At 73.1% G+C, this 57,202-nt stretch carries 51 protein-coding genes (2 of these 51 only partly in view); 33 read left to right on the plus strand and 18 right to left on the minus strand.

The features are described from left to right. The 11 genes from ABZ920_RS01140 to ABZ920_RS01190 all read left to right on the plus strand — a co-directional run. Positions 1–48, plus strand: the 3' portion of a protein-coding gene (locus tag ABZ920_RS01140; RefSeq protein ID WP_361497179.1) for an arylamine N-acetyltransferase. The gene continues 756 nt to the left of window position 1, outside the view; 48 of the gene's 804 nt are visible here — the last part of the coding sequence; its start codon lies beyond the left edge, outside the window; it ends in the stop codon at positions 46–48. 5 nt (positions 49–53) lie between these two features. Further along, the gene (locus ABZ920_RS01145) at positions 54–1,712 is read left to right on the plus strand and encodes an FAD-dependent oxidoreductase (protein ID WP_361497181.1); all 1,659 of its coding nucleotides are present in this window, start codon (positions 54–56) and stop codon (positions 1,710–1,712) included. Then, on the plus strand, positions 1,709–2,194 hold the full coding sequence (locus tag ABZ920_RS01150) for an Rrf2 family transcriptional regulator (RefSeq protein WP_361497184.1): 486 nt from the start codon (positions 1,709–1,711) through the stop codon (positions 2,192–2,194). Before ABZ920_RS01145 ends, ABZ920_RS01150 begins: the two co-directional genes overlap by 4 nt. A gap of 104 nt (positions 2,195–2,298) precedes the next feature. Continuing rightward, positions 2,299–3,783, plus strand: coding sequence for an MFS transporter (locus tag ABZ920_RS01155; protein ID WP_361497187.1), 1,485 nt, complete (start codon positions 2,299–2,301; stop codon positions 3,781–3,783). A 186-nt stretch (positions 3,784–3,969) separates the two neighbouring features. Beyond that, on the plus strand, positions 3,970–5,157 hold the full coding sequence (locus ABZ920_RS01160) for an MFS transporter (RefSeq protein ID WP_361497190.1): 1,188 nt from the start codon (positions 3,970–3,972) through the stop codon (positions 5,155–5,157). Positions 5,158–5,579: 422 nt separating this feature from the next. Beyond that, positions 5,580–6,194 carry an NAD(P)H-dependent oxidoreductase gene (locus ABZ920_RS01165; RefSeq protein WP_361497193.1) on the plus strand — a complete coding sequence of 205 codons (615 nt, stop codon included), beginning with the start codon at positions 5,580–5,582 and terminating at the stop codon, positions 6,192–6,194. Positions 6,195–6,212: 18 nt separating this feature from the next. Next, positions 6,213–6,596, plus strand: coding sequence for a DUF4440 domain-containing protein (locus ABZ920_RS01170; protein WP_361497196.1), 384 nt, complete (start codon positions 6,213–6,215; stop codon positions 6,594–6,596). A gap of 195 nt (positions 6,597–6,791) precedes the next feature. Next, a complete protein-coding gene (locus ABZ920_RS01175; protein ID WP_361497199.1) occupies positions 6,792–7,439 on the plus strand; it encodes an NAD(P)H-dependent oxidoreductase in 648 nt (215 codons plus the stop codon). A gap of 178 nt (positions 7,440–7,617) precedes the next feature. Then, positions 7,618–9,246, plus strand: coding sequence for an AMP-binding protein (locus ABZ920_RS01180; RefSeq protein WP_361497202.1), 1,629 nt, complete (start codon positions 7,618–7,620; stop codon positions 9,244–9,246). Positions 9,247–9,291: 45 nt separating this feature from the next. Further along, positions 9,292–9,456, plus strand: coding sequence for a hypothetical protein (locus ABZ920_RS01185; protein WP_361497625.1), 165 nt, complete (start codon positions 9,292–9,294; stop codon positions 9,454–9,456). Between the two features lie 151 nt (positions 9,457–9,607). Further along, a complete protein-coding gene (locus ABZ920_RS01190) occupies positions 9,608–10,192 on the plus strand; it encodes an NAD(P)H-dependent oxidoreductase (RefSeq protein WP_361497205.1) in 585 nt (194 codons plus the stop codon). Between the two features lie 662 nt (positions 10,193–10,854). Here the strand turns inward: ABZ920_RS01190 and ABZ920_RS01195 are convergent. The 9 genes from ABZ920_RS01195 to ABZ920_RS01235 all read right to left on the minus strand — a co-directional run bounded on the left by ABZ920_RS01195 (position 10,855) and on the right by ABZ920_RS01235 (position 24,290). After that, on the minus strand, positions 10,855–12,078 hold the full coding sequence (locus ABZ920_RS01195; protein ID WP_361497208.1) for an FAD-dependent oxidoreductase: 1,224 nt from the start codon (positions 12,076–12,078) through the stop codon (positions 10,855–10,857). After that, a complete protein-coding gene (locus ABZ920_RS01200; RefSeq protein ID WP_361497211.1) occupies positions 12,075–13,478 on the minus strand; it encodes an FAD-dependent oxidoreductase in 1,404 nt (467 codons plus the stop codon). Before ABZ920_RS01200 ends, ABZ920_RS01195 begins: the two co-directional genes overlap by 4 nt. Beyond that, positions 13,475–15,607: a molybdopterin oxidoreductase family protein gene (locus ABZ920_RS01205; RefSeq protein ID WP_361497214.1), complete on the minus strand. Its 2,133-nt coding sequence runs from the start codon at positions 15,605–15,607 to the stop codon at positions 13,475–13,477. Before ABZ920_RS01205 ends, ABZ920_RS01200 begins: the two co-directional genes overlap by 4 nt. After that, positions 15,597–16,976: a nitrate/nitrite transporter gene (locus ABZ920_RS01210; protein WP_361497217.1), complete on the minus strand. Its 1,380-nt coding sequence runs from the start codon at positions 16,974–16,976 to the stop codon at positions 15,597–15,599. Before ABZ920_RS01210 ends, ABZ920_RS01205 begins: the two co-directional genes overlap by 11 nt. 78 nt (positions 16,977–17,054) lie before the next feature. Continuing rightward, positions 17,055–18,419, minus strand: a complete 1,365-nt coding sequence (gene pcaB, locus ABZ920_RS01215; RefSeq protein WP_361497601.1) for a 3-carboxy-cis,cis-muconate cycloisomerase — start codon at positions 18,417–18,419, stop codon at positions 17,055–17,057. Positions 18,420–18,637: 218 nt separating this feature from the next. Beyond that, the gene (locus tag ABZ920_RS01220; protein ID WP_361497220.1) at positions 18,638–20,617 is read right to left on the minus strand and encodes an FAD/NAD(P)-binding protein; all 1,980 of its coding nucleotides are present in this window, start codon (positions 20,615–20,617) and stop codon (positions 18,638–18,640) included. A 249-nt stretch (positions 20,618–20,866) separates the two neighbouring features. After that, complete coding sequence (locus ABZ920_RS01225; RefSeq protein WP_361497223.1) at positions 20,867–22,435, minus strand: class I adenylate-forming enzyme family protein; 1,569 nt, start codon at positions 22,433–22,435, stop codon at positions 20,867–20,869. A 98-nt stretch (positions 22,436–22,533) separates the two neighbouring features. Beyond that, positions 22,534–23,088, minus strand: coding sequence for an SRPBCC family protein (locus tag ABZ920_RS01230; protein WP_361497226.1), 555 nt, complete (start codon positions 23,086–23,088; stop codon positions 22,534–22,536). Between the two features lie 224 nt (positions 23,089–23,312). Continuing rightward, entirely contained in the window at positions 23,313–24,290 is a 978-nt protein-coding gene (locus tag ABZ920_RS01235) for an NADPH:quinone reductase (RefSeq protein ID WP_361497229.1), read from the minus strand. 126 nt (positions 24,291–24,416) lie between these two features. On the opposite strand from ABZ920_RS01235, the gene ABZ920_RS01240 reads away from it, so the two are divergent. From ABZ920_RS01240 to ABZ920_RS01250, 3 genes are all read left to right on the plus strand, one after another. Further along, positions 24,417–24,866 (plus strand): GNAT family N-acetyltransferase, encoded by a 450-nt coding sequence (locus ABZ920_RS01240; protein WP_361497232.1) that lies wholly within the window; start codon positions 24,417–24,419, stop codon positions 24,864–24,866. A gap of 693 nt (positions 24,867–25,559) precedes the next feature. Continuing rightward, the gene (locus ABZ920_RS01245) at positions 25,560–25,934 is read left to right on the plus strand and encodes a hypothetical protein (RefSeq protein WP_361497235.1); all 375 of its coding nucleotides are present in this window, start codon (positions 25,560–25,562) and stop codon (positions 25,932–25,934) included. Beyond that, positions 25,921–26,553: a disulfide bond formation protein DsbA gene (locus ABZ920_RS01250; protein ID WP_361497238.1), complete on the plus strand. Its 633-nt coding sequence runs from the start codon at positions 25,921–25,923 to the stop codon at positions 26,551–26,553. The genes ABZ920_RS01245 and ABZ920_RS01250 overlap by 14 nt, the downstream gene beginning before the upstream one ends. A 405-nt stretch (positions 26,554–26,958) precedes the next feature. Here ABZ920_RS01250 and ABZ920_RS01255 read toward each other — a convergent pair whose 3' ends face one another. Genes ABZ920_RS01255 through ABZ920_RS01270 form a run of 4 tightly spaced genes read right to left on the minus strand, consistent with a single transcriptional unit; the run spans position 26,959 to position 33,416 of the window. Then, positions 26,959–28,143 carry an MFS transporter gene (locus ABZ920_RS01255; RefSeq protein WP_361497241.1) on the minus strand — a complete coding sequence of 395 codons (1,185 nt, stop codon included), beginning with the start codon at positions 28,141–28,143 and terminating at the stop codon, positions 26,959–26,961. 31 nt (positions 28,144–28,174) lie between these two features. Further along, positions 28,175–29,470 (minus strand): ATP-grasp domain-containing protein, encoded by a 1,296-nt coding sequence (locus ABZ920_RS01260; RefSeq protein WP_361497244.1) that lies wholly within the window; start codon positions 29,468–29,470, stop codon positions 28,175–28,177. A 14-nt stretch (positions 29,471–29,484) separates the two neighbouring features. Next, positions 29,485–30,030 carry an NADPH-dependent FMN reductase gene (locus ABZ920_RS01265; protein ID WP_361497247.1) on the minus strand — a complete coding sequence of 182 codons (546 nt, stop codon included), beginning with the start codon at positions 30,028–30,030 and terminating at the stop codon, positions 29,485–29,487. A 5-nt stretch (positions 30,031–30,035) separates the two neighbouring features. Further along, complete coding sequence (locus tag ABZ920_RS01270) at positions 30,036–33,416, minus strand: ATP-grasp domain-containing protein (protein WP_361497250.1); 3,381 nt, start codon at positions 33,414–33,416, stop codon at positions 30,036–30,038. Positions 33,417–33,729: 313 nt separating this feature from the next. Here ABZ920_RS01270 and ABZ920_RS01275 point away from each other — a divergent pair, with 313 nt between their 5' ends. From ABZ920_RS01275 to trxB, 9 genes are all read left to right on the plus strand, one after another. After that, positions 33,730–35,613, plus strand: coding sequence for a WD40 repeat domain-containing protein (locus ABZ920_RS01275; RefSeq protein WP_361497252.1), 1,884 nt, complete (start codon positions 33,730–33,732; stop codon positions 35,611–35,613). Continuing rightward, positions 35,610–36,242, plus strand: coding sequence for a GTP cyclohydrolase II RibA (gene ribA, locus ABZ920_RS01280; RefSeq protein ID WP_361497255.1), 633 nt, complete (start codon positions 35,610–35,612; stop codon positions 36,240–36,242). Before ABZ920_RS01275 ends, ribA begins: the two co-directional genes overlap by 4 nt. Continuing rightward, positions 36,239–37,201, plus strand: a complete 963-nt coding sequence (locus tag ABZ920_RS01285) for an SUMF1/EgtB/PvdO family nonheme iron enzyme (RefSeq protein ID WP_361497258.1) — start codon at positions 36,239–36,241, stop codon at positions 37,199–37,201. Before ribA ends, ABZ920_RS01285 begins: the two co-directional genes overlap by 4 nt. Next, positions 37,198–38,265 (plus strand): pyridoxal-phosphate dependent enzyme, encoded by a 1,068-nt coding sequence (locus ABZ920_RS01290; protein ID WP_361497261.1) that lies wholly within the window; start codon positions 37,198–37,200, stop codon positions 38,263–38,265. Before ABZ920_RS01285 ends, ABZ920_RS01290 begins: the two co-directional genes overlap by 4 nt. Continuing rightward, positions 38,249–38,917, plus strand: coding sequence for a class I SAM-dependent methyltransferase (locus tag ABZ920_RS01295; protein ID WP_361497264.1), 669 nt, complete (start codon positions 38,249–38,251; stop codon positions 38,915–38,917). Before ABZ920_RS01290 ends, ABZ920_RS01295 begins: the two co-directional genes overlap by 17 nt. Before the next feature lie 30 nt (positions 38,918–38,947). Further along, a complete protein-coding gene (locus ABZ920_RS01300; RefSeq protein WP_361497267.1) occupies positions 38,948–39,892 on the plus strand; it encodes a 2-oxoglutarate and iron-dependent oxygenase domain-containing protein in 945 nt (314 codons plus the stop codon). 104 nt (positions 39,893–39,996) lie between these two features. Next, positions 39,997–40,713 (plus strand): serine O-acetyltransferase EpsC, encoded by a 717-nt coding sequence (gene epsC, locus ABZ920_RS01305; RefSeq protein WP_361497270.1) that lies wholly within the window; start codon positions 39,997–39,999, stop codon positions 40,711–40,713. Between the two features lie 5 nt (positions 40,714–40,718). Beyond that, on the plus strand, positions 40,719–42,242 hold the full coding sequence (locus ABZ920_RS01310; RefSeq protein ID WP_361497273.1) for an FAD-binding oxidoreductase: 1,524 nt from the start codon (positions 40,719–40,721) through the stop codon (positions 42,240–42,242). A gap of 55 nt (positions 42,243–42,297) precedes the next feature. Beyond that, positions 42,298–43,242, plus strand: a complete 945-nt coding sequence (gene trxB, locus ABZ920_RS01315) for a thioredoxin-disulfide reductase (protein ID WP_361497276.1) — start codon at positions 42,298–42,300, stop codon at positions 43,240–43,242. A gap of 315 nt (positions 43,243–43,557) precedes the next feature. Here trxB and ABZ920_RS01320 read toward each other — a convergent pair whose 3' ends face one another. Then, entirely contained in the window at positions 43,558–43,998 is a 441-nt protein-coding gene (locus ABZ920_RS01320) for a hypothetical protein (RefSeq protein ID WP_361497279.1), read from the minus strand. A 2-nt stretch (positions 43,999–44,000) separates the two neighbouring features. Between ABZ920_RS01320 and ABZ920_RS01325 the strand changes: the two genes are divergently transcribed. Beyond that, positions 44,001–44,312, plus strand: a complete 312-nt coding sequence (locus tag ABZ920_RS01325) for a hypothetical protein (protein WP_361497282.1) — start codon at positions 44,001–44,003, stop codon at positions 44,310–44,312. A gap of 22 nt (positions 44,313–44,334) precedes the next feature. On the opposite strand, the gene ABZ920_RS01330 is transcribed toward ABZ920_RS01325, so the two are convergent. Beyond that, entirely contained in the window at positions 44,335–45,084 is a 750-nt protein-coding gene (locus tag ABZ920_RS01330) for an IclR family transcriptional regulator C-terminal domain-containing protein (RefSeq protein WP_361497284.1), read from the minus strand. 113 nt (positions 45,085–45,197) lie between these two features. On the opposite strand from ABZ920_RS01330, the gene ABZ920_RS01335 reads away from it, so the two are divergent. The 6 genes from ABZ920_RS01335 (at position 45,198) to ABZ920_RS01360 (ending at position 52,153) form a co-directional block, all read left to right on the plus strand. Next, positions 45,198–46,496, plus strand: a complete 1,299-nt coding sequence (locus tag ABZ920_RS01335; RefSeq protein WP_361497287.1) for an aromatic ring-hydroxylating dioxygenase subunit alpha — start codon at positions 45,198–45,200, stop codon at positions 46,494–46,496. Further along, on the plus strand, positions 46,496–46,960 hold the full coding sequence (locus ABZ920_RS01340; protein WP_361497290.1) for an aromatic-ring-hydroxylating dioxygenase subunit beta: 465 nt from the start codon (positions 46,496–46,498) through the stop codon (positions 46,958–46,960). The genes ABZ920_RS01335 and ABZ920_RS01340 overlap by 1 nt, the downstream gene beginning before the upstream one ends. Continuing rightward, on the plus strand, positions 46,957–47,937 hold the full coding sequence (locus ABZ920_RS01345) for a 4-hydroxythreonine-4-phosphate dehydrogenase PdxA (protein WP_361497293.1): 981 nt from the start codon (positions 46,957–46,959) through the stop codon (positions 47,935–47,937). Before ABZ920_RS01340 ends, ABZ920_RS01345 begins: the two co-directional genes overlap by 4 nt. Continuing rightward, positions 47,934–48,941: a 2Fe-2S iron-sulfur cluster-binding protein gene (locus ABZ920_RS01350; protein WP_361497296.1), complete on the plus strand. Its 1,008-nt coding sequence runs from the start codon at positions 47,934–47,936 to the stop codon at positions 48,939–48,941. Before ABZ920_RS01345 ends, ABZ920_RS01350 begins: the two co-directional genes overlap by 4 nt. A 23-nt stretch (positions 48,942–48,964) precedes the next feature. Beyond that, complete coding sequence (locus ABZ920_RS01355; protein ID WP_361497298.1) at positions 48,965–50,329, plus strand: aromatic acid/H+ symport family MFS transporter; 1,365 nt, start codon at positions 48,965–48,967, stop codon at positions 50,327–50,329. Positions 50,330–50,872: 543 nt separating this feature from the next. Next, positions 50,873–52,153, plus strand: a complete 1,281-nt coding sequence (locus ABZ920_RS01360) for a Helicase associated domain protein (protein WP_361497604.1) — start codon at positions 50,873–50,875, stop codon at positions 52,151–52,153. 50 nt (positions 52,154–52,203) lie between these two features. On the opposite strand, the gene ABZ920_RS01365 is transcribed toward ABZ920_RS01360, so the two are convergent. Together ABZ920_RS01365 and ABZ920_RS01370 are read right to left on the minus strand one after the other, a co-directional pair. Then, on the minus strand, positions 52,204–53,577 hold the full coding sequence (locus ABZ920_RS01365) for a Fic family protein (RefSeq protein WP_361497301.1): 1,374 nt from the start codon (positions 53,575–53,577) through the stop codon (positions 52,204–52,206). Between the two features lie 136 nt (positions 53,578–53,713). Then, on the minus strand, positions 53,714–54,343 hold the full coding sequence (locus ABZ920_RS01370; protein WP_361497607.1) for a hypothetical protein: 630 nt from the start codon (positions 54,341–54,343) through the stop codon (positions 53,714–53,716). Positions 54,344–54,490: 147 nt separating this feature from the next. On the opposite strand from ABZ920_RS01370, the gene ABZ920_RS01375 reads away from it, so the two are divergent. Next, positions 54,491–55,027 carry a hypothetical protein gene (locus tag ABZ920_RS01375; protein WP_361497304.1) on the plus strand — a complete coding sequence of 179 codons (537 nt, stop codon included), beginning with the start codon at positions 54,491–54,493 and terminating at the stop codon, positions 55,025–55,027. Between the two features lie 641 nt (positions 55,028–55,668). Here the strand turns inward: ABZ920_RS01375 and ABZ920_RS01380 are convergent. Beyond that, positions 55,669–55,839, minus strand: coding sequence for a hypothetical protein (locus ABZ920_RS01380; RefSeq protein ID WP_361497307.1), 171 nt, complete (start codon positions 55,837–55,839; stop codon positions 55,669–55,671). Positions 55,840–55,879: 40 nt separating this feature from the next. On the opposite strand from ABZ920_RS01380, the gene ABZ920_RS01385 reads away from it, so the two are divergent. Together ABZ920_RS01385 and ABZ920_RS01390 are read left to right on the plus strand one after the other, a co-directional pair. Further along, positions 55,880–56,968, plus strand: coding sequence for an AAA family ATPase (locus ABZ920_RS01385; RefSeq protein WP_361497310.1), 1,089 nt, complete (start codon positions 55,880–55,882; stop codon positions 56,966–56,968). A 91-nt stretch (positions 56,969–57,059) separates the two neighbouring features. Then, on the plus strand, positions 57,060–57,202 hold the 5' end (the start) of the coding sequence (locus ABZ920_RS01390; RefSeq protein WP_361497313.1) for a transposase. 769 nt of this gene lie beyond the right edge of the window; only the first 143 of its 912 coding nucleotides appear in the window; it begins with the start codon at positions 57,060–57,062; the stop codon falls past the right edge of the window.

A 57,202-nucleotide genomic window follows, 5' to 3' on the forward strand; every position in this document is an offset into this window, starting at 1 on the left:
CCCGACGAGCCCACCGGGGGCGTCACCGCCGGCGTGCGGACGGAATGAGCGCGATGAGGGAGGACCTCACCGGCGCGCCCGACATGGACGTGCTCGTGGTCGGTGCCGGGCCCACCGGCCTGCTGACCGCCGTCGAACTGATGCGCCGTGGCATACGGGTACGTGTCATCGACCGCGCCCAGGCGCCGTCGACCACCCCCAAGGCGCTGTCCGTGTGGCCCCGCGCCCTCGACATCCTCCAGGACGCGGGGCTCGCCGACGGCATCATGCGCGAGTCCGTGGCCGTCAGCCGGCTCAGCTACTTCTCCGAACGCAAGCCGCTCGCCTCCTTCGCCCTGACCAAGGACACCGCCTGCCGGGTACTGCCGCAGCACGTGACCGAGCGTCTGCTCGCCGAACGGCTCGCCGAGCTCGGCGGCAAGGTGGAGCGCGGGGTGCGGCTGCTGGCCCTGGAGGGCGTGGACTTCTCCGGCGACCTCGGCGCGAGCGACGGCGTCACCGCCGTCGTGGAGCTGCCCGACGGGAGCGTCGACCGCATCCGGGCGCCCTTCGTGGTCGGCGCCGACGGCGCCGGCAGCGCGGTGCGCGGCCAGCTCGGCATCGGTTTCCAGGGCAGCACCTACGAGATGGCCTTCGCACTGGTCGACGCACGGCTCGAGGGCGAACTCCCGCCGGACGAGTGCCTGTTCTACCAGGCACCCAGCGGCGCCCTGGTCGTCGTGCCGATGCCCGGCGGCGTCCACCGCTTCCTGTCCGTCATGCCGCAGGGCCGGCGCGAGGTCTCCCTGGAGATGATGCAGGAGATCCTCGACGAGCGCGGGCCGCGCGGGGTACGGCTGACCGAGGCGGTGTGGCAGGCGGTCTTCCGCGTGCACGCCCGGCACGCCTCCGACTTCAGCGTCGGGCGCGTCTTCCTCGCCGGCGACGCCGCGCACGTGCACAGCCCGGCCGGCGGCCAGGGCATGAACAACGGCCTGCAGGACGCCCAGAACCTGGGCTGGAAGCTGGCCGCCGTCATCCGGGGGGAGTCGCCGGCCTCGCTGCTCGCCACTTACGGCACCGAGCGCTCGGAGGCCACCCGCCAGATCGTGCGCGACACCGACCTGCAGACCCGTGCCTGGGTGGCGAACAGCAGGGCCAAGGTGTTCGCCCGGGACGCCGCCTTCAAGCTGCTCGACCGCACCGGCGTCGTGTCGCGGTTCTACACCCCGGTGATGGCCGGGCGGCGCCTGGCCTACCCGCCGGTGCGCGACACCCAGCGCCCCTCGGGGTTCGCCGGCTGCCGGGTCCGGGGCCGGATACCGGGCGGCCTGAAGGACGGCGCCGTCTTCCCGCGGCGGCATGCCCTCGCGTACGGCATCAGCGGGCCGGACGCCGACCCGCACGCCTGGACCCTGGTCCTGGCGCCGCGGTCGGACGCCTGGCGCACCGAGGCCGGGCACGTCGCGGCCCGTCACGGCGAGGCGGTGCGCACGGTGGTGCTGCGGCGCCGCGAGAGCGCCTTCGCCACCGGCTGCCGCAGCGCCGGGTACTGGCTGGTGCGGCCGGACGGGCACGTCGCGGCACACGGCCACGAGGCCGATCTCGGCCGTCTGGAAGCCGAACTGAAACAGGCTCTGAACTGCTGGAACGGGCACACCCGAGGCGACTTGACATTAAAGGAAGCGGGCCCTTCTGGCGGACATCGAGGATGCGTAATGTCCAGGACATGAAGCTGCGAGAGGGCGTGGAATGGGCGGTGCACTGCTGCATCAACCTGTCCTGGATCTCCCCGGACAGGGCGGTGCCGGCAGCCAGGCTGGCCGAGTTCCACGACCTGCCCACGGCTTACCTCAACAAGCAGATGAACGCGCTGGGACGAGCCGGCATCGTCTCGTCCCGCTCCGGCCCTCGCGGCGGCTTCCGTCTCGGCCGTGAACCGGAGGAGATCACCCTGATGGACGTGGCGGCCGCCATAGACGGTTCGGCACGGGCCTTCCTGTGCACGGGCATTCGCCACCAGGGCCCGGCCGGACGCATCGCCGGCCCGGCCGATCACCGCACCCCCTGCACCGTGGCACAGGCCTTCTCCCGTGCGGAACTGGCCTGGCGGCGCAGGCTGGCGGACCAGACGATCGCCGATCTGGCGGACGTGGTCCGGCGGGCGAACCCCGCCGCACCAGGCCACGTACGCCACTGGTTCGACCGGACCTGAGCCGAAGCCAAGAGCGCACCCCCTGTACGCGTCGCATCCGTTCCCCCGGCGGAGGCGCCCCGCGCGCCTCTCGAATTTCCGACCCCGTAGTGAAAGGCACAGTCATGCCGTCTTCGGCCACAGGCGCCGCCACAGAGGCACCGCGCCGGCGCCCTGGACTCCTCCTGGCGCTGCTGGCGTTCGCCCAGCTGATCATCTCCATCGACTACAACATCGTCTACGTCGCACTCCCCGAGATCGGCGACGGACTCGGGTTCTCCGCCCAGACCCTGCAGTGGGTGATCAGCGCCTACGCCGTCGCGTTCGGCGGGTTCCTGCTGCTCGGCGGCCGGGCCTGCGACCTGTGGGGGCCACGCCGCATCTTTGTCCTCGGCCTGTCCCTGTACGGGGTGTCCTCGCTGCTCGGCGGCCTGGCCACCGACCCCGGGGTACTGATCGCGGCCCGCGCCGTGCAGGGCATCGGCGGCGCCTTCCTCTTCCCGGCCACGCTGACCCTGGTCTCCACCAAGTTCGCCGAGGGCAAGGAGCGCAACCGCGCCTTCGCCGTGTGGGGCACCGCCGGCGGTTCCGGAATGATCCTCGGTTCGCTGCTCGGCGGCGTCCTCACCGAGGCGTTCGGCTGGGAGTCCGTCTTCTTCGTCAACGTCCCGCTCGCCGTCCTCGCGATCCTGTTCGCCTTCCCGCTGATCGCCCCCGACGCCCTGAGCGGCAGCCGCCGTTCCTTCGACCTGGCCGGTGCGCTGACCTCCACCGTCGGCACCACCTCCGTCGTCTTCGGCCTGGTCCAGGGCCCGGAGTCGGGCTGGGGCTCGGGCCTGATCATCGGCGCCTTCGCCCTCGGCGTGGCGCTGCTGGCCGCCTTCCTCGTCATCGAGAAGCGCAGCAGTGACCCGCTGATGCCGCTGCGCCTGTTCCGCAACCGCAACCTGAGCACCGGCGCCGCGGTCACCTTCTTCTACATGGCGACCTTCGGCACCCTGCTGTACTTCCTGACCGTCTACTTCCAGGGCGTGCACGGCTACAGCGCGCTGGAGACGGGCCTGGCCTTCCTCGTCCCGATGGTCGCCATCTCCATCGGCGCCCAGACGGCGGGCCGCCTGGCCACGAAACACGGTCTGCGCGCCGTCATGATCGCCAGCCTGCTGGTGGGCCTCGTCGGCACCGTCATCGTGGGCCTGACCCTGGCCACCGACGGCTCCTACGTCGCGCTGATCCCCGGCATGGTCGTCATGGGCCTCGGCCAGGGCGCCGGCTACACCCTGATGTTCGGCGCCGCCACGCTCGGCGTGGACCCGATGGAGCAGGGCATCGCCTCCGGCTGGGCCTCCACCACACAGCAGGTCGGCGGTGCGGTCGGTCTCGCCCTCCTGGTCGCCATCGCCAACTCCGGCCTCGACGGCCTGCAGGGCGAGGCGCTGCGCGCCGCCACCGCCGACGGCCTGCGCACCGCCGTGCTCATCGCCGCGGCCGGTATCGCGCTGACCGCGCTGGTCGCCCTCGGCCTGCAGAAGCCGAACAAGCAGCGGGCCGTCGCCCAGGGCGGGGCCGCGGCCACCGCCTCCGACGAGCCGCAGACCGCCCAGGTCTGATCCGCTCTCCGGCGCGCCCGCCCGGGCGCTCCGGACGCCGGGCCCTCGCACCGCTCATTCCCCCGCGGGTGCGGGGGTTCGGCATGTCATGTCCCTTTCCAGGCAAGTGCCCGTCACTGAACGGGACTTGACGGATGGCCGGGCCGCCGGTTGCCGCAGCACAAGGACCCTGACGAAGGTCGGTGTATGTCAAAATCATCGGTTGCCGAGGCCCCGCCCTCGGCGGCGCCGCGGACCGCACCGTTCGCCGCGACCGTCGCGACCGTGTCCGTCATGGGCGTGCTCGTGGTCGGCCAGATGTACGTCACCATCCCGCTCATGCCCGAACTCGCCGACGCCTGGCACGTGCCGGCCGGGTCGGCGGCTGCCTCGACCACCGCGTTCGCCTTCGCCCACGCGGTGGGCTCGCTGCTGAGCGGCCCGCTGTCCACCCGCTTCGGGCGGCGCACCGTCATGGTGGCCAACGTCCTCGCCATGGCCGTCGTCACCGTCCTGCTGCCGCTGGCGGCCTCCCTGACCGCCGGAGTCGGCCTGCGCGCCCTGCAGGGCCTGTTCGCCGGCTCGTTCATCCCCATGTCGTACGCCTATCTGCAGGCCCGCATCGCCCCGCACCGCGTCTCCACGGCCCTGACCATCGTCTCCGCCTGCATGGGGGCCACGGTGGTGCTCGGCCAGGTCGAGGCGCAGCTGGTGACGGCGTGGCTCGGCTGGGTGTGGGTGTTCTGGGGGACCGTGCCGCTGCTGCTCGTGGGGGCGGCCCTCTCCTGGCGGGTCCTGCTGCCCGAAGGGCGGCTGAGCGCGGGCGGACCCTCGGGCCTGAGGGCCGCGCTGGGCGCCCGGATGGTCCCGCTGTACCTGGTCATCCTGGTCGGCGCGGGCAGCCTCACCGCCGTCTACACCGGAGTCCAGCTGTACGGGCCCGCCGACGTGGCGGGCGGCGGCGCGCCGCTGCTCGCGCTGCGCGCCAGCGCCCTGCCGGCACTGCTGGGCGCCGTCCTGCTCGCCCCCGCGCTGAGCCGCCTGCCCGCCTCCCGCCGCGCCGTCGGCGCGCTCGTGGTGACCGCCGGCGCGATGCTGGCCGCCGCCCTCGGCGCGGACGACGCCGTCGCCCTCGGGGCCGCCCTGTTCGTGTTCATGGCGGGATTCTCCACGCTCGGCCCCGCGCTCATCCAGTCGGTCGGCGCCCGGGCCGGGGCGGCGGCCCAGACCACGGCGATCGCCCTGTACGGCTTCACGCTCAACGTGGGAGCCGGGGCGGGCGCCCAACTCGCCGCGTCCTTCGACCGGCTCACCCCGCTGGCACTGTTCCTGGCCCTGGCTCTGACGGTCGCCACCGGCGGAGTCCTGCGCCGCCGCCGTGCACTTGTTCCTTGACACTGCTGGTCACGTCCGGCGCAACGGGGTGTGTCATCCACCGTGACCACGGACGGCTCCGGCCACGACTCGGGCCTGGCCGGGCTGAACTCCTTGCCGTGCCTGGGCGGCCGGCCGCCCTTGGGACCGTAGACGCGAGGCGGCTTCGCCAGCCGCAGAACGCGGTCCGGCGGCGTCCGGCGCGCGCGGGGAACCCCCATCGAGGGCGGCTCCGGGCGCCTTGCGATCGCACGCCCGCCCATGCGGCTGCCGGGCCCGCCCTCCGGGCGGACGACCGGGGGTTTGTCCACCGGCCCACGACCTGACGCACTCGCGGGCCCTTCGTTGCCGCGCCCCCGCCCGGCGGACCACGATGCGGACAGCGCCGCACACTCCACCGCCCACGTACTCATGACCCCCGTACGCCCAGGGAGCGCCCGACCATGACCAACGTCGCCGTCATCTACTACTCGTCCACCGGCTCGACCCACCGGCTCGCCCAGGCCGCCGCGGACGCCGCGGCCGCGGAGGGCGCCGAGGTGCGGCTGCGCCGGGTGCCCGAGCTCGCCGCCACCGGACGGCCCGGCTCCGAGGAGCACGCCGCCGCAGTGGCGGACATACCCGAGGCGACGCTGGACGACCTGGAGTGGGCCGACGCCGTCCTGCTCGGCTCGCCCGTCCACTTCGGGCTGGCCGCTCCGCAGTTGATGCAGTTCATCAACACGACCTCGTCGCTGTCGATCCACGGCAAGCTGCTCAACAAGGCCGTCTCCGCCTTCGCCTCCGGTTCCGCCGAGCACGGCGGCCAGGTGACGACGATCCTCGCGCTGCACAACGCGATCTGCCACTGGGGTTCGGTCATCGTCGCCACCGGCTCCGCCGACCCGGTGCTCTACGAGAAGAACAACGGCAACCCGTACGGCGCGAGCACCGTGGCCGGCAACCGCATCGGCTTCATCCACGACGAGAACGTCGGCGCCATCGCCTACCAGACCCGCCGCACCGTCCAGGTCGCCGCGGCCCTGAAGGCCGCCGTGCCCGCCCCGGCCGCCGCCTGATCGCGGGGAGGAGACATCATGGCAGTCAGCGACCCGGCCCTGTTGCCCTCGACCTTCGTCGAGGCCTTCAACGCCAAGGATCTCGGCGCCATCGACCGGCTCTTCGAACCGGAGGCGGTGCGGGTGCTGAAGCCCGGCGTGGTGGTCACCGGCGACGGCCGCCGCCAGGCGACCAGCAGCTTCCTGGCCCTGGGCGTCCCGATCGAGATCAGCCTCCGGCACACCTACGTCTACGACGACACGGCCCTGCTGATCGGCGACTTCGTCATCGACGGCACCAAGCCCGACGGCGAGCACGTGCACATCGAGGGCACGGCCACCGACGTGGCCCGCCGCGGTTCCGACGGGCTGTGGCGCTACATCATCGACAACCCGCCGGGCGTCGAGACGGGCGGGGAGTGAACCGCCGCCGCCTCGCCGACCCCGGACCCACGTGCCGAACGGCCGGAAAACAGGTTGCCCGCCCGGAAGAGGGAGGCACTTGACGGACTAATGAATCCAAGTGGCCGTCCGGCGCGGCCCGCGACACCATGGAGTACGCACCCAGCAGCCGGAAACGGCGCGAGCACCCAACCCAGATGAGGGAGCAGTACGGCCATGACCAATGTCGCCATCGTTTACTACTCGGCCACCGGAAACATCCACAAGCTGGCTGTCGCCGCCGCCGAGGCGGCGGAGAAGGCAGGGGCCGAGGTACGGCTGCGCAGGGTCGCGGAGATCACCGACGAACCGCTCGCACCCAACTACAAGGAATGGACCGAGGCCAACAACGAGCACGCGGCCACCGCCCGTGACGTGCCGGTGGCCGCCATCGACGACCTGGACTGGGCCGACGCCGTCATCTGGGGCACCCCGGGCCGCTACGGTCTGCCGGCCGGCCCGCTCAAGCACTTCATCGACCAGACCTTCGAACTGCACGCCCGGCGCGGCCTGATGAACAAGGCGATGTCCGCCTTCACCTCGACGGGCACCCCGCACGGCGGCCAGGAGTCCACGATCCTGTCCCTGAGCAACGTCTTCTACCACTGGGGGGCCGTCATCGTGCCGCCCGGCGTCACCGACGACATCCTGCTCACGCCGAGCAACGGCAACCCGTACGGCGTCAGTGCCACCTCGGGCCTGCAGGCCATCCCCGGCCACCTCGCGCAGAACGTCACCGACGACAACCTCGCCGCCGTCGGCTACCAGACCGTGCGCACCCTGCGAGTGGCCGAGGCACTCAAGCAGGGACTGAAGAAGGACTGACGCCGACGCCTCTGATGTCCGCACGACAACCCGGGCCGCGCATTCGCGTGGCCCGGGTCTTTCTTTTGTCGAAGAGATGACGCATTAACCGGCTCTTTCTTACCGGTGACGGCTTCATATGGGATTTTTTTAAGGGGAGTTCCCATTTCGTGTGTCGGTTCTCAGAGGAAGAGTCCTGATGTTCAAGGTGCCGAAGAGCAAGAAGTTCCTCTACCTCGGGGTCGTCTCCGAACGTGCGGCCGAGAAGTACGGCGACACCCCGATCACGCTCGACCATGACATGGAGGCCTTCCCCGAGGTGGGCCGGAACCTGACCGTCGCCGAGTTCGCCGGCCTCGTGGCCGACACCGCCGACCGGCTGTGGGCCGCGGGCGTGCGGCCCAGCGAGCATGTGGCCGTGCACAAGACGTCGAGCTTCGACATCACGGTGCTGGCCTGCGGCGTGGCCCGGATCGGCGCGGTGCCGGTGATGCTCTCCCCGCACCTGGACGGGGAGTCGATCGGCAAGCTGCTCCAGCGGCTCGAGCGTCCCACCCTGCTCACCGACGAGGCGAAGCTGACCGGTTCGCTGGCCGGCCTGCCACTGCGCGAGCTGACCGTGCGGACCGTCACCGCGACCGGCTCCCACCCGGACGCCGTCTGCCTGGCGGACCTCGCGGGCGCGCCGCAGCGCCGTCCGGTACTGCTCGACCCCGACCAGCCGGCCCTGATGACGCACACCTCCGGGACCACCGGCATCCCCAAGCTGGTGGTGCACTCGGCGCGTTCGCTGGGCGCCCGCGGCAACTGGCAGGACAAGGTCGTCTCCTTCATCCGCAAGCGGGAGACGGTCGCCATGCACGTGTCGTACGTGCACTCGCGGATGTACCTGGGCCTGGCCGTGCTGCAGATGCGCGGCATGCCGATGGTCTTCATGAGCGACGGCAGCCCGAAGCACGTCGCCGACATGCTGGTCCGCCACCGCCCCGGTGTCCTGGAGACCCACCCCAACTCGTTCCTGGAGTGGGAGGAGATGCTCGAGGACCCGCGCCGGCCGATCTCCAACGTCAAGTACTTCAACAGCACCTTCGACGCCATCCACCCGAGCACGATGCACAAGTTCCTGCACGCCACGGACCGCCGCAGCCCGGTGTTCCTCCAGGTGTACGGGCAGAGCGAGTGCGGTCCGCTGGCCGCCCGCACCTACCGGCGCCGCAACGCCCTGAAGGCCGACGGCCGCTGCCAGGGCTATCCCACGCCCGGCATGACCAAGTACCGGCTGGTCTCCCGGGGCGGCGCCGAGCCGTCGAAGGAGAACCCCGGCTACATCGACGTCTCCACGGCGGGCCGCGCGCTGACGTACTACGGCGAGCAGGAGCGCTTCGACAAGCAGGTCATCGGCGAGTGGTGGCGCGGCGGCGACGTCGGCTACCGCACCAAGTGGGGCTGCCTGCACCTGCTCGACCGGGAGGTCGACGTGATCCCGGGCATCGACTCCACCCTGGAGATCGAGGACGCGGTGCTGCACGAGCTGGAGGAGCTGACCGAGCTGGTCATCGTGCCCGGGCCGGACAAGCGGCCGGTGCCGGTGGTGTGCACCCGCGGCGACAAGCCGCTCGACCTGGAGCGCTGGCAGGCCGCCGTCGCCGACCAGCCCGCTCTGTGCCCGCCCGTCCAGCGCCGGCTGTCCGACCTGCCGCGCACGGCCACCGCGAAGATCCGGCGGCTGGAGCTGGCCCGGCAACTGGCCGAGACGCTCGCGCCGGCACAGGCGGCCGACGAGCCGCAGAGGACCACCCCGGAACGGACCGGGGCCGCCGCCCGCTGAACCGCTTCGGCGGGGCAGGCCGACCGAGCGAAGGGAGAGTTACGGGTGACAGCGCATCAGACGCCCGTGGGGTGGGCGCAGGACACCGGGCGCGGTCCGGCACCCCCGGACCCGGGCTTCCTGGAGGTCTGGGCGAGGTCCGCCCCGATCCGCCTGGCCGGCTACGAGGACGACCTCGCCGAACCCCACATCCTGCAGGGCGTCGACTGATCCCCTGACGGTCCACCGACTGCCGGGCCCGCCGCACGAGCGCGGGCCCGGCAGCGGTGCGTTCCCATCGCATTCTTCGATACGGCTTGGAAACCTGCATGCGGGTTTGTTCTTCTGTTGGTGGAGGAATGACCGCCGTGAAAGGGCTGACATGTCGAGTGACCGCATCCGCGTGGCCGTGATCCTGTCGAGCGTACGCAAGGGCCGCTTCGGCCCCACGATCGCGAACTGGTTCGTCGGCACCGCCGACCAGCGCGAGGACATCGAGGTCGATCTGGTGGACCTGGCGGACTTCCCGCTGCCCACCGCCATGACCGACGAGCCGACGCCCGAGCTCGCCGAACTGCTCGGCGCGTTCTCGGCACGGCTGTCCGCGGCGGACGGCTTCGTCGTGGTGACGCCCGAGTACAACCACAGCTTCCCGGCCGCGCTGAAGGCCGCCGTGGACTGGACCCAGAACGAGTGGCACGCCAAGCCGGTCGGCTTCGTCGGCTACGGCGGCCTCGCCGGCGGTCTGCGCGCCGTCCAGCAACTGAAGCACATCTTCACCGAGCTGCACGCCGTTCCCGTCCGCGACGCCGTCAGCTTCCACGGCCCCTGGGCGCAGTTCGACGCCGAGGGCACCCTGACCGAGCCGGCGGACGCGGAGGCGGCCGCCAAGGTCCTCTGGGACAAGCTGAGCTGGTGGGCGCTGGCCACCAAGGAGGCCAAGGCCCGCCGCCCCTACGACAACTGACGCCCCACCGGGCCGCACCCACCACCCCCGGGCCGCGGCCGGGTCATGACCTCCCAGCGGCCGTCCCCGGCGCCCCACCCCCGGCGCCGGCCAGGACGGCACCGCACCACCACCCAGGACCGCGGGTCCGCGCCCACCCCCCTGACGCGGCCCCGCGAGAAAGACCCTGCCGAGCATCCGGTCTCCTTCCGTTCTCGGCAGGGTCTGGGGCGTGTGTGCCGGCGCACCGAACGAGGGGGTGGGCGCCGGCCCACCGAAGCAGCGGGGTCCGGCAGCCAAGGGACAGGCCGCCGGACCCCGCAACTCCTCACCCCCGGCGCACCACCACGGAGCCACGGGCCACCGCCGCCCGGAGTGGCAACGGCTTTCGGTGACCCCGGGTTGCGCCACGGGCCTGCGGCGCCCAGGAGGAGCTGGGCCCGCCGGGTCGACGACCAGCTTGTGACCCCGCGTCGCATGGCCGGGGCGCGCTGCCCGGAAGGCACGGGGCGCCCCGGCCGGTGACCAGTGGCGGTGAGGGCGGGTCGCATCACGGGGCTGCGGCGCCCAGGAGACGTTGGGCGCCGGGTCGGCGACGAGCATGATGAACCCGGGGCGCAGCGTCCGAGCGGCGTCGGGCGTGGCAGGGACCAGCCCGGTGAGTCGGGGCCGGGGCGTGGTGGTCAGGCAGTGGCTGTGGGTGTGGACAGCAGCTCGTCGGGGGAAGCGGTCAGTCGGCGGCCGGTCAGGGCGCGTAGCAGTGGGTACGCGCCGGTGTCGCCGGCCAGGACGCCTCCGAGGACCGTGCGGCCGTCCGGGGCCAGGACCACCTTCGCGTAGGTGCCGGCGCGCCGGTCGTCCCGTACGTACTCGATCGCCCCCTGCGAGCGCGCGTGCGCGTCGCCGAAGCCGGCCACCTCCACGCCGAGAAGCTTGAGCTTGGCGGAGGCGTCCGCCCCGGCGAACGCGTCGCCCGGCACGCCGAGCAGCTGCCGCGCCACGGTCTCCGCCATCCGGAAGCCGGGTGCCGCCAGCCCGTGGCAGCGGCCCGCGACGGCCGCGCACTCGCCGATCGCCCAGATGCGGTCGTCCGCGGTCCGGCACCACTCGTCCACCAGGAAGCCGCCGCGCTCACCACGTTCGAGCCCCAGCCCGGCGGCGAGTTCGTCGCGCGGCCGCACCCCGGCGGCGAAGACGACGAGCGCGGCGTCCAGCACCGTGCCGTCGGCCAGTTCGACCCGCTCCGCGCGGCCGTCCGCGCCCGCGCCGACCGCGTGCAGCGCGGCGGAGCAGTGCACACCCACCCCCAGCCGCTCGATCGCCCCGGCCAGCACCCGCCCGCCGCCCTCGTCGATCTGCTGGGCCATCAGCCACGGCGCCATCTCCACCACATGGGGCCGCATGCCCAGCAGCCGCAGACCGTTCGCCGCCTCCAGGCCGAGCAGCCCGCCCCCGACCACCACCGCGTCCCGGCCCGGCACGGCGGCCGCGCGGATCGCCGCGACGTCCTCCACCGTCCGGTACACGAAGCACCCCGGCAGATCGTGTCCGGGCACGGGCGGCACGAACGGCCGCGACCCGGTGGCCAGCACCAGCGCGCCGTACCCGAACTCGGTGCCGTCGCCGCAGGTCACCGTCCTCGCCCGGCGGTCGACACCGGTCACCGTGGTGCCCAGGCGCAGCACGAGGCGGCGGTCGCCGAGGACATCGGGCCCGGCGAGGGCGAGGTCGCCGGGTGTGGCGCCGTCGAGCAGGGAGGACAGCGCCACCCGGTCGTAGGCGGCCCGCGGCTCCTCGCCGAGCACGACGACGCGCCACCGCCCCTCAGCATCGCCGGCGAGCATCTCCTCGACCAGCCGGTGACCCGCCATGCCGTGGCCGGCCACGACCAAGGTACGCCTCGTCACGGCGCCGCTCCTTCCGCGGTGGTGTCGTCGCCGGCGCCGGCGAGCGCCGTGCACAGCTCCCGTACGACCGAGGTGCAACTGCCGCACCCCGTCGTCGCCCGGGTCGCCCGGGCCAGCGCCGCGCTGTCGTGCGCGCCGCGGTGCCAGGCGTCCGTCACAGCCTTCCTGGTGACGTTGTTGCAATGGCACACCACGGCCTCGTCCGGCAGCGACCCGTCCCCCGCGTACTCGCCGTCGGCGCCGGTCAGCAGCGCCAGCAGGTCGGCGGGCACCGGCTCGGCACGCAGGTACAGCCGGCTCACGGCCGCGACGCCCGAGGGCGAGCCGATGACGGCCCCTCCGTGGATGCGCCCGCCGCGCAGCACGAGCCGGGCATGGCGGCCCCGCGCCCTGTCCAGCAGCGAGACCGTCTCGCCGGTGTCCGCCCCGGGCCCGGCGGGCGGGAGGAGCACCATGTCCTTGCCCGGGGTGCGCGGCCGCAGCACGCGCCGCCCGGGTTCGTACGGCCGCCCCCGCCCGGTGAGGATCCGGGCGAGCGCCTCCGCCTGCTCCCACGCCTGAAGCACCGTGGTGCCGACCGCGCCGGCGTGCTCGGCGCAGTCGCCGATCGCGTGGATGTGCGGATCGCCGGTGCGCAGCCGCTCGTCGACGACCACCCCCTCGCGCACGTCGAGGCCGCTCGCGCGGGCCAGTCCGGCCTCCGGCACCGTGCCCGTGCACAGCAGCACGGTGCCCGCCGCCAGCACCTGGCCGTCGTCGAGGACCACCTTGCCCGGCACGTACTCACCGGCCCGGCGGCCGAGGTACAGCGTGACGCCCCGGTCGGCGAGCCACTCGGCCACCACGGCCGAGCCCGCCGCGTCCAGATGACGCCCCATCAGCCGGTCCGCGGAATGCACCAGCCTCACTTCGTGCCCGGCCCGGCGCAGCGCCCGGGCCGACTCCACACCGCGGACCCCGCCGCCGAGAATCACGACGGGCCCCTCGGACAGCGGACGGCAGTCGGCCGCGGTGCGCACCGCGCGCACCCCCTCGGCGAGCCGTCCGGGTGCGGTCGTGAGCCCCGGCACCCGCGGCACCCGCGGCCGGGCGCCGGTGGCCAGCACCAGGACGCCGTAGGGCAGTTCACGGCCGTCACTCGTGCGCACCGTGCGGCGCAGCCGGTCGACGGCGGTCACCCGCACACCGGTCAGCTGCCGTACCGCCGCGGGCAGCGCGGGCAGCGACAGCCGGTCGGCGCCGAGCGTGCCGTCCAGGACCGAGCCGAGCAGGGCCCGGTTGTAGGCGGGCCGCGGCTCGGCGCCGACGACGGTCACCTCACCCGCGTAGCCGTACCGCACCAGCAGCGCGGCCAGCCGGTGCGCGGCCGGGCCGCCGCCCGCGACGACGACGCCGCTCACCCCCGCTCACCCGCCGGCCGGACGCGCACCGCGCTCACCTTGAACTCGGGCATACGGCTGCGCGGGTCGAGGGCGTCGCCGGTGAACAGGTTGGCGCGGGCGGCGCCCGGAAAGTGGAACGGCACGAACACGGTGTCCGCGCGCACCGTACGGGTCAGCCGCACCCGCGCCCGGGCGGTGCCGTGCGCCGAGCCGATCTCGGCCAGCTGGCCGTCGGCCAGGCCGAAGCGGCGTGCGGTGTCCGGGTGCATCTCGACGACCGCCTCCGGCGCGGCCGCGACCAGCTCGGGCACCCGGCGGGTCTGCGCGCCCGACTGGTACTGCGCCGGCACCCGGCCGGTCGTCCCGTACAGCGGGAAGTCCTCGTCGGGCTCCCGGGCGGGCGGCCGGTGCTCCAGCGCCGCGAACCTCGCGCGCCCGTCCGGGTGCGCGAACCGGTCCAGGAACGGCCGAGGCGTCCCCGGATGGCCACTGCCACCGCTGCTGCCATCGCCGTTGCCGCCGTCGCCGTCGCCGTCGGCCGGGCAGGGCCAGTGCAGCGCCTCGCCGGCGTCCAGACGCGCGTAGCTGATGCCCGAGTAGTCCGCGCGGCCCCCGGCCGAGGCCCGGCGCAGCTCGTCGAAGACCTCGTCGGGCCGGACGGGGAAACGGTCGGCGCTCTGCCCGAGTCGGACCGCGAGCGCGTGCAGCACCTCCAGGTCGGTGCGCACACCGGGCGGCGGGCTCAGATGGGCACGGCGGCGCAGCACCCTTCCCTCCAGGCTGGTCAGGGTGCCCTCCTCCTCGGCCCACTGGGCCACCGGCAGCACCACGTCGGCGAGCGCGGCCGTCTCGGACGGCACGAAGTCGGCCACCACCAGCAGGTCGAGGCCCTCGAGCCGTTCGGTGACATGGGCGGCCCGGGGCGCCGAGACGACCGGGTTCGACCCGAACACCAGCAGCGCTCTGGGCCCCCCGGCCCCGCCGAGGGCGTCCAGCAGCTCGTACGCGCTGCGGCCCGGCCCCGGCAGCGTGTCCGCGTCCACCCCCCACACGGCGGCCACATGGGCGCGGTCCGCCGGGTCGGTGAGCGAGCGGTAGCCGGGCAGCTGGTCGGCCTTCTGGCCCATCTCGCGGCCGCCTTGCCCGTTGCCCTGCCCGGTCAGCGTGCCGAAGCCGCTGCCCGCCCGGCCCGGCAGGCCCAGGGCGAGCGCCAGATTGACGAACGCGGCGACCGTGTCGGAGCCCTTGCTGTGCTGCTCGGCGCCCCGGCCCGTCAGGACGTAGGCCCGGCGGGTGCCGCCGAGCATCCGCACCGCCGTGCGCAGGTCGTCGGCCGGTACCCCGGTGACCTCCTCCACCCGCTCCGGCCACCAGGCCAGGCAGCTCTCCCAGGCCGCGTCGAAGCCGACGGTGCGCGCGTCCACGTACTCCGTGTCGACCAGCCCCTCGGTGACCGCCAGATGCAGCAGACCGAGGGATAGGGCGAGGTCGGTTCCGGGGGCCGGCTGCAGATGCAGCGCGGCCCGCTCGGCGGTGCGGGTGCGGCGCGGGTCGACCACCACGAGGTCCGCCCCCTCCAGATGGCGCATGAGCGGCGGCATCGTCTCCGCCGGGTTGGCCCCGGCCAGCAGGATCACCTCGGCCTCGTCCAGGTCGGTGACCGGGAACGGCAGCCCGCGGTCGAGCCCGAAGGCCGCGGTGGTCGCCGCGGCCGCCGACGACATGCAGAACCGGCCGTTGTAGTCGATCTGGCTGGTCCCCAGGGCCACGCGCGCGAACTTGCCGAGCGTGTACGCCTTCTCGTTGGTCAGCCCGCCGCCGCCGAACACCGCGACCGCGTCGGCGCCGTGCCGCGCGCGGATCTCCCGCAGCTGCCCGGCCACCAGGTCCAGCGCCTCGTCCCACCCGGCCGGCGCGAGCTCGCCGTCGGCCCCGCGCACCAGGGGAGTCAGCAGCCGGTCGGGGGCACCGAGCACGGCCGGTGCCGTCCACCCCTTCTGGCACAGCCCGCCCCGGTTGACGGGGAAGTCGGCCGAGGGCCGCACCGCCACACCGCCCCGCTCACCCGACAGCACGGTGGAGCACTGCAACGCACAGTACGGGCAGTGGGTGGTGCTCTGCCGCCAGGTCCTCTGCTCAGCGGACATGGGAGGCACGCACCCGTTCGGTGGCGGACAGCGGATCGGTCCTGCGCCCCCCGCGCAGGTACACCGCCCACAGCACCACGGCACACAGTCCGTAGAAGGCGAGGAAGGCGTAGAACGCCGGCTCGCCGCTGCCCAGCCGGCCGTACGCCGAGCGGAAGGCGAGGTTGATGGCGGCCCCGCCGAGCGCGCCCACCGCCCCGGCGATACCGATGACGGCCCCGGACAGGCGGCGGGAGCGGGCGAAGGCGGCCGCGGCGTCGTGACCGGAGGTGACGGCGACCTCCGCCTGCCGGGCGAAGACCGCCGGGATCATCTTGTACGTGGAGCCGTTGCCGACGCCGCTCACCACGAACAGCGCGGTGAACCCGGCCACGAACAGCGGGAACGAACCGCTCTCGGTGGCCCACAGCAGGACGGCGATCCCGCCCGCCATCCCGGCGAACGCCCACAGCGTCACCCGAGCCCCGCCGAACCGGTCGGCGATCCGGCCGCCGAGCGGGCGGGCCACCGAGCCGAGCAGCGGCCCGAGGAAGGTGAACGAGGCGGCCTGGAACGGCGTGGACCCGAACTGGCTCTGCAGCACCAGCCCGAAGGCGAAGCCGAAGCCGATGAAGGAGCCGAACGTGCCGATGTACAGCAGCGAGATCCACCACGTGTGGGCAGTCGCGGCGGCCTCACGCTGCGCGCCCCGCTCGGCGCGCAGCACGGCCACGTTGTCCATGCGCAGCGCGGCCAGCACCGACACCAGCGCGATCAGCGGCAGATAGAACGCGGCGACGTACGCGGGGTGCGTGTCCCCGGCGACGGAGATGACCAGCAGGCCGAGCAGCTGGACCGCGGCGACGCCCAGGTTGCCGCCGCCCGCGTTCAGGCCGAGCGCCCAGCCCTGGTGGCGCTGCGGATAGAAGGCGGTGATGTTCGTCATCGAGGAGGCGAAGTTGCCGCCGCCCGCCCCGGCCGTCGCGCCGATCAGCAGGAACACCCACAGCGGGGTGCCCGGCCGCTGCACGAAGTACGTCGTCGCCGCCGCCGGAACCAGCAGCACCAGCGAGGCGAACACGGTCCAGTTACGGCCCCCGAACCTGGTCACCGCATAGCCGTAGGGCAGCCTCAGCAGCGCGCCCACCAGGGTGGGCACCACCACCATCAGGAACTTCTCGTCGGGCGCGAAGTCCAGTCCGATCCTCGGCGACATGAACAGCACCAGGACCGACCACATGCTCCACACCGAGAAGCCGACGTGCTCGGAGAGCACCGACAGCACCAGATTGCGCCGGGCGATGCGCTTACCGCCCCGCTCCCACAACTCCTCGTCCTCGGGGTCCCAGTTCTCGATCCACCGCCTTCGGGCGGCGCGTGCGCTGGCCATCTTCTCCTCGGCTTTCTCCGGGGCGGACCACCGCGGCCCGGCGGGAGCGGGCCGCGGTGGCGGGGGTGGGGGTGGGGTTCAGCGCCGCAGCGCACGCTCCACCAGGGCGGTGGCGGCTCCGGTGTATCCGGCCGGGTCGCACAGCTCGGCCAGCTCGCCCGTGATGCCGGACGGCAGGCCCGGCAGTCCGGCGAGCACCTCGGCCAGCGGGCGGCCGGTACGGCCCGCCTCCCGCGCGGCGTCGGTCAGCAGCTTCTTGGCCTCGGCCTTGCCGAGCAGCGGGGCGAGTTGTGCGGCCACTCGCTCCGACACAATCCGACTGCCGGTCATGTCCAGGTTGACCCGCATCCGTTCGGGCCTGACCCGCAGCCCCTCGGCGAGCTCCACCGCGGTGTGGGCCGCTCCGCCGGCCAGCCGCAGGCACTCGCGCAGCAGCTGCCACTCCGCGTGCCAGGCGCCGGCGGACCGCTCGTCCTCCGACACCAGGCACTGTGTGAGCGCGGCGGCCAGGGCCGGCACCTGCAGGGCGGCACTGCGCATCAGGGTGGCGAGCACCGGGTTGCGCTTGTGCGGCATGGCGGAGGAACCGCCGCGGCCGTCCGCGCCGGGCTCGGCGACCTCGCCGACCTCGGTACGGGCCAGCGACTGCACATCGACGGCGATCTTGCCGAGCGCACCGGCCGTGAACGCCAGCGCGGACGCCAGATCGGCGACGGGGGTGCGCAGCGCGTGCCAGGGCAGCACGGGCCGGGCAAGACCGGTCTCGGCGGCGTACGCGTCGACCAACCGGTCCAGATACACGCCCGGTTCGGGCCGCCGGCCGTCGTCGCCGACGGCCGCGTACTCCAGGTAGCCGGCCAGCGTGCCGGCCGCCCCGCCGAGCGAGACGGGCAGTCCGCCCTCGTGGACGAGGGCCAGGCGCGCCTCGGCGTCCAGAACCAGCTGCCGCCAGCCGGCCGCCTTCAGCCCGAACGTCGTCGGTACGGCGTGCAGGGCGAGCGTGCGGCTGACGGCGAGCGTGTCCCGGTGCCGGCCGGCCAGCTCCGCCAGCGCCCGCGCGGTGCGCGTGAGGTCGGCCCGGATGATCCCGAGCACGCGGTGGGCGACCAGCATGGTGCCGGTGTCGAGGATGTCCTGACTGGTGGAGCCCCGGTGCACGTACTCGGCGGCCCGCGCGTCCTGTTCGGCCACCACCGCGGTGAACGCCTTCACCAGGCCGACCACCGGATTGGCGGTCTCCCGGGCGGCCAGCGCCAGCCCGCGCAGGTCGAGCCGCCCGGCGTCGGCCGCCCGGGTGATGCTCTCGGCGGCCTCCTCCGGCAACGTCCCGAGCGAGGCCTGCGCCCGTGCCAGAGCCGCCTCGGCATCCAGCATGGCCTGCAGCCAGGCCCCGTCACCGGTAGCCACCTCAACGGGCGTACCGGCCCTGACCGGCGACAGCAGTCCGGCGTCGGTGAGGTGGCCGGGGGACGGGGTTGCACGGTCACGGTCGGTGCCCGCTTCGGCGGGTGTGCCGGGGGTGAGCGGGGACCGGGGTCCGGTGTTCGTGAGGTGGCCGGGGGGTGGGGTCGCCCGATCACCGCCGGTGGCCGTTTCGGCGGGAGAGCCGGCCGTGACCGGCGACAGCAGCCCGGTGTCCGCCGACCCGTCGGGGGAGAGGGTCACACGATCACCCCGGACAGGTCGCTGTCGGCGTCCACCGGACGCACAGCGACCGGCACATGGGCCACCGGCGGCAGTGCCAGCACCGAGCGGGCGATCGCGTCGGAGTCGCCGAGCGTCACCGAGTCCACGCCCGGCCGGATGCCCGCCGCCGTCACCCAGTGCACCGACTCCGTGGGCACGCCGTAGGCGAAGCGCCGCGGGTGGGCGCGGCCGCGGCCGTCGAGCAGCCGGTAGGGACGCTCGGTGACCGCGAGTCCACCGGTCTCGTAGGCCGTGCCGCCCGCGCCCGCGATCCGGTACGGCGTCGCCTGGTCGGTGTCGAGCAGGTGCTGCAGCAGCGGGTCGTCGGTGCGGCGCAAGTCCGGCTCGGGCAGCCGGGCCTCGATGAGCGCGGTCGCCCGCACCGGCTCGCCCGGCACCGCCGCCGACGTAGCGACGTACACCTGGGCCGTGGTGTCGATGCGGACCTGCGTGCCCGGACCGGTCAGCGTCAGCACGCCCGCCTCGATCAGCGCGATCATCTCCTCGATGCGCGAGGACGGCGGGCCGATCGACAGGAACGCGTTGAGCGGCGTGTACCAGCCCTCCAGGTCGTCGCGGTGCGAGTTGCCCTCCAGACCGCCGTGGTCGACCGCGAGGCGGACCTCGTTGCGCAGGTCGCGCAGCACGTCCAGGGCGGCCTTGAGCGGACCGCTGACATTGCCCTTGCGGGACTCCTCGACATCCCGCCGCAGATAGGCGAGCAGCCAGCCGGTGAACTCCTCACGGTCGGCGAACTCCCTCTCGCCGTACGGCCGCGACAGGCGCTCCCAGTCCCAGCGCTCCTCGGCCGGGATGCCGTACGCGTCGAGGAGGGCGCCCGGATCGGCGTCCGGCTCCAGCGCGAGCAGCCGCCCGGTGAACTCCTCCCGGCGCTCGCCCTGGCCGCGCTCGCTCAGCAGCGCACCGTAGTAGACGCTCTCCACCTCGCGGGAGATCAGCGGCCACAGGTCCTCGCCGAAGTCGACCGGCCGGCCGGCGGCGGAGCGCTCCTTGAGCGACGCGATGTACTCGGCGGTCAGCAGGCGGGGGAAGTAGCGGCCGGTGGAGCCCTTCTCGTTCTCGCCGCGCGCGTGGTACGGGATGCCGCGCCGGGAGAACGCGTACAGCTTCGGCTCGCTCCCCGAGGGGCGGTAGACGAGCCCGCCGCCCGGCGTACGCTCGAAGCGGCCGCCGCGGCCCAGCGTGAACAGGGCCATGTGGTCGAAGAAGTTCAGGCCGAGCCCGCGCAGCAGCACGTTCTGTCCCGGCCGGACACCGGTCAGGTCCAGGTCGGCCGGGTTGGCCGGGGTGACGTAGGTCAGGTGGTGGATGCGCGACAGGCTCGCGGTGCGTGCCTCGCGCGCCGACAGCCGGGCCCGGACATGGCCCTGCGCCATCACGACGGCGTCCAGTTCGTTGAGCCGGGTGCCGTCCTCCAGGCGGACGCCCTGCGGGCCGCCGGGCACGCCGTGCGTGTCGGCCGCGGCGACCGCGCGCGAGCGGTGCACCCGGACCTCGACGTGGGCGGGAGCGGACCGCACGATGTGCTCGAAGCAGTCCTGCAGGTAGCGGCCGTAGAAGGCGCGGGTGGGGTAGGAGTCGGGGCCCAGACGCCGGGCCTCGGCGAGGACGGCCTCGCCGGCCTTGGCCGGGTCGCCGAGCAGGGCCAGGCCCTGCGCCCACTCGTAGAGGCTGGGGCCGGGCTCGATGGGGCCGTCGATCCGGGCGCTGTCGTCGGTGAAGACGGTGATCTGCGAAGCCACCGTGTTCATCAGCAGATGCTGCGACTGCTCGGTGCGCCACACCGTTCCGGCGCCGGGCGCCGAGGGGTCGACGACGTGGACCGTCACCGCGCTGTGCGCCGGGGCACGGCTCTCGTTGGCCAGCAGCCGTTCCAGCACCGACAGCCCGCGAGGGCCGGCACCGATGATGCAGACCTCGAGGGTGCTGCTCATGCGGGTACTCCGTTTCTGGGCAGGGGCGACCGGCGGCCGGAAGAGCGGGAAGCCGGCCGCCTGCCGCGGACGAGGGGACATAAGGGGCACCGGGGAGCAGGGCCCGGGTACTGACGGCGTGCGGGGCCGGGAGACGGTCACAGGCGTGGGACGCGGGGGCGGACCGGGCGGCCGGCCAGGGCCTGCGGCCTGCGCGCGGCCCGCCGCTCGGGCAGCGGTCCTGGAGCCCGCCCGGTCCGCCGGAAACCGTTACTCGCCGGGACCGGCCGCCAGCAGACGGGCCAGTTCGAGGCGCTTGATCTTGGTAGTGGCGGTCTGCGGGAGGTCCTCCAGCCGCCACTGGACCGGATCGCCCAGGGCCGGCAGATCGACCACCGCGGTCTTCCAGGCCATCTCGTCCAGCGGTGCGTCGTCGCGCGTGCACACCACCGGTACCGCACGCCCGTCCGGGCCGGGGATGATGATGACCTCGACGAGCTCGGGCAGCCGGGTGAACAGCTTGTCCTCGATCTCCAGCGTGGACTGCACACCGGGGATCTCGTCGACCTCGCGGTCCAGCAGGTGCAGGCAGCCCCACTTGGTGCGGTAGCCGAGGTCGCCCATGCGCCACCAGCCGTCGTTGACCTGCTGCTGCCAGCGCTGGTGCTCACCGAGGTAGGTGACGATCCGCCCGTCGCTCCTGACCTCGATGAAGCCGGGGTTCTCCTTGGACACCGGCGCGCCGTTGCGGCTGACCACGCGCACCCCGGTCATGCCCGGGAACGGCACGCCGACACAGCGGCCGTTGAAGTCGGCGCCGTCCTTGAGCGAGTAGGTGCGCGCGGCGATCGGACCGACCTCGCTCTGCCCGTAGGCCTGGGCGAAGCGCCGGCCCTTGCGGCGGGAGGCCTTGAGCAGGGTGTTGACGGTGCGCGGGTGGATGGCGTCGAAGGTGGAGGAGAAGTACTTCACGTTCGCCAGCGGCCCGCGCGGGTCGTCGGCCAGCACCTCCCAGCGCAGGAACGTGTTGGGGTGGGCCTCGATGAAGCCCGGCGGGATCTGCGTGAACAGCTCGCCCACGGTCTGCGGGTCGTCGTCCTTGAGGATGATCAGCGGGTGGCCCTGCAGGATCGAGATGGGCATCGCCGTGAACATCCGTGAGTGCACGAACGACACATGGATGGCGATGGGCTCGCTGCGGCGCACGGCGCTGCGCACGACGGTGGCCTGCGGCCGGTAACGGGACTGGAAGCTCATACCGGTGTGCACGGCCAGCTTCGGCGTGCCGGTGGTGCCGGAGGTGTGCGTGATGAGCGTCGGGTGGTCGATGGGCATGGACACCGCGGGCACGCGCTGGACGCCGGCCAGCGAGGCGAACGACGTCGCTCCCTCGTACTCGCCGGAGGCCAGCAGCACCTTGCGGGACAGACCGAAGACCTCGGCCGGCAGGTCGTGTGCGAGCTTGTCCTGATCGGTGACGAGGAACGGCTGCCCGACCCGGCGCAGCAGCTCGGCGACCGTCGCGCCGTCCAGTTTCGGCGACAGCAGCACCGGGATGGCTCCGGTGCGGGCGACGGCGCAGGCGAGGAGGGAGATGTCGAAGCCGTCGCTCTTGTGCACCACGACGTGGTCCCCGGGGCGCACCTTGACGGACCACAGCCGGGAGGCGAAGTCGTCCACCAGGTCGGCCAGTTCGGTCAGCGTCGCGCGCCGGCCGAGGCGGGGGGCGATGTCCAGGTCGTGGTCGAGGACCACGAAATTCGCCGGATGCCGGGCCGCCGCTCGGTCGAACAGCGTGCCGAGCCGAATTCCCTTGCTTCCTATTCGCTGGAGAAACATGTAACCGATCTCTCGTCCATGGCTGCGGATTCCTGAAAGGGGGTTGCCGGATTACGGACCTGACGGCCTGCCGGTGCGGATGATTGCGGCGGGCGGCCTCAGTTCTTCTCGATGACGTCCTTGATGCGGGTGAGGGTGTCGTCGAGGTCCTGCTCGAGCTTCGCGGTCCAGTCGGCGATGAACCGCTCCCGCGCGTCCTCGTCGAGATCCGCGACGATCTTGTGGATTCCGGCGGTGGCCTTGCCCATCCGGAAGTGGTGGACGAGCCAGGAGGTGCCCTCGCCGGCGTCCTCGACATCGAAGCCCCAGATCGACTCCTGGTCCTCGCGGGCGTGGGTGAGCATCATCCAGCGGAAGGTCCGGCCGGGCTCGGCGGCCACCACGCGGGCCTCGGTGTACCAGGTGCCGCGCACCAGCGGAGCCCAGCCGACCACGTCCTCGCTGCGCAGGTTCTCGCCGCGAAAGACCGAGCCGACCGCCGAGGGCTCGCCCTCGGTCCACTCGCCGCCCATGCACTCCGGGCTCCACTCCTTGCTGCGGGTCAGGTCGCTGACCACGGAGTAGACCTCCGCCGGGGTCGCGGAAACGCGAATTCGGGCGTCCAGTTCGAAGAGCGGGGAATGGTTGATGACGCTTTCGGTGTTCGCTGTCATGGCGGCAATCCTGCCGATCCCCGCAGAAGCCGAGCAATGAAGCCGTCCGGGGTCCGTCAAGTTCAATTCCGGCCCGCCCGCAGCCGGGGAGTTGACGGCATTCGTATACGGGAATCACCGGCGCCCGGCGTACGCGCGGGAATCACCGGCGCGGCAAACACGCGAGGGCGCCGCGACAGCCGTACGTGACGCCGCCACCGGCAACGGAGCGCAGAGGGCGGCTCTCAGTCGTGCACGCGCAGCACGAGCTTGCCGTGCACCTTCCCCTCGTCCAGGCGGCGGTGGGCCTCGGCCGCATCGCTCAGCGGCAGGACCTCGGTGGCGCGCGGGCGCAGCCGGCCCGCCGCCAGCAGCCCGTTGATGCCGCGGGCCGCGTCGGCGAGCTGGGCGGTGTCGGCGTGCGAGATGGCGAAGCCGTGCACGGAGCGGTCCATCAGGTACAGCGGCCCCACGGGCAGCACCGGACGGGTGCGCAGCCCTGCCAGCACCACGATCCGGCCCCGGCTCGCCAGCAGGTCCACCGCGGTGTCGAGGTCGTTGCGGCCGGAGGTGTCGACATGGACGTCCACGCCGTGCGGGGCGGCGGCCCGGATCTGCCCGGCGGCGTCGTCCGAGCGGTAGTCGACGACATGGTCGGCGCCCAGGGACCGTACGTACGGCTCGTCGCGGCCGGAGGCGACAGCGATCACCCGGGCGCCCGCCCGGACCGCCATCACGACGGCCGCGCTGCCCACGTTGCCGCCGGCGCCGAGCACGGCGACGGTCTCGCCGGCGCGCAGCCGTCCGTGCGTGAACAGCGCCAGGTGCGCGGTCGCGGCCGGGTGCGCCAGCGCCACCGCGTCGACCGGGTCCACGCCGTCGGGCAGGTGGTAGAGCCGGTCCGCGGGCACCACCGCCTGCTCGGCGGCGGCGCCCTGGCGGCCGTCGTGGCCCAGGCTGTTGCACCACACCCGGTCGCCGGGCCGGAAGCCGGTGGCGGCCGGGCCGGCCGCGGCCACCGTGCCGACCAGATCGCGGCCGATGACGAAGGGGAACTCGAGCGGGGTGCGCCAGGCCCCTGAACGGACGAAGGTGTCCACATGGTTGACGGCGCTCACCTCGACGTCGACCAGCACGTCGTGCGGGCCGGGCACGGGCGGTGGCAGCTCGCCGTGACGAATGAGGCCGGGGGAGCCGAGCTGGGTTATGTAAGCGGCACGCATGGTCGCCGAGTCTGGCACCGGCCCCGACGCCCGCGGCAGCCCCGGCGGCGATCACGGGCACGGTCCGTCAGGTCGGCCCGGCGGTGTGTCAACTCGGGCGCACGGGACGGCCATGGCGCCCCTACGATGTCCGCCGTGTCCCTCACCCTGACCGATGTGGTGCCCGACGACTGGCGCATGTCCGCGCACATACGGCCCCTGATGCGCACCCTGCGGCCCGCGCTCACCGAAGCTGACTTCGACCGGTTCGCGTCCGAGGCGCACGCGCAGGGCCTGGTGTTCACCGCCGCCCACGACAGCCACGGCCACTGCCTGGCGGTCGCCACGCACCGTGCCCTGGCCACCAGCCGTGGCCGGATCCTCTTCGTCGACGACCTCGTCACCGACCCCGACCGCCGCTCGGCCGGCATCGCAACGGCCCTGCTCACCCATCTGACCGAACGGGCCCGTGCCGCCGGCTGCCATCGCGTCGAACTCGACTCCGGCACCGCCAACCTCGCCGCCCACCGCTTCTACCACGCCCGCCGGATGAACATCTCCGCCCTGCACTTCACACGGGACATCACCGGCACATGACGCCCACCTGCCCCGCCCGGCCAGGAGGGCGGGCCCGCAGGCCCGAGCACACTCGACTGCGGCACCACCAACCCCGCCGCCACCGCTTCTGCCACGCCCGCGGGACGAACGCCCCGCCCGGCTGGGCCAGGAGGGGCAGCCCGCGCGGGCCCGAGCACGCAGGAGTCCTCGCCGGCACCATGGCGGCCGTCGGGACACCGCGGGCTCGCCCGGCCGTTCCGTCCCGGCCGTCCCCTCCCGGCCGTTCCGTCCTGGCCGTTCCGTCCCGGCCGTTCCGTCCTGGCCGTTCCGTCCCGGCCGTTCCGTCCTGGCCGTTCCGTCCCGGCCGTTCCGTCCTGGCCGTTCCGTCCCGGCCCTTCCGTCCTGGCCGTTCCGTCCCGGCCGTTCCGTCCCGGCCGTTCCGTCCCGGCCGTCCCCTCCCGGCCGTTCCGTCCCGCCGGGATCGGGTCGGTCCGTCCCGCGCCGGTCGCTGTGTCATCCCCGTACCCCGGTCGTCGCGCCCTGCCCGTCGGCCGGTGCCACCCCGCTGCGGACTCCCCCCCGTTCCTCCCGCCGGCCCATGCCTTGGTCCCCCCTTGGCCGAGCCTCGACCGTTTGCGCCGACCGTGTGGGCACGCCGCAGCGCCCGGCACCCGCGCCGCGGGCAGCCGTATGTGGCGCGAACGGCACGACAAGGAAGCGGAAACCACCTCCATGACCGACACCACCGTTGCCCCGGGCGAGCAGGACGCCCCGGCCGCCGGACGGCTCGCCGAGCTGACGGCCGCCCTGGCGCAGGACCTGGCCGACGGAGCCTGGAGTCCCGGCCCGCTGGAGCGCCGGCTCGCCCATCGCCTGCTCGTCGCGACGGCGGGGGACCAGGAACTGACCGCGGACCGTATCCGCGTCACGCTCTGGGAGGGCGCCGTCGCCCTGCACCACGTCGGCGATGGCCGGCTCGCGGCCCAGCTTGCGCACCTGTTCGCCGTAGCCGACGTCCCCGGTGCCACGGCGGCCAGGACCGAGGCCCGTGCCCTGCTGGAGCGGGTCGCGGGCGAGGAAGGAGAACACGACCGTGCCCGCAGCTGACCCCACCCCCGTCGACTTCTGGTTCGACCCCGTGTGCCCGTGGGCGTGGATGACCTCTCGCTGGCTGCTGGAGGTCGCCGAACACCGCGCCCTCGACATCCGCTGGCACGTCATGAGCCTGGCCGTGCTGAATGAGGGCCGTGACGACCTGCCCGAGCGCTACCGCCGGCTCCTGACCGAGGGCTGGGGACCGGTGCGGGTGGTGACCGCCGCGGCGCACAAGTACGGCGACGACGTCACGGGCCCCCTCTACACCGCGCTCGGCAACCGCATCCACCGGCAGGGCCTCGGCCCGAGCCGCGAGGCGATAGCCGGAGCACTTGAGGAGGCAGGCCTCGCACCGAACCTGATCGACTACGCCGACCAGGACACCTACGACCGCGAACTGCGGGCCTCCCACCGGGAGGGCATCGACCGGGTCGGCCAGGAGGTCGGCACCCCGGTGATCGCCCTGCCCGGCCCCGACGGTACCGCGACGGCCTTCTTCGGCCCGGTCATCACCCCCGCCCCGCACGGCAAGGCGGCACTGGACCTGTGGGACGGCCTGCTGCTGCTGGCCTCCAGCCCCGGCTTCCACGAGCTCAAACGCTCCCGCACCCAGGGCCCGGTCTTCGACTGACGCCCCCGGGCCCGCGTCGCCCCGACCCCGTACGGACGACGCGGGCGACCACGCGCCCCGGGGCCTTCCCACCACCGGGGCGCGGGCCTTCACCCGCCGCAGAATCACCGCCCCACGGCCACCCGGACAGCGGCCCAGCACACGACCACCGTCGGGCGCCCGTAGCACGGGCTCTCGTAACGCGACGGGCGCTGTACCGGCGGGCGTTGCTGCCGGGTGCTTGTGCCGTGGGCTTGGTGCCGCTGGGTTCCTGTATCACGGAACGTGTGCTGCCGGGCGCCTGTGCCACGGCCTCACACCGCCCGGCGCCCGCATCACGGCCTCAGCCGCCAACGCCCGCAGCACACCCCCACACACCGCCTCCGTCCGTGCACCACACCCCTCGTGCCCACCCGGCGCGCCCCCTCAGACCGCCACTGTCGCCACCTGCTCACGCCGAGCCCGGGACCGCGGCCCGGGAACACGCAGGGCGAGCAGGCCGAGGGTCGTGAAGAGCGCCGCCCAGCCCACCCAGCCGGCCCAGTCCCAGCCGACGGTGGTGCTGATCAGCGGCGGGCCGACGACCGTCGTCACGGCGAAACCCAGGTTGAGCGCGGCGAGATGGCTGGTCTTCTGGTCCTGAGGGATGTGCAGCAGCGCCGCCCCCGTCGTCCCCGCGGTGATCAGCAGCTCGCCCAGCGACAGCAGCACCGCCGCCCCCACCACGACCAGCAGGTCCAGCCGCCCCGCGCCCAGCGCCGTCAGCGGCACCACCAGCGCGCCGAGCCCCGCCAGCAGACCCCCGAGGCACATCAGTGCCCGCGCCCGCGCCAGCCGCTCCGAGCCCCTGCTCAGCCGTACCTGCAACACCACGACGATCACCGTGTTCAGCAGCTGGATCAGCGTCACGCTCCACGACGGGGCCTGGGTCTGCTGCACGATCCACAACGGCATCCCGATGCCCAGCAGCAACGCCGACAGCGTGAACGCCCCGTACAGCGCGGTGATGCCGAGGAAAGGCCGGTTGTGCAGGATCCTGGTCCGCCCGCCCGGCCCGGCCGGCGCGGCGACCGAGGCGGGGAAGCCGCGGCAGACCGCGGCGCAGCACAGGAACAGCACCGCCGACGCCACCAGCACCGCCCGGTACGCCCACGCCTCGCCGGCGGCGATCGCGGCGCCCGCGGGCAGCGCCCCGGCCGCCATGCCGGCGTTGCGCAGGGTCCGCAGCCGGGCCAGTGCGCCCACGGCCTGCGCGTCACGGACCCGGCTGATCAGCCCGGACTCGATCAGCGGGCCGACGCCGCGGCTGAGCAGCCCGGCCGCCGCCGCCGCGCCCAGCGCCTGCCCGAAGGAGGAGACCGCCGACAGGGCGAGGAAGGCCGCGCAGCGGATCGCGAACAGAGCGCCCAGCACGGCGCGCACGCCGAGCCGTTCCGCCGTCCGGGCGATGGGCATGGCGCCCAGCAGGGACGCCACGCCCGAGATGCCCAGCACGATGCCGATCTGCTGGTTCGTCAGGCCGGCCGCCCTGTTGAGGAACAGCACCGACAGCGACAGATACATGCCCAGGCCCAGAGCGTCGCACAGCCCCACCGCGTAGTACCTGCGCACCGGCGCCGGCGCCTCCTTGCACGTGCCGGGATCAGTCACGGTCCGCCCCGGTCGTCGCGTCGAAACCCGGCACCAGCCGGATGTCCAGGGCCCGCTCCACCTGCCGGGTGACGGCGCGGGCCGTGGCCCGGTCGGGGGCGCCCACCATGAAGCTGGCCAGGTGCAAGGTGCGCTGCCTGCTGACCTGCTGGCCGGGCGTGAAGCGGGGGGAGACGTAGACGAGTTCGGGGAAGGCGCGCAGCACCTCCTCGACCGGCGCCTGCGCGGCCACCCGCCAGTTGCCCGCCGGGATGGGCAGGAACCGCAGCAGGGCGACCCGGGTGAACTCCGGCGGCCCGGACGGCTGCAGGCCGAGTGCGCTACGGCCGATCTCGGCGGCGTAGTCGTAGTCGGCGGCCACCTTGAACATGGTGGGCAGCGGGCCGCCGGCACGCGCGTTGACCTCGATGACACGCGGTCCGTCGGCGGTCAGCGCGATCTCGGTGTGCACGGCACCCGAGACCAGCCCGATCGCCCGGATCGCCCGCTCGGCGACGTCGGCGACGGCAGCCTGGGTCGCCTCGTCCAGCCGGCTGGGCAGGACGACGCCCTCCTCGGCGTAGCCGTGCTCCAGCGGCAGCCGGTCGGAGACCGCCAGGTGGTGGGCGGTGCCGTCGGCCAGCAGCGACTCCACGCTGCAGTAGGCCGCGTATCCGCTGTCGCCGTCCGTCTCCAGTGCCATCCGCTGCTCCAGCAGATACGCATCGTCGGACTGCAGGAAGGCGGTCTTCTCGGCGCGCGCGGCGGTGAAGGCGTGGATCAGCTCGGCGTACGTGGACACCAGCCGCACGCTCTGGCTGCCCGCGCCCAGGGAGGGCTTGAACACGCCGGGGAGCCCGACGCGCGCGGCGGCGGCCGCCAGATCCCGCCCGTTGGTGATCACCTCGAACTCCGGTGAGGGCACGCCGTGCTCGGCGAAGACCAGGCGCTGGCGTGCCTTGGACTGGGCGACGGCCACCGCCTCGGGAGGGTTGCCGGGCAGGCCCAGCCGGGAGGCGATCTCGGCCTGCGGGCGCAGCAGCAGTTCGGAATAGGTCACCACGCCGTGCAGGGGCAGCCGGCCGTGCAGGGCGGCGGCGGCCTCGACCGCCGCGTCCAGGTCGGCGGCGTCGACGAACTCACCGCGCAGACCGCGCCGTTCCCAGTCGGCGCGGACCTGCTCGCAGGAGCGCCAGGCGGTCACGTACACGACGCTGACGGTGCCGGTCAGGGTGGACAGCGAGTCCAGGGCCTCGTCAGGGGCGTGGCCGCCGATCCCGGCGAGGAGCAGAAGGTGGGGGGAGCCCATGATGGTGAGGCCTTTCAGCTGAGGACGGGGAAGGACGCGCGGGACGCGCCAAAGGACAGGAGTTCGCCGACCAGCACGTCGAGCCGCCGGTCGAGGAAGTCGAGAGGTTCTCCGGGGGACAGGTCGGCCCTGGTGGTGGCGACATGGGTGGGCGCGGCCCAGCCGCTGAGCGCCCTGACGACGGTGCGCAGCTGGTCGCAGGCGGTGCCGGCGCCGCGCGGCCCGCCGCCCGCGGCGATCAGGCCGACCGGCCGTCCGGCCAGCGCGTCGCCGGTGAGGTGGTCCAGCGCGTTCTTCAGCAGCGCGCTGTAGGAGCCGTGGTAGACGGGCGTGGCGAGCACGGCGCCGTCGGCGCGGGCGACCCGGGCGCGCAACAGCGCGGTCTGGCTGCCCGGCGGCGGATCGTCGTAGTGCTCAAGCGCGTGCGGCTGAGGGAACTCCACGGCCAGGTCGATCAGTTCGAAGCCGACGCCGGCCCGGTCGATGCGCTCGCCCGCCCGCAGCAGGATCTCGCGGGTCACCGAGTCCTTGGCGGCGCTGCCGAGGATGCCGAGGATCACCGCCGTCACCCCTCGCCGGCCGGGCCGGTCACGACGCGTATCTCCTGCTCGGCCCGGGCCAGCAGCCGCGACAGCTCGCGGTGCGAGTCGTGGACGAAGACATGGGTGCTCACCCCGGTGCCGGAGAACGTCGACGCGGGCACGGTGTCGCCGACGCGCCCTGGCACGGACCGGAAGTGGGCCTGCGGCGCCACCGTGGAGTCGTCGTACTCCAGCAGCCGTCCGCCGCCGCTGTAGTGCACGGTCCAGCCGGCGTACGCGGCGACGGGCTCGCGGCGCCCGGCGAGGGGGTCCTCGCCCGCGTCGGCGAGGATCTTGGCGTGGCGCAGGTCGACGCCGGTGGTGGCGCGGAACGCCTCGGTGATGCCGGCGCCGCCGGGCCGCGCGGCCACCTCGCAGAACGTCAGGCGCTCCCCTGTGACGAACGCCTCCAGATGCAGCACGCCCGAGCCCACCCGCCAGGCGTCCACGACCTGCGCCAGCAGCCGTCCGGCGGCAGCGCGCACCGCCGGGTCGGCCACGGTCGCCGACGACAGCGGCCGGCCGCTCCTGAGGGCCAGGGTGTCGCGTTCGTAGAGCGAGACGTCCCACACCGGCTCGCCGTCGTGCACGACCGCGTCGATGTGGCACATCGGGGCGTCGACGAACTCTTCGCACAGCTGCGTGCCCGGCACGAACTCCTCGCGCAGCCAGATCCGCAGAGCCGGCCAGGACGAGACGACCGTCACGCCCTGGGAGCCGGAGGCGGCCCTCGGTTTGAGGACGATCTTCCCGTGGCGGTCGAACATCTCCGTCACGTCCTCGGGGGTCTGCGCGAGCAGTCCGTCGGCGCAGCGGATGCCGTGGCGGCGGGCGATGCGCTTCATGACGGCCTTGTCCACGAAGCGGCGCACCTCCTCGGGTCCCTCGCCCGGCACGCCCAGCAACCGCCGCAGCCGTGCGGCGGGTTCGAGCAGCCGCTCCGACATGGCGGCCACCCGGTGCACCGGATGCGCCGCGTGCACGGCGCGGGCCAGATGCTCCAGCGCGAAGTCGTCACCCAGGTCGGCGCGCACGGTCAGCTCGGCGGGCCCGGATCCGGCCGCCGACGTCATCACGCTCAGCCGGAAGCGGTCCGCGCCCAGCACCGGCGAGGAGCCGTCCGCCACGGTCCAGGTGGCGGGCCCGAGCCGGTCAAGCAGCAGGACGTGGGTGCGGTCCAGGGAGGCGGTGCGCAGGACGAGGGAGTCCTCCAGCCGTGCGGCGGCCCGCCTCGCCTCCTCCCGGCCGGCTGCGACCACGGTGTGCCGCAGCCATACGGCGGGCCCTGGTCCTTCGTGGACGTCGCCGGCGCCGGTGAGCACCTGCGCCCTGAACAGACCGGGCCGGGCGCTCAGTTCCCCGGCGGTGGTGGCCTGAACCACCCGGAAGCGGCCGCCGGGCGCCGGCACCTCGCGCTGCACGGCGACCGTGCCACGGCTCGTGCCGCGCGGGCCGCGGCCGAGGGCGGCCTCGGCGACGGCGCAGACCAGGCTGCGGGTGTGCACCGCGTCGTACAGGTCGATGGTCGCCGCATCCAGACCGGGCAGCAGGACAAGCTCGCCCAGGTCCGGTGCGTCGGCGGGGAAGGCGCAGCGCAGCACGCCCTGCACGCCTGCCTCACGCACCGCGCGCACGGCCCGTTCGGCGAGCAGGCCGCTCTGCGGCGCGCTCAGGCCCGACGGGCACAGCCGGGCGTCCGGTTCCTCGTCGATGACGGCGAGGGCGTGAGCGGTGCCGCGGTGCGCGGCCACCACCACGGTGTGGCCGTGCGGCCGGTCACCGGCCACGGCGGCCGGTGCGCCGTCGCGCAACTGCCGTGCCACGGGGGAGGAGGAGAAGGTCAGTGCGGCGCGCACCGCCTCGGCCGCGTGGACAAGGCGGGCGGCGGCCCGGATGCCCGGTCCGGACCGGGCGCTGTGCCAGTGCCCGCGGAAGTACCGCCGCCACAGCTCCCGCGCCTCGTCCTCGCCGTCCGGCCCCCCGGTCCACAACACGCTCAGCCGTGCGGTGACGGCTCCCACGGCGGTCAGGATTTGCTCGGCCGGGTCGTCGGCGCCGAGCAGCACCAGCAGGTGGTCGCCGCCGGGGGCCCTGTCCGGGGCGGGCTCCGCCACCGTCCGCGGCTTCGGCCCCGACTGCGGCTGCGCTTCCAGCTCCAGCGACGTCAGGATGCGCCCGGCGGCATCGGCGGCCGCGCGTGCGGCCTCCTCGCCGGTGCGGCCGCGGGCCAGCACATGGCCGAACCGGTCGTGGTTCGTGCGCAGCGCCCGGACCCGGTCGCCCGGCTCGACCGTGAGGTACGTCTCGACCACCTCGGGCGTGAGCGCGTCCACGGGCTTCACACCCCGCACCACCGCGTCCACGGGGCTGTACAGCTGGTGCAGGGCGACGACCGTCTCCGGTGGCGCGGCCTCCTGCACCGGGGTCCCGACGGCCAGCGCCACCAGGTCGCGGATGAGCGAACGCCCCAGCGCCAGCGACATCTGACGGGCCACCACATGCCCGGCGACGCGGGCGTTGATCTCGATCAGCTCGGGCCCGGTCGGCGTGAGCAGCAGTTCGGCGTGGACCGCCGAGGCACGGATGCCCAGGGCGCGTACGGCGTCCAGGACGAAGGCGCGGGCAGCCGCCTCCTGCTCGATGCAGGCGGGGAAGTGGCCGCCGAGCTCGGCGGCCTGGCCGGGCGGCGCGGGCCGTCGCTCGGCGAACCCGAGCAGCACCACACGCTCGCCCTGCACCAGCAGTTCCGCGCTGACGTGCCGGCCCACCGCGTAGCTCTCGACCAGCGCCCGCGGCGGCGCACCGTCGCGGCCCGCCGGCACCCCGAGCACCTCGGCCAGGGCGCGGGCAGCCTCCGCCCGGGTCCAGGCGATGGTCACCCCCACCGACCAGCCGCCCGCGGTGGGCTTCACGACGACGGGCGGCCCGATCTCGTCCACCGCCGCCAGCCCCTCGGCCTCGGTGCCGGCCACCCGCCAGGCGAGCGAGCCGACGCCGTGCTCGGTGAGACGGGCGCGTACCGCGGCCTTGTCGCCGAGGATCCGGGCCGTCGCCGGCGATTCGTGCGGCACCCCCAGGTCCCGGGCGAGTTCGGCGACCGCGAACGGATACACCTCGTCGCGGCCGATCACACCGTCGACCGGAGCGGGACCGAGCCTGCCGCGCAGCCGGTCGGCCAGGCCCCCGCGGGCCAGGGACGGCACCTCGATGATGCGCGCGGCCCGCGAGGAGAGGTCGAATCCCGGCTTTCCCCGATAGGCGTCCAGGTTCCCGGTGACAAAACTCACCTCGATTCCCGAGTCCGCCATCTCCGCGACCATGTCGAATCCGCGGACCGACGTCGTCTCCACCAGAACTATGTGCACGCCGCTCAGCTCCCTGGCCCCCGGTCCTGACGTTCCGCGCCAGCGTCCGCCCGGCCCGCCCAACCCCTCAAGGAAGCCCGGAGGAATGGGTCAAGTGGTCCCCTCGCCCCCCGTTGACGCGGCGCCGGGCCTGCTGTCAACACTGCGGGCCGGAATACCGGAAGTTGCCAGATTGCGTGTCATCCGCTCGCCACTCGTCAAGCCACCCGCCTAATTTCGGCGATCGGCGCACCCGGGAAATCAGGAATTCGACAGACCGGGAGACCGAGAAGTCCCAGTAACCGATCCATCCGAGAAAAAAGGACGAGACGGCGTGCGAACCATTGACCTTCCGGCCTACGGATCAGGCCACTCCGCTCCCCTCACCCACGTGGGATTCAGGCCCGACGGACAGCGCCTGGCCACCAGTTCGTACGACGGCACGGTGATCGTCTGGGACACCGGCGACCCGTCCCGCCCCGCCCCGCTGGCCCGGCTGCGCCACCGCCGCCTGGTCAACGCCTCCGCCTGGAACCCGGCCGACCCCGAGGTACTGGCCACCGCGTCGGCCGACAAGACCGTGGCGATCTGGCGGGTGGGCGAACAGGGCCGCACCACCCTGCACACCGTCCTCGCCCGGCACACCGACGACATCAACTCGGTGGCCTGGCTGCCCGACGGCGAGCGGCTCATCTGCGTCTCCGAGGACGGGCGCGCCACCCTGTGGTCGGCCGTCGACGGCACGTTCCTCGCCGAGGTCGGCTCGCACGAGGCGCACTGCATGATGGTGTCGGTCAGCGCACAGGGCCTGGTCGCCACCGTCGGCGAGGACGGCCTGGTCGCGGTCAGCGACCCCGACAGCCCCGCCGAGCCCCGCACCCGCCGCTACGACTCCTCCATCGAGGGCTGCGCCTGGTCCCACTCCGGCCGGCTGCTCGCCGTCGCCCGCGACGACGGCTCCGTCGACCTGCTCACCGCCGACCTCCAAGTGGTGCGCACCGTCCCTGTGTCCACCTCCGCGGCCCGCGCGGTCGCCTGGGCCGAGGACGACTCCTGCTTCGTCGTCGGCGCCTACGACGGCGCCCTGCACTACTTCGACGTCGTCGGCGCCCGCCTGCACCGCGTCGAGGACCGCCGGGTGTGGCCGCGCTCGGTGGCCGTCGCCCACGGCGTCGTCGCCGCCGGCAGCTTCTGGAACGGCCCCCACCTGTACGACCTGCACACCGGCCGCGAGATCACCGCCCCCGACGCCGCCACCCACGGCCCCAACGCGCTGGCCCAGCACGGCGACGAACTGCTCATCGGCACCGACTCCGGCCTCGTCGTCGCCGTGACGACCGACGCCTGGGGCAGCGAGACGGTCCGCACCACCCCCTTCACCGACGGCCCGATCCTGTCCCTGGCCACCGACGGCGACACCGTCTACGCCGGCACCTACTCCGGGCACGTCCTGCGCCACGACGGCACCACACTCACCACCAGTACCGGCCTCGGCGCCCCCGTGCCCTCCCTCACCGTCCACGAGGGCACCCTCGTCGCCGGCACCTACAACGGGGAGTTCCTCCTCCTCGCCCCCGGCACCCTCGAGGTCGTGGAGCGGATCGAGGCACACGACGGCTCCGTGAAGTCCCTCACCGCCGTGGAGCAGGGCTTCCTGTCCGCCGCCACCGACCGCACCGTCGAAGCGGGCGGGCCGCACGGCCGCAGCAAGCTGTGGGAGCACGGCAACCTCGTCAACGCCGTCGCCGCACTCGGCACCCAGGCCGCCGCCAGCGCCTCCCGCGACCACACCGTCAAGGCCGGCCGGCTCACCCGCCTGCCCGACGGCACCTGGCGCGCCGAGCGGGTGCAGACCCTCCTCGGCCCCGACGAGTCGGTCAAGTGCGTGGCCCTCCTCGGCGACGCCGAACGGCCCGTCCTCCTGGCCGGCTCCTACGACTTCGGCCTGTACGCCTGGCAGGTCGACTGGGACGACTCGGCCAACACCCTCGCCTCCGGCCGGGTCCTGGCCGAATTCGCCCAGGGCCTGTCCTGCATGCACCGCCTCACCGACGGCACCGTCGCCGTCGCCGGCTGGGACGGACGTGTCCTCGTCGTCGGCCTCGACCTCGCCGGCCGGCCCGAGGTGCGCCACTCGCTGCACCTGGACGAGCTGCTCACCGCCCCCACGGCGACCCGCCCGGCCGCCGCCCGCACAAGGGAAAACAGGGCAGCATGAACCCCCTCACCACACTGCCGCACGTCGCCTCGATCCGCGCCCGCGTGCCCATCGCCCTCCACCGCGCGCAGGGCCGCGCCGCCGAACTCGTCACCTTCCACGGCCTGCCCGACGCCCAGGAGCACATCGCCTGCGTCCTGCCCCACACGCCCGGCACCGTGCCCCTGGTGCGGCTGCACAGCGAATGCTTGACCGGCGACGTGTTCGGCTCCGCCCGCTGCGACTGCGGACCCCAGCTCGACGAGGCGCTCACCGCCCTGGCCGACGAGGGCGGCGTCCTGCTCTACCTGCGCCAGGAGGGCCGCGGCATCGGCCTCTACAACAAGCTCGACACCTACGTCCTGCAGGACCAGGACATCGACACCTTCCACGCCAACCGCATCATCGGCCGCGGCGAGGACGAGCGCGACTACCGGGCCGCCGCCGCGATGCTGCGCGCCCTGGGCCTGACCCGCATCCGGCTGCTCACCAACAACCCCGACAAGGTGGCCCAGCTGCGCGCCCTCGGCATCAGCGTCGACGCCGTCCTGCCCACCGCCGTCCACCTGACCGAGGACAACGCCCGCTACCTGTCGGCCAAGGCCAGGAGCGGCCACACCCTGGCGCTGCTGAAGGAGGCGAGCGCATGAACCTCGACGACATCGCCCGGTCCCCGCACTTCAAGGAGCAGGCGGACCTCGCCGACCCGGCCCGTGTCCACTCCTCGCCGCACCCCCGGCCCTCCGCCGACCGGCTGCGCCTGGCCGCCGCCGTCGAGGACCCGTCGCTGCCGCTGACCGAACGGCTCGCCGCCGGCGGCATGCTGGCCCTGCTCGGCGACCCGCGCATCACCCCCGCCCCGGCCGTCTGCTTCGTACCCGGCGCCACCGTCCCCATCGGCCTGCCCGCCGAGGAGACCGGCTACGTCACCCGGGCCTGGGCCGACAAGGGCGTGGAGGAGTCCTGGATCGCCAAGGAGACCCCCGAACACGCCGTCCGGATCGCCGACTTCTACATCGCCCGCTACCCGGTGACCAACGGCGAATGGCGCGACTTCCTCGCCGACACCGGCCTGGAGGACCGCCCCACCACCTGGTACCTGGGCGCCTACCCCTGGGACCGCTCCAACCACCCCGTCGCCGGCGTCCGCGCCGAGCACGCCGACCACTACGCCCGCTGGCTCAGTGAGCGCACCGGCCACCCGTGGCGGCTGCCCACCGAGGCCGAGTGGGAGTACGCGGCCAAAGGCCCCGAAGGGCGCCCCTACCCGTGGGAGGGAGGCTTCGACCCGGACGCCGCCAACACCCGCGAGTCCGGCGTGCACACCACCACCCCCGTCGGCGCGTTCCCGGCCGGCCAGGCCCCGTTCGGCGCGCACGACATGGGCGGCAACGTCGAGGAGTTCACCGCCGACGACTACGCCCCCTACCCCGGCGGGGAACACATCGCCGACCACCTGGCCCAGTCGATGGGCACCTACCGCGTCGCCCGCGGCGGCAGCTTCGCCCGCTTCGGCGACCTCACCCGCACCCGCCGCCGCCACGGCGCCTTCCCCGGCCCGCTCTACCCCGTCGGGTTCCGTCTCGCCACCAGCGAGCGCCCCTCATGACCGCGCCGGTGATGACGGCGCCCCCCGCCGTCCGGCCCGCCGGCATCGAGCGGGCGCTCGCCGCCCGCCGCCCCGGCCGCGCCGACATCGAGGCACCCTTCGCCCCGCTGGAGCGGCGCGCCCTGCGCCTGCTGCCCCGCCTGGCCGCGCTGAAGCCCGCGGTCGGCGCCACCCCGCTGGTCCCCGTAGCCAGCCGGGCCGGCCGCGGCACCGTATGGCTGAAGGCGGAGGCCGCCAACCTGACCGGCACCGTCAAGGCCCGCACCGCCTACGCCCTGCTGTGCGCGGCCGTGGCCCGCGCGGGCACCCCCGACGTCCGGCTCGTGGAGTATTCCGGCGGCTCCCTCGCCCTCGCCCTCGCCGAGATGTGCGCCGCACTCGGCCTCGACCTGCACCTGGCCGTGCCGCACGGCTCGCCCGACCGCCTCGTCGGCGCCCTGCGCCGGCACGGCGCACACGTCACCCACGGGCCCGAAGGCACCGGATTCCTCGGCGCGATGGACGAGGCCGTACGCATCTGCGAACGCGAGGGACGCCATCTGCTGCTGCAGCACTGCGCCCCCGAGGCGGTCGCCGTGCACCGCGAACGCACCGGCGCCGAGATCACCGCCCGCCTCACCCAGGAGGGGATACGCCCCGTCGCGCTCGCGGCGGCGGTCGGCTCCGCCGGCACCCTCGTCGGCACCGCCCAGGCCCTGCGCAACCGCTGGCCGCGCTGCACGCCCATCGCCGTCTTCCCCGCGGAAGCCCCCTACGGCGACCACCGCGCCCCCGGCGGCGCCCGCCGCATGAACGGCACCGGCGGCCTCGGCCACGGCCTCAGGCAGCCCCTGCTGGCCCCGTACGAGGACGACTTCACCTTCACCGAGATCGACTACACACATGCGCTCCAGGCGATGCGCCGGCTGCAGCGCATCCAGCAGGTCGCCGTCTCCAGCAGCGCCGCCGGCGCCTGGCTGGCCGCCTCCCGCATCGTCGACCGGGGCCCGCGCGGCCGCCACGCGGTGGCTGTCGCCGCGGGCCGGGGAACAGCCGAGGAGTGGGCCGATGCCGCCGACCACTGACACACCCGCCGACTACGCCGCCTACCGGCGGACCGTCGCCGACTCCTTCGGCCACTGGTACGGCCAGAAACGCGACTCGTGGACCGGCGCCGCCACCAACGACCAGGTGACCCGGTTCGCCTGTGCCCAGGCCCCGGCCGCCACCGGCCCCGGCCGCCGCCGGATCCTCGACGTGGGCTGCGGCCGCGGCCACCAGAGCGCCGAGCTCGCCGAGCGGCTCGACGCCGACACCACCGGCCTGGACCTGCTGGACGTGTGGGACGCCCCGCCGCCGCCCCGCGGCCGGGCCCGCTTCCGCCAGGGCGACTTCCTGGACTACGCCCGTACCGGCATCGACCTCGTGGTGGACAACGGCTGCCTGCACCACCAGCGGCGCGCCGACTGGCCCGCCTGGGCCGCCCACGGCGCCCGCCTGCTGCGGCCCGGCGGAGTCCTCGTCGTCAGCGTCTTCCTCAGCCCTCACGGCGAGATCGCCGCATTCCCCCTCGACGACGGCCGCCTGAACTGGTGGCTGACCGAACAGTCCGTCACCGACCTGTACACCGACGCCGGCCTCACCCCCGCGAACCGCCTGGTGATCGACCGGAACTTCCAGTACCAGGGCCACTGGCTCGAATACCTGGTGCTCTCCTTCCGCACGACCGACGGATGACCGCCCCGTCATCCGTGAAGGGACGACAACATGCTCAAGGAAATCGACCTGGAACGGCCCGGCGGCCGTGAGCACCTGCGCGACGCACTGCGCGACGGGTTCTTCCTCGTCCGCAACACCGTTCCCGAAAGCCTCCTGGACGAGGCGTACGCCTTCCTGCACGCCTTCTTCGCCCTGGACGGCGACAGCAAGAACACCTGCCGTGTCGCGGGCAGCAACGGCCAGTCCGGCTACACCCCACCCCTGGTGGAACACGCCGAGCAGGGCGCCGTGCCGGACTGGAAGGAACTCTTCCACTGGGGAGCGCCACTGCCCGCCCAGCACCCGCTGCGCGTCCGCTACCCCGCCCGCTACCCCGAGCCGTACTTCCCCGACCACATGGTGCCCGGCATCGGATCCGCGCTGCGCGAACTGCACACCCGCATGGTGCGCTTCCAGCACGACGTCGTCCGCACCCTCGCCGACGCACTCGGCGCCCACCCCGACTATTTCACCGACATGCTGGAGGACGGCCCCGTCGTCAACCGGGCCACCTGGTACCCGCCGATGGAGCAGGCCCCCTCGGACCGGCACGTATGGGCGGTGGAACACCAGGACTTCGATCTGATCACCGCCCTGCCCCGGGCGACCGCGTCCGGCCTGGAGGTCCTCGTCGAGGGGGAGTGGCTGGCCGTCGACGCACCGCCCGGCTACGCCGTCGTCAACGTCGGCATGGTCCTCGACCGGCTCACCAACGGCCTCGCCCGCGCCGCCGTACACCGCGTCGTGGCCCGGCCCGACCAGCGGGAAGGACGCCTGTCCATCGTCCAGTTCTGCCACCCCGCACCCTGGACCGCCCTCACCCCCCTGCGCGTCCCGGGCGCCGAAACAGGCCCGCAGCGCTTCGCGACCCTCACCGCGGACGAACTGTTCCAGCGCACGATGTACCGCATCAACCGCCTGGACACCCCGCCCGTCCCCACCCCGGCCCGATGACCCCCGCACCACCCACCACCGGCGCCGAATCGGCCGCCCGCGCCAGGGGCACCACCCCCCGCCCCGACCCCCGTCCCGGCATGGCCAGGCGCGTCCGCCTTGGCGTGACGAGGCCCCCCGCCACCGGCGGAGCTCTCCCGCTGTCACGGCTGATCCGCGAGGATCTCCAGGCCGTCCTCGACCGCGACCCGTCCTGCTCCGGCCGCCTGGAGGCGCTGCTGCACGCCGGCTGGCAGGGACTGGCCCTGCACCGGCTGGCCCACCGCCGCTACCTGCGCGGCCACCGGCTGCGGGCCGCCGCCCTCACCCGTCTGGCCCGGCTGCTGACCGGCATGGAGATCCACGCCGGTGCCAGCATCGGCCGACGCGCCTTCATCGACCACGGATTCGGCGTCGTCATCGGCGAAACCGCGGTCATCGGCGACGACGTGACGCTCTATCACAACGTCACCCTCGGCTCCCGCGGCCGGCTGCGCGACAGCGGCGGCGGCCGGCGCCGCCACCCCGTCGTGGGTGACCACGTCCTGATCGGCACGGGTGCCTCCGTCCTGGGCCCGGTCACCGTCGGCGACGGATGCCGTATCGCCGCCCACTCCCTGGTCCTGCACGACCTGCCCGCGGCCGGCACGACCACCCGGCCCCCCCGCGGCCACCCGCCGACCCCCCGGTGGCCCGCCGTCCCACCCCAAGCCCGCACGACGGGGACGGAGATGACGAATTCCGCCCCGATCCCGCCGGACCCCCACCGTCCTCACGGATGCTGCACCTGTCCCCGCACACCCGCACACCCCCGTCCCGCCCACGGACACAACGGAGAGTGATCCACGTGCTCAGCAGACGCTCCCTCATACGGGCCTCGGCAGGCGCCACCGCGGCAGCCGCCCTCACCGCCACCACCAGCGGCCTCGTCCTCGCCGCCGGCACCGCGGTGTACTGGAGCACCCTGCGGGACAAGCTCACCGGCCGCCTCGTCCTGCCCGCCGACGCCGGCTACGACACCGCCCGGCAACTCCAGCTCGCCCAGTTCGACGCCGTCCACCCTCAGGCCGTCGCCTACTGCGCCACCGACAGCGACGTCGCCACCTGCATCCGCTTCGCCCAGGACAACGGCCTGGCCACCGCCGTCCGCAGCGGCGGCCACAGCGCCGCCGGCTACTCCACGAGCCCCGGCCTCGTCATCGACGTCTCCCGCCTGAGCGCCGTCCGCGTCGACGGCTCCACCGTCCACCTCGGCCCCGGCAGCCAGGGCGTCGACGTCGTCAACACCCTTTCCGCGTACGGCATCCAGGTCGCCGGCGGCACCTGCCCCACCGTCGCCATGGGCGGCTGGCTCCAGGGCGGCGGCCTCGGCCACGCCTCCCGCAAGTACGGCATGGGCGCCGACCGCCTCGTCTCCGCCCGCGTCGTCCTCGCCGACGGCAGCACGGTACGCGCCTCGGCCACCGAACACCCCGACCTGTTCTGGGCCCTGCGCGGAGGCGGCGGCGGCAACTTCGGCATCGTCACCGACTACGAGGTACGGCCCGTGCGGATCCCGGTCCTGACCCTCTTCAACCTCAACTTCCGCTACACCGACGCCCTCCAGGTGATCCTCGCCTGGCAGGACTGGATGGCATCGGCACCCCGCGAACTCGCCGGCGAACTGCTGTTCCTGCACTCCACCGACGCCCCCGCCGGCGCCGAGCCCACCGTCGTCCTCACCGGCGGCTACCACGGCACCAAGACCGACTGCGACCGCCTGCTGGACCGCCTCACCACCGCGATCGGCCACCCCGGCACCAGCCGCACCAGCAGCGAACTCCCCTACCCCCAGGCGATGATGCAGGTGTACGGCTGCGGCGACAAAACCGTCGCCGAATGCCACCGCATCGGCTTCACACCCGAGGCCCAGCTCTCCCGCGACAGCCACATCACCCAGCGCAACCAGTACTTCGCCACGCCCTGGACCCCGGCCGCCGCCCAGCAGGCCCTGGACGCCCTCACCGCCGACCCCAGCCCCGGCCAGTTCCGTTTCCTCGGCCTGTTCCCCTACGGCGGCCGCATCAACGAGATCTCCCCCACCGCCACCGCGTTCGTCCACCGCGACTCGGTGCTCAACGCCGGCTTCGCCGTCACCCTGCCCACCGCCGACCCCGCCCAGAGCGACCGCGACCGTGCCCAGGCCTGGGTGAACAAGGCCCACAGCACCATGGACGCCCACTCCAACCACGAGTCGTACCAGAACTACATGGACCCGGCCCTCACCACCTGGCGTCAGGCCTACTACGGCAAGAACTACGCCCGTCTGCAGACCGTCAAGCGGACCTACGACCCCACCCGCTTCTTCCGCTTCGCCCAGGCCATCGACTGAACCCACCCCGCCAGGCGGCCCCAGGCACGGCCCCGCCCCGACCGAAGGACTCACAGTGACCCACACCGGCGACGCCGTACGCGACGTCATCATCATCGGCTCCGGCCCCGCCGGCTACACCGCCGCCCTCTACACCGCCCGCGCCCAGCTGACCCCCCTCGTCTTCGCCGGCGCCCTCCTCGTCGGCGGCGCCCTCACCACCACCACCGAGGTGGAGAACTTCCCCGGCTTCCCCGAAGGGGTCCAGGGCCCCGACCTGATGGACCGCATGCGTGAACAGGCCGAACGCTTCGGCGCCGAGATCGTCGACGACGACGTCACCGCGGTCGACCTCACCGGCGACATCAAGACCGTCACCGACACCACCGGCACCGAACACCGCGCCCGCACCGTGATCGTCGCCACCGGCTCCCAGCACCGCAGACTGAACCTGCCCCGCGAGGACGACTTCTCCGGCCGCGGCGTCTCCTCCTGCGCCACCTGCGACGGCTTCTTCTTCAAGGACCGCGACATCGCCGTCGTCGGCGGCGGCGACACCGCGATGGAGGAGGCCACCTTCCTCACCCGCTTCGCGAAGTCCGTGACGATCGTCCACCGCCGCGACACCCTGCGCGCCTCCAGGATCATGCAGGAACGCGCCCTCAACGACGCGAACATCACCTTCGCCTGGAACAGCGAGGTCACCGAACTCCACGGCGAGGACCGCCTCACCTCCCTGACCCTGCGCGACACCCTCACCGGCGACCACCGCACCCTGCCGGTCACCGGCCTGTTCGTCGCCATCGGCCACGACCCCCGCACCGACCTCTTCAAGGGCCTGCTCGAACTCGACGATGCCGGCTACGTCAGGGTGGACGCCCCCTCCACCCGCACCAGCCTCCCCGGCGTCTTCGCCGCCGGCGACGTGGTCGACCACACCTACCGCCAGGCCATCACCGCCGCCGGCACCGGCTGCACCGCCGCCCTGGACGCCGAGCGCCACCTGGCGGCCATCCGCTGACCGTTGACCTTCACCTTGCTGTCGACTTCAGGAAGTGCGTGGTCTCGCTCGCTTGGCGTGCAGCCGTCGAAGGCTTGGAGTGCGGCCCTTCCAGCGCATGGTCCAGCGTGTGCGTCCGGTGCCGGTCGGGTCCAGGCTCATGACGGCCGGGCTGGTGGGTGAGGGGTAGCTCGCCACTGGGCAGGTGAGGTCGGCGGCGGACGTGCTGGGGGTGCGGGAGCGTGCGGTGTGACGGTGGCTGGCGGCCGCCGAGCGGGACGAGGCTGCGGCCCCGGGCACCGGGGGAGCGGGTCGCGTATTCCGGGCGGTTCACGGTTACTGATGAGTCCGGGCTCTGCTGTGTCGGCCTGGATGCCTCAGCGGGGGGACGATGACCGGCCCGTGGACGGGCCGCCGGGCGCCCTGCGGCCGCTGACGGCGCGACCTGGATACGACCGTGAAGCCGCATACCGAGCCGGAGCCGGCCGCTGCCCACGCGCAGGTGGGGACGCCGCCGCTGGCCGGGCCGTCGGGCAGGCCGGTCTCGATCTCGCGGAGGTGCCGCTGCCAGGCCGGCGCCCGCTCCCGTTCGGGCAGCGTCTCCAGCAGCCCCCACTGCGGCGCGGCGGCGGCCGCGGGGGAGCCCACCACGGCGAAGGCGGGATCGGCGAACAGCAGCGAGGCCGGCATCGACGTCGTCTGCCCCTGCTGCCCGAGCAGCGTCACCGACGCACCGGCCACCGCCGCTGCCTGCCAGGTGCGGCCCTGGAACCTCACGTATGCCCCCAGCTTCACCTGCCGGCCACCCGCAGCAGCGGGGCCGGACACCAGGCCGGGGCGGCCGGGAGCGCTCACCACTGCTCCGCCTCCGCTCGCGCGTCCCCCACCGGCACGCCTCCGGTGCCGGCTGCCTGGCGTCCCTCCACGAACGCATCCGGCACGCCCAGGTCTTCCGCGAAGGACCGGGCCGCCGCCTGCGCTTCAGTTTCTGCGCGCACCCCGGCTGCGCTGGAGCCGTTGCCCGGCTCGCCCGGCTGGTCTCCTCGCCGGCCGGTGCGGGCGGCGAGGACCTGCGCGGTGCGGTGGTGTGACAGGTTGACCGGATCCCGTCTCCTACAGCTTGCGGCCCAGCGCTGCCGCGTGCTGCTGCATCACCGGGGCAACCCGGTCGCGCAGTTCGTCGACGGTGACGCGGGAGCTTGAGGCGCTGACCGAGATGGCGCCGACCAGCTGGCCGGCCGGATCGTGGACCGGTACGGCGATGGAGAGCAGCCCGAGTTCGAGCTCCTCGGAGTTGATCGCCATGCCTGCGGCGCGGACAGCCCGGACGCGGTCTTCGACTTCGGCGGCCGTGGTGGGGGTCCCTGGGGTGCGTACGGGAAACGGAGCGGCGGCGAGGTAGTCGGTCAACTCAGCTGCGTCCAGGGCGCCGAGCAGAACCTGTCCGGTGGAGGAGGCGTAAAGGGGGAGCCGGGCGCCGACACGTATGCCGTTGTCGATGAGTCGGGTGCCTTCGCTGCGCGCGATGAACAGTGATTCGTTGTCGTAGCGCACGGCCAATGAGGCGGACTCGTCGGTTGCGTCGCGGATGGCGGCGAGGTGCGGCTGGGCGAGTTGGGGAAGCGCGGCGGACTCGCCGTAGGTGGCGCCGATGCGCAGTACGCGGGGGGTGGGCGCGAAGAACTTCCCGTCGAAGGTGACGTAGCCGAGCTCGGTGAGCGTGTTCAGGCAGCGGCGTGCCGTTGCCCGGCTCAGGCCGGTGGCGCGGGACGCATCGCTGATGGTGAGCCGGGGAGTGCTGTCCCCGAATGCCTCGAGGATCGCGAGCCCCTTGGCAAGTCCTGCCATTCCTTCGACGGCCATGCGGCCTCCCCCTTGACAGATGTCACTGCTGGCAAATCTACTGGCGCTCTGTTCGGATAGCGAGCAAACGTTCGCATAGCGAACGAGAGTTGTCAAGCACTGGAGGTGCACGCATGAGCGCACGGAACACGGGGGCGGCTGCTCCGGCCCCGACCGGGATCTCGGAGCGCCCCTGGCCCGAGTCCCTGACCCAGGTGCCGTACTGGGTCTTCCAGGACGAGGACGTCTACCGGGCCGAGCAGGAGCGAATCTTCCACGGCCCGATGTGGAACTACCTCTGCCTCGAGGCCGAGCTGGCCGAACCGGGCGACTTCTGCGCCACCTTCATCGGCGAGCAGCCAGTGCTCGTGACCCGCGACCACGACGGCCAGATCTACGCCTTCGAAAACCGGTGCGCCCACCGCGGCTCGCTGATCGCCATGGAGCACTACGGCCACACCAAGGACTTCACCTGCGTCTACCACGCCTGGACGTACAACCTCCAGGGTGACCTCACCGGTGTCGCCTTCGAGGAGGGCATCAACGGCAAGGGCGGCATGTCGCCGGAGTTCTGCAAGGCCGCCCACAGCCCCCGGCGGCTGCGGCTGGCCACTGTGCACGGCTTGGTCTTCGGCAGCCTGGACAACGACGTACCGGAGATCGAGGAGTACCTCGGCCAGGACATCCTCGACCGGATCGAGCGGGTCCTCGGCGGCCGCAAGCCGGTCGTGCTGGGCCGGTTCACCCAGAGCCTGCCGAACAACTGGAAGCTGTACATGGAGAATGTCAAGGACTCCTACCACGCCAGCATCCTGCACCTGTTCTTCACCACCTTCGGGCTCAACAAGCTGAACCAGAAGGGCGGCATCATCGTCTCGGAGAACGGTGGCCACCACGTGAGCTGGTCGGCCATCAACCCGGAGGCGGAGGCCGCGGCGCACTACAAGGACCAGAAGATCCGCTCCGACTCCGAGTACCGACTCGAAGACCCGTCGCTGGTCGACAGCTTCAGCGAAGTCGGGGACGACATCACGCTGCAGATCCTCTCGGTCTCGCCCGGCTTCGTACTCCAGCAGATCCAGAACTCCGTCGCCGTACGCCAGGTGCTGCCGACCGGGGTCGACTCCACCGACCTCCACTGGACCTACCTCGGCTTCGAGGACGACACCGAGGAGCAGCAGCTGATCCGACTCAAGCAGTCCAACCTGGTCGGTCCGGCCGGCTATGTCTCCATGGAGGACGGCGCCATCGGCGGCTTCGTGCAGCGGGGCATCACCGGGGCGAGCAAGGAGTTCGCGACCGTCCAGATGGGCGGTGACCAGGCGGCCTCCAGCGAGAGCCGGGTCACCGAGGCTTCGATCCGCGGCTTTTGGAAGGTCTACCGCGAAGCCATGGGTTTCGCCGTCGGCGCGGACAAGGGAGCACAGGCCTGATGGATGCGCACACCCTGATCAGCCGGGCCCAGGGGCACTACGTCCGCGCCATCGACGACGGCCCGATCGAGGACTGGCCGGAGTTCTTCACCGACGACGCCTTCTACAAGGTCACCACGGCGGACAACCACCGGCGCGGGCTGCCGGCCGGGATCGTCTGGGCGAACAACAAGGCGATGCTCAAGGACCGGGTCTCGGCGCTGAAGGAGGCCAACATCTACGAGCCGCACGCCTACCGGCACATGCTCGGCCAGCCTGCGGTGCTTCAGGAGAGCGAGACCGGCGCGACCAGCGAGACCTCGTTCCTGGTCATCCGCATCACCGGGAACGGGCCGACCGATGTGTTCGCCAGCGGCCGCTACCTCGACGAGCACGTCTTCGAGGACGGCAGAGCCCTGATCAAGAAGCGGATCGTGGTCTGCGACAGCTCCCGCATCGACACACTGCTGGTACTGCCGCTGTGACCGGGATACCCAGACTGCTGCTCACCACCGGCGATCCGAACGGGATCGGGCCGGAGATCGCGCTCGCGGCGGTCGCCGAGCTCGACGACCAGGCGCCGGTCGTGGTGGGCGACCGTCACGTACTCCAACCGTACGCTGAACGCGCGGGGCTCGCGCTGCGCGCGGCGCAGCCGGGTGCGGCCGCCGAGCGCGGCGTGTGCGACCTGGTCGATGTCGGCGCCCTGCCCCCCGGCGACCTGGCGGTCGGTCAGGTCACCGCGCCTGCGGGCGCCGCCACCATCGCGTACACCGCCGCAGCGGTACGGCTGGCGATGGACGGCAGTTACGCCGGTGTGGTCGCCTGCCCGCACTCGGAGACGGCCGTCCACCGGGCCGGGATCGCCTTCGCCGGCTACCCCCCGCTGATCGCGGAGCTCACCGGCACCCCGCTTGAGAAGGTCTTCCTGATGCTGGTCGGCGGCGGTCTGCGCATCGCGCACGTCACACTGCACGAGCGGCTGGCCGACTCGCTGGCCCGGCTCACCCCCGAAATGGTCACCAACGCCGGGCTGGCGCTGCACCGGGCGCTGCGGGCAACTGGCATCGCCGATCCCCGGATCGCCGTCTTCGGGCTCAATCCGCACGCCGGTGAAAACGGCCTGTTCGGCGACGACGACAAGCTGGTCACCGAGCCTGCGGTGGCTGCTCTCCGCGAACTCGGCGTCCCCGCCGAGGGCCCCGTCGGGGCCGACATCCTGCTCGGCGGCGCCCGCCACCACGACGCCTACCTGGCGATGTACCACGACCAGGGGCACATCCCGGTCAAGGTCCTGGCCGGACGTACCGCGGCCGCAGTCACCATCGGTGCCGGTGCGCCGTTCGCCAGCGTGGGCCATGGCCCCGCCTTCGACATCGCCGGGCAGGGCAATGCCGACCCGGGCGCCGTGCTCGCAGCTCTCCGGCTGCTCGCTCCCAACTGTTCAGGAAGGCTGAGATGACCTTCACCATCAGTGTCCGCGGCTCTGACATCGCCTTCGGCTGCGAGCCGGGGCAGAACGTCCTGGACGCCGCCGAGGCGGCCGGTTGGGCGATTCCGTACTCCTGTCGCAAGGGCGTGTGCGACACCTGCCTCGGCTCGGTGACCGCAGGCCCGCTGGACATACCGGGCAGTGGTTCCCTCTGCGGCCCAGCCGAGGTCCGGCTCTGCCGGGCACAGCCAACCGGCGACATCGAGATCGCGCCGCGCCGGATCGCGGCACGGACCCCGCCGGTGCGCAAGCGGCTGACCACAACGGTGTACCGGCGCCGCCAGGTCGCCCCCGGCGTCACCGTTCTCGACCTGCGCTACCCCATCGGCCGGCGAACGCCCTTCCAGGCCGGCCAGTTCCTCAATGTCATCCTCGACGACGGCGATACCCGGTCGTACTCGCTGGCCAATGCACCCCAGCACAACGACCTCGCCCAACTGCACGTCCGGCACGAACCAAACGGCGCGTTCTCAGCCCGGATCCTGCAGCAGCTTCAATTCCACGACACCGTGGACATCGAGGCGCCCTTCGGCGAGTTCTTCGTCGAGGACGGCGACGGACCCCTCCTCCTGCTCGCCACCGGCACCGGATTCGCGCCCATGCGGTCGATCATCCTCGACCACATCGCCCGGCGCCTGACCCGCCCGATCCACCTGTACTGGGGCGCCCGCACCCTCGAGGATCTCTACGCCCGCACCACCCTCCAAGCCTGGACCCGGCGCCACCCATGGTTCCGGTTCACCCCCGTGCTCTCCCAGCCGCACACCGGCTGGGAAGGCGCCGCCGGCTGGGTACAAGCAGCCGCGATCGCGGACCATCCCGACCTCAGCAGCCACCACATCTACGCCTGTGGCAGCGAAGCAATGACCCGAACCGCCGCCCAGGAGCTGGCGCGCGAGCGTCATGTGACTTCCGACCGGTTCCACTCCGATGCGTTCGTCCCGGCCGTGGGAGCCCTCGCCAGAGTCGAGTAACCCTTCTCCATGTGGAGTGCATTATGTCCAAAACCACCTCATCCCCGTCCGCCGCCGTATCGGACCCGCAGGGGCCGCTCAAGCTCCCCGGCTTCATCGACGGACGCCGCCCGGGCGGCTTCCAACTACGTACCGTGCTGCTGTGCGGGCTGGTCATGCTCCTCGACGGGTTCGACACCCAGGCGATCAACTACATGGCCCCGGCCATCACCCAGGACTGGGGCGTGTCCAAGGGCACCATGGCCACGATCTTCTCAGCCGCACTGGTCGGCCTGATGATCGGCTATCTGCTGCTGGCCCCGCTCTCCGACAAGTTCGGCCACAAGCGCCTCGTCATGGCGGGAGTTGCCATCTTCTCGCTCTCGACGCTGGCCTCGGTGTGGGCGCAGAGTCCCGACCAGCTCATGATCATGCGGGTGATCACCGGAATAGGCCTCGGCGCGGCCACCCCGAGCACCATCGCGCTCACCGCCGAGTACAGCCCCAAGCGGCTGCGGGCCAGCCTGGTCCTGGCGATCTACTGCGGTTTCTCACTCGGGTTCGTGCTCGCCAACTACGCCGCCGACTGGCTCATCCCCGCCTACGGATGGCGCTCGGTCTTCGTCGCCGGCGCCGTGCTGCCCCTGGCCCTGCTCCTCGTACTGGTCTGGCAGCTGCCCGAGTCGATCTCCTATCTGCTGCGCCGCGGGGAAAACGCCAAGGCGTACGCCCTGTGCCGCCGCATCGACCGGACGCTCCCGGAGACGGCGCAGATCGAGGCGGAAAGCGCCGGCCCCGGCAAGCGGGTCAAGGTCACCGAACTGCTCTCGGGCCGCCAACTGCTCGGCACGGTCCTGCTGTGGGTCGTCTTCGCGATCAACCTGGCGTTGTTCTACGGCCTGCAGAGCTGGATGCCGACCATCCTCGCCGATCGCGGCTACTCCGCCGGCACCCTGGCGACCGCCGCGTCCATGACGACCATCGGCGGCATCGTGATCGCCTTCGTGGTCGGGCCCGCGATGGACCGGCTCGGCGCCTACGGCTCCCTGGGCACCCTCTACTTCGCCGGCTGCGGCTTCCTGGTCCTCATGGGCCTGGTGCTGGGCTCGCCGGTCTGGATGGTCCTGGCGGCGATCTTCCTGGTCGGCTGCGCCGTCAGCGGCGGCCAGAAGAGCGTCATCGCACTCGCTGCGGCCTTCTATCCCCAAGAAGTACGCTCCACCGGTGTCGGCTGGGCGTTGGGCATCGGCCGCGTCGGCGGCATCGTCGGCCCGCTGATCGTCGGAGGCATGCTGGCCGACGGCATGGGCCACGAGCAGCTCTTCCTGATCCTCGCGGGCCCCACCGCCCTGTGCGGTCTGATCGTCCTGTACCTCGGACACCGCGCGAAGCAGCTCAAGACGACCTGACCCCGGAAACCGGCGCTGCGGGGGCCGGGAGGCCGTGCCGGCCTGTGCCGTCCCCCGCACACGGCGTGCGTGCCGATTAATACGCCCGGGCAGGTCGAGCCGCGCGTGTGTCCTCGTGAAGGACGCCGCCGAGTCGATCACCTCGACGGATGTCCAGCTGGTCGAGTCGGCCGGGCTCGGTGATCGCTTCGAGGCCGACCGCAGGGCTGCTGCCCGGTGCAGGGCGCGCGCGGTGCGGCCTGTACTCGTGCACAACGATTCCAACTCGACGAGTACGTGAAGCAGATGGGCCCGATTGCAGATCAAGATGCGCCTCCGAAGAATGATCCGCGACGAACCTCGGTGAGCGAAACGGCACCGTCAGCACAGGAACTAAATCATGCCCAACGCATGCCGATGGCGGAGAGCTGCTGTCCATGGGTGGTTTTCCTGATCAGTAGGTCGTGGTTTGGCCTGGGCTGATCAGTTTGGTGTCTGGTGGTGGTAGCGCTTTAAGCCCCGGTCGCAGCGGCTCGCTGACGGAGGGGATGAGGGCACTGCGCGATCCTCGCCAACTCCCGCCTGATCGCCGAAGGCGTCGACATCCCCAGCGTCGACGCGATCGTCTTCGCCGACCCCACCCGCAGCGTCGTGCGCTGCGTCCAGGCCCTCGGCCGCGCCCTGCGTCTGGACGTCTCCGGCAAGACCGCCTCGCTGATCGTCCCCGTCTACATTCCGCCCGGCACGGACGGCGAGAACATCTTGGGCACCGCGTATGAGCCGGTGTGGGCGATCGCCTGCGCGCTGGCCAGCCACGACCACCGCATCCTCGAACGTCTCCCCGACAAGGCCAACCGCCTGCCGAAGGAGACCAGCCAGGTCATCGCGCGGCGCTGGCACTTCGACTTCACCGTCCACCCCGAGCGCATCGCCCAGGCGATGGACCTGGTCTCCTTCGACCCCCGCGACCCGGCCGTCTCCCGCTCCCGCCGCCTCGGGCTGGCCGCCGCCCGCTCCTACCGCGACCACTACGGCCACCTCGACGTCCCCGCCGACCACATCGACCCCACCGGCTACAAGCTGGGCACCTTCATCACCACCATGCGCGACGCCCGCACCGCCGGCCGCCTCGAGGCGGACTGGATCGCCGAACTCGACGCGCTCGGCATGATCTGGGACAAGCACGACGCCGCCTGGCGCGCCCGCCTCGCCGCCGCGGCCGACTACCTGCGCGCCCACGGCCACCTCGCCGCCCCCGCCACCACCCCCGTCGGCGCCTGGCTAGCCGAACAACGCCACCTCGCCACCAGACACGAACTCGACCCCGTCCGTGTGGACGCCCTCACCGCCCTCGCCTCCGACTGGCGTCTGCCGCACGGAGCGGACTGGCACCGCAAGTACCACCTCCTGCGCGCCCACCTCGCCACCGGCGCCGACCCCGCCGCCCTCACCCGCGACACCGTCCTCGCCGGCGTGAAGATCGGCTCCTGGCTGGCCCGCCAGCTCACCACCTGGTCGGCGCTCACCGACGGCCAGCAGCAACTGATGACCGCGCTCGGCCTCACCCCCGAGGCCAGCCCGCTCGCCCCCGCCCGATGTACCCGCCGAACGTTCGAGGAGACCGTCCAGCTGCTGGAACTCTTCCTGCACCGCGAAGGTCGCATCCCTGCTGCCCGTGAGACGGTCCGCGTCGACGGGGACGCCGTCAAGCTCGGCGCCTGGCTCGCTAAGGCCCGCACCAAGCACCGCGCCCGCCAGCTCCCCGACCATCACGTACGCCTGGTGGCCGCCCTGTTCGAGGGGGACTGGACCGCCGAGGACGCCGTGCCGGCCGTCCTGGTGTAAGCGCGCTGCCCCGACTGGTGCGGGCACAGCCGAGCGAGGTTGCCGTCCGTTCAGGGAGTCGGGTTGGTGGTTTGTCGTCGGGTTTCGCGCAGGTGGAAGTCGACGTACCGGGCGAGGATCAGTGCGTCTTGCGGGTCGTCGGCGTGGAAGGAGACCCGGCGTAGCAGTTGCACGCTGTCGAGTGCGACGTCTTCGCGGGCGAGGACGAAGAGGAGGGTGAGGAGGGCGGAGCGGGCGTTGCCGTCGTCGAAGGGGTGGAAGAAGCAGACGTCGAGGAAGGCGCGTGCGGCCCGGGCGGTCAGCGGCAGGGGCCGGGCTGTGCCCTTGGCGCTTTCGGCGAGGCAGGCGTCGAGGCGGGCGCGGGTGTCCGGGGCGATGCCGTAGCGTTCCCGGCCGCCCTTGGCGAAGGCGGGCAGGCTGCGCAACGGCGGCAGGCCGGGCGTGGCCAGGACGTGCTGTTGCCAGCGCTGGATGAGGGCGAAGTCCAGCCGGGCGCCGCGCGCGGCGTCGGCCCGCATCAGCTCCAGGGCGGTGAGCAGGCCTCGTCCGCGGGCGGGGTCCAGGATGGCGTCGAAGCTGCGGATCTCCTCCGCCATTCCGTCACGGGACGGTGTCACCGGCGTGTCCCCGGTGCTGTCGGCGGCCTCATGCCACGGCACGGCGTCCCGCACGGCGAGCCAGCGCTTGAGGTGGTCGGGCAGGGGCGACTGGGCGGCTCGGGCGGCCGCGTCGGGTCGCACGGCGGCCGCGAGGCGTTCGGCGATGTCCTCGATGAGCACCGGGTCGGGGCCGGTCCAGCTTTCGAACCGGCCGCAGATCGCCTGCTCCACGAGGTGCTCGGCGTCGTCGGCCGGGATGCCCCAGCGGCTGAGGAACCAGCCGAGGACCTGGTGGCAGTGTGCGTACCAGCCGCTGCCGCAGCCGGTGCGGTCGGTGACGTGCAGGATGAGGTTGCGGGCGGTGCGGTCCCACAGGATCCGCTGGTCGTCGATGCTGGCCAGGTCCAGTGGGTAGGCCTCGAACCGTGCGGCGAGGCTTTCCAGCCACTCCCGCCACTCGCACAATGCCGCGGTGACCCGGTCGAGGGTTTCGTCCGAGGTGGTGACCGAGTCCTGGGGGCGGGACCAGCTACCGACCGGCCCTCCGTCGAAGTCCCCCTCGTCGTGTGCCCATCGCCAGCCGGCGACCCAGCGGCCGTAGTGCTCGGCCAGTGCGTGCGTCATGGCGTCGGCCCAGGGCCTGGCCTCCTCCCAGCCCCAGTCGTATAGGGCCCTGTCACCCGGCGGTAGGTCGGGGCGCCGGGGTACCCGCCGGGCCGGCCCCAGCGATCTGACCACCCGCGCCGCCGCCTCGCTGTCGAAGGGATGACGGGCGGGGTCCACCTCGTCCCAGGTCAGGATGCGGGGCGACAGCTCTACGAACACCGCGCAAGTCTCATGCCTCACCCGTACCGGTTCAACCCGATTACCGAACCGCGCCGGAGCACCCGCCAGGCCGCACCGGAACATCTGGGGTACTTCTATGGGCGCCGGGATGCGGCAGGTGTGCGGACCCGAATGCTCACCACGCAGCGTTGAACAATGCGTATTCGAGCAGGTCGGGTGAGGCGTCGGACGGCCAGCCGTCGGTGGACGCCGCCTGGTGGGCGGCGGCGTGTATGAACGAGAGGTAAACCTGGTAGCGGTGGGGTGACCAGTCATGGTCCCGCCAGACCCAGGCGGCGATCGAGCCGTCGGGGTCGTGGCCCGTTTCCCGGCCAACCTGTGAGGCCAGGGACCGCATGCTCCGCGCCAGGACACGGTCGAGGACGAGCGGCTCGGGGCCGTTCGCCGGCGGGACTGCCTTGCCGGTGAAGTAGAGGAACTTGGTGAAGAAGGACGGCCCGAGGCCGGGAACGCGGCCGCGGAGTGCCGCGTAGGCGGCTGTTGCGCTGTGCTTGCTCAGTGCGGTGACCGCATCGGCCAGCGCCGCTTCCAGGTCGTCGACGGTCAGGATCGTTCGCAGCGTGGCCGGTCCGCTGCCGGCAGGGGAGCCGCCCTTGCCCTTCCCCCACACGTAGGTGGCGACCAATGCCTCTCGGAGCGTCTCGCGCGCCAGCGTGTTGGCGACCATCGACGTCACCTGCGCCCGGCTGACCCGGGCGTCCCCGGTGAAGGAGTGGGGAGCCAGTGCCGAAGGCCAGGGGGTGATCCCCGGCTGTGACGCAGCTCCTGTCGCCCCGGGGGAGGCCGCCGTACCGTTGTCCGCACCTCCCCGCCCGGGCGCGCAGTGCCCGCGACCGGATCACCCACACCGGAACACTCAGGACAGGCGGGCATACGCACAGGACGGTCCACCATGCCCACCGCGCTCTCGCCCGTCATCGCCGCCTCCGCACGCTGGCTGCTGGCGGCCTTCCCCCCGGCCACCGGCCCGCTGAACCAGGCCCTGGCCGAAGCCCAGGCAGGCCATGCGGCCACCATCGCCGCCGCCCTGCGCTACCCCACCGCGCTGGACGCCGAACTGCTGGACCTGCTCGGCCCCGGCGGCTCCGGCCGGCTGGACTTCGTCACCGGCGCCGACGCACCCCCGCTGCCGGACGCCACCCACGCCTGGCGCACCCAGGTCGACGAGACCGTCGTCAGCTGGGCGGCCTGCCTGCTGGCCGACGCCGACCTCGCCGCCCTGGCCGCCGCCTGCCTGGCCGCCACCCACCACGGCCCCGACAGCGTGGGCGACGCGCGCCGGCTGACCATCCCCAGCCCGCGCGACCACCGCGCGGCCCCCCTGCTGCGCCACCCGGACTTCCTCGGCCCGATTGCGGACCTCCACCGCGAGACCCTCCTCGGCCTCCTCGGCGCCGCCCCGGCCGTCACCGCCCCCGAACCCGGGTGACCACCGAGCCCGTACGACCACAGGCAGCCGGCCACCGTCGGGCCGCCGCGGCCCGTCGCGCTCAGGGCGCCTTGCACAGAGCCGGGAAACGCGGAGCGAGCCAGGGCTGGGTGGTGCCTGCTGGAGGCGCTGCCCGCCAGCCGGACATCCGCCCGACGCCGACCGGCTCCTCGCCGTCCTCTGGCGCCTGCCCCGTAAGGCGTACGCGTACCGCATGGAAGATGGACGCAATGCGTGCGTTCCGGGTGTGACAGCAGCGTCCGTGAGGCCTGCCCGGCAGCGCCTGCTCGCTCCCGGGCGTGGGCGGCGCCTGCGCCCGCCGCGTCTCTCCGCCTGGTGACCGGCGCCGCGATGGCCCGGCCCCGGCCGCTCGCCGACAACGAGGAGTGGCGGCGGGCCTCAGCGGCGCGCTGACGCGGCACGGCCGTGGAAGTGATCCCCACAGCCGCACCGCGACGCCGCGCTGCCCGCTGCGGCTCGGCCGGATCAGCGGGAGAGCGCCGGGGCCGACCTGCGGCGCCTCGAGCGATCGGAGGGGCTGGTCGTGCTGGAAGGAGGGGCGAGGATCAAGCCTCGCCCCTCGGCCGCGATGGACCACCGGCGCCGGCCCCGCATCGGGACTGCAGGCGGCGCGACGCCGGTCAGTAGTGGATGTTCCAGCCCAGTGCCTCGGCGACGACCTGGAGACCCACCTCCAGGGTGAAGCAGACACCCAGATCGTGGGCGTTGAGGCTGGAGCTGGAGGCGGCCGGGGCGTTGACGACGGCGCACGTGGGTGCGGGCGCCCAGGTCAGCGGGGTGAATGTGCGCACGGTGTGGCGCTGGCTGGAGGCTGCGCGGACGGAGGGCCGCATGGAGCGCAGGCCGCGGGCCCGGCTGGAGGTGTCCGACCAGGCGTGGGAGGTGCTGGCGCAGGCGGGCGGGAACGTGGCGGCGCTGCACCGGCATCTGAAGGCGGCCGGGGGCGAGGTGCCCTCGCTGGCGTCGTTGCACCGGGTGGTGCGCCGGGACCTTCGGTCCGGCAGGGTCCTGCCGGACCGCGCGGTGGTGCGGCGGGAGCGGGATGAGCAGCAGACGCGGCAGGCACTGGCGGACCTCGCCCTGGCCGGACCGAGTGAGGCAGGCGCGGCGAAAGTGGCTGCGCGCCGGCTGCCGCGTCTCGCACCAGAGGCGACCAGCGGCTTGCCGGTGGGGGAGAGCGGCGCGCTGGCGGGTGTGGCGTTGCCGGCGGGCGCGCAGTTGGTGCGGACGTCGTCGGTGCGGGCGGTGGCCGAGGCAGTCGGGCAGGCGATGGCGACGCAGGGTGCGGTGTGTGTGTTCGGCGACCCGGGCCGGGGCAAGACCGCGGCCGTGCGGATGGCGCTTGGCGAAGTGTCCCCGGGCTGGAAGGTGACGGGGGTGCCGGTGCCGGTGCGCCCGTCGGTGACCGGCATGAGGCGTGCGGTCTTCGACGCGCTGGCGCTGCCGGGCCGTTTCCCGCACACGTCGGCGCTGGCGGACGCCGCGGTTGCGGAAGCTTTGGGTGAGGCGCGGGTGCTGGTGGTCGATGAGGTGCAGCGCTTGCCCGTGCCGTGTCTGGAGTACCTGCAGAGCCTGTGGGACCACCCCGGCACCCGGATCACGCTGGTGCTGTGCGGGGCGGGCAGCGAGCGGGCGCTGGCCCGGCTGCCGCAGCTGGCCTCGCGCGTCGGTGCGTGGCAGGAGGTTCCGCGCTTGGCTGGAGCGGAGGTGGCGGCCGTGGTGAGCGGCTTCCATCCGCTGTGGCGGACCGTCCCGGCGTCGGACCTGGCGTGGATCGACCGGTCGTGCGCGCACGGCACGTTCCGCGCGTGGGCTGCTTTGACTGCGCACCTGCAGAACGCGCTGCTCACCACCGCTGATGCATCCATCGACCGGGTCTTGCTGAGGCGGCTGTTCAAGCGGGTCGCGCCGCCACTGTGAACGGAGCACCCCTGCAAGAGACGGGAGGGCGATCGCGTGCTCCCGGCCACCGGCAAGCACACGACGTCCCACCCGCGTGAGGGGAGCTGACATGAAGGACGGCGACGCCATTCGCCCAGACGGCGGATTGCCTGCGGCGTCGAGGACGGCGCTGCGCGGTCCGGCCGTGCGGCGGCTGCTCGCACTGCGGGCAAGGAAGAAGCTGACAGCAGTCCATGTACGGGTGGCCGCGGA

The organism is Streptomyces sp. NPDC046831 (assembly GCF_040645305.1).
Lineage (GTDB): Bacteria > Actinomycetota > Actinomycetes > Streptomycetales > Streptomycetaceae > Streptomyces.

Coding starts and splice junctions, on each gene's coding strand:
- ABZ920_RS01170 (WP_361497196.1), top strand. CDS start 6,213: ATGGCAGTCAGCGACCCGGCCCTGTTGCCCTCGACCTTCGTCGAGGCC.
- ABZ920_RS01230 (WP_361497226.1), bottom strand. CDS start 23,088: ATGACAGCGAACACCGAAAGCGTCATCAACCATTCCCCGCTCTTCGAA.
- ABZ920_RS01355 (WP_361497298.1), top strand. CDS start 48,965: ATGTCCAAAACCACCTCATCCCCGTCCGCCGCCGTATCGGACCCGCAG.
- ABZ920_RS01150 (WP_361497184.1), top strand. CDS start 1,709: ATGAAGCTGCGAGAGGGCGTGGAATGGGCGGTGCACTGCTGCATCAAC.
- ABZ920_RS01260 (WP_361497244.1), bottom strand. CDS start 29,470: ATGGGCTCCCCCCACCTTCTGCTCCTCGCCGGGATCGGCGGCCACGCC.
- ABZ920_RS01330 (WP_361497284.1), bottom strand. CDS start 45,084: ATGGCCGTCGAAGGAATGGCAGGACTTGCCAAGGGGCTCGCGATCCTC.
- ABZ920_RS01350 (WP_361497296.1), top strand. CDS start 47,934: ATGACCTTCACCATCAGTGTCCGCGGCTCTGACATCGCCTTCGGCTGC.
- ABZ920_RS01285 (WP_361497258.1), top strand. CDS start 36,239: ATGAACCTCGACGACATCGCCCGGTCCCCGCACTTCAAGGAGCAGGCG.
- ribA (WP_361497255.1), top strand. CDS start 35,610: ATGAACCCCCTCACCACACTGCCGCACGTCGCCTCGATCCGCGCCCGC.
- ABZ920_RS01205 (WP_361497214.1), bottom strand. CDS start 15,607: ATGTCCGCTGAGCAGAGGACCTGGCGGCAGAGCACCACCCACTGCCCG.
- ABZ920_RS01165 (WP_361497193.1), top strand. CDS start 5,580: ATGACCAACGTCGCCGTCATCTACTACTCGTCCACCGGCTCGACCCAC.
- ABZ920_RS01225 (WP_361497223.1), bottom strand. CDS start 22,435: ATGTTTCTCCAGCGAATAGGAAGCAAGGGAATTCGGCTCGGCACGCTG.
- ABZ920_RS01160 (WP_361497190.1), top strand. CDS start 3,970: ATGTCAAAATCATCGGTTGCCGAGGCCCCGCCCTCGGCGGCGCCGCGG.
- ABZ920_RS01190 (WP_361497205.1), top strand. CDS start 9,608: ATGTCGAGTGACCGCATCCGCGTGGCCGTGATCCTGTCGAGCGTACGC.
- ABZ920_RS01335 (WP_361497287.1), top strand. CDS start 45,198: ATGAGCGCACGGAACACGGGGGCGGCTGCTCCGGCCCCGACCGGGATC.
- ABZ920_RS01300 (WP_361497267.1), top strand. CDS start 38,948: ATGCTCAAGGAAATCGACCTGGAACGGCCCGGCGGCCGTGAGCACCTG.
- ABZ920_RS01290 (WP_361497261.1), top strand. CDS start 37,198: ATGACCGCGCCGGTGATGACGGCGCCCCCCGCCGTCCGGCCCGCCGGC.
- ABZ920_RS01155 (WP_361497187.1), top strand. CDS start 2,299: ATGCCGTCTTCGGCCACAGGCGCCGCCACAGAGGCACCGCGCCGGCGC.
- ABZ920_RS01145 (WP_361497181.1), top strand. CDS start 54: ATGAGGGAGGACCTCACCGGCGCGCCCGACATGGACGTGCTCGTGGTC.
- ABZ920_RS01180 (WP_361497202.1), top strand. CDS start 7,618: ATGTTCAAGGTGCCGAAGAGCAAGAAGTTCCTCTACCTCGGGGTCGTC.
- ABZ920_RS01245 (WP_361497235.1), top strand. CDS start 25,560: ATGACCGACACCACCGTTGCCCCGGGCGAGCAGGACGCCCCGGCCGCC.
- ABZ920_RS01385 (WP_361497310.1), top strand. CDS start 55,880: ATGGAGCGCAGGCCGCGGGCCCGGCTGGAGGTGTCCGACCAGGCGTGG.
- ABZ920_RS01220 (WP_361497220.1), bottom strand. CDS start 20,617: ATGAGCAGCACCCTCGAGGTCTGCATCATCGGTGCCGGCCCTCGCGGG.
- ABZ920_RS01240 (WP_361497232.1), top strand. CDS start 24,417: ATGTCCGCCGTGTCCCTCACCCTGACCGATGTGGTGCCCGACGACTGG.
- ABZ920_RS01325 (WP_361497282.1), top strand. CDS start 44,001: ATGCCCCCAGCTTCACCTGCCGGCCACCCGCAGCAGCGGGGCCGGACA.
- ABZ920_RS01340 (WP_361497290.1), top strand. CDS start 46,496: ATGGATGCGCACACCCTGATCAGCCGGGCCCAGGGGCACTACGTCCGC.
- ABZ920_RS01235 (WP_361497229.1), bottom strand. CDS start 24,290: ATGCGTGCCGCTTACATAACCCAGCTCGGCTCCCCCGGCCTCATTCGT.
- ABZ920_RS01175 (WP_361497199.1), top strand. CDS start 6,792: ATGACCAATGTCGCCATCGTTTACTACTCGGCCACCGGAAACATCCAC.
- ABZ920_RS01295 (WP_361497264.1), top strand. CDS start 38,249: ATGCCGCCGACCACTGACACACCCGCCGACTACGCCGCCTACCGGCGG.
- ABZ920_RS01375 (WP_361497304.1), top strand. CDS start 54,491: ATGCCCACCGCGCTCTCGCCCGTCATCGCCGCCTCCGCACGCTGGCTG.
- ABZ920_RS01210 (WP_361497217.1), bottom strand. CDS start 16,976: ATGGCCAGCGCACGCGCCGCCCGAAGGCGGTGGATCGAGAACTGGGAC.